The following is a 57,671-nucleotide window of genomic DNA, read 5'->3' as shown; positions in this document are numbered from 1 at the left end:
CAAAACGTTCTGGATTGGAAAGACAAAATCGACGTGATGATTCTCTGCGGCGGAAGCGCTACGGATTTGCCGATGCAGACTCCAGAATTTGCCAAGCATTTTAACGTGATCGATAGCTTTGACACGCACGCTAAAATTCCTTCGCATTTTGCGGCTGTCGATTCGGCGGCAAAAGCCGGGAATAAAGTCGCCATCATTTCGGTCGGCTGGGATCCGGGGCTTTTTTCTTTGAGTCGGGTTTATGCGGATTCGATTCTGCCGAACGGAGAAACTTACACGTTCTGGGGTAAGGGCGTTTCGCAGGGACATTCCGATGCCGTCCGCCGGATTCGCGGTGTGAAAAACGCCAAGCAATATACGATCCCCATTGAGAGTGCGCTGGAAGCGGTTCGTTCGGGAAAGGCTCCGAAACTTTCGACTCGGGAAAAGCACTTGCGGGAAGTGTTCGTCGTTTTGGAAGCGGGCGCAAACGCTGCCGAAGTGGAAAGAGAAATTAAGACCATGCCGAACTATTTTGCGGATTACGACACGGTTGTCCATTTTATTGACGAAGATGAATTTGTAAAAAATCATTCGGGAATGGCTCATGGTGGCTTTGTGATTCGTTCGGGGAAAACGGGTCTGCAAGACGAATTTTCCAATGTGATTGAATACAGCCTGAAGCTCGATTCAAATCCGGCGTTTACCGCTTCGGTTTTGGTCGCTTACGTCCGAGCCGCCGTAAAATTTGAACAGGCGAGTTCGTTCGGTTGCAAAACGGTTCTGGATGTGCCGCCCGCTTACCTTTCGTGCAAAAGCGATGCGGACTTGCGCAAGGAACTTCTCTAATGGAACAGGTCATTCAAATTCAGTATTTGGACGATTCGATTCCGCGTTTGGAATATATCGGCGGTAAATCGGACTGGATTGATTTGCGCGCAGCGGAAACCGTTTCTTTGAAAAAAGGGGAGTTCCGCTTGATTCATCTGGGGGTCGCAATGAAGCTGCCCGCAGGTTATGAAGCGCATATCGCACCGCGCAGTTCCACGTTCAAAAACTGGAAAATTTTGCAGGCGAATTCCGTGGGCGTCGTCGATTCCAGTTACTGCGGCAAAGAGGACTGGTGGAAGTTCCCGGCTTACGCGACGGAAGATGTCGTTATCGAAAAGGGCAGCCGTATCGCCCAATTCCGCATTATGGAAAATCAGCCCAAAATCCATTTTGAAGAGAGCACCCTGGAAGATAAAAACCGCGGCGGCTTTGGCAGTACAGGAATTAAATAGGACCTTGCTCTTTCAAAAAAGCGGTTGCATAAAAGGCGAGTGATTCGTAGTCTCTATCCACGATTCTCTCACTGGATTTATTCGTTTAAAAACGAAAGAAATTTATCGTAAGGTCCCGGCGTTTTGGCGTCGGGATCTTTTTCGTCTTCGAGGTCGCTGGAGACCAGCTCGCATAAGCGCGTATAGCGGAGTTGCATCCGGTTATTGCGAATGGCTTCTTCAAAAGCGCCGTTCCCTGAAAGAATCCAAACGTGTCCTTTGGCGCGGGTGATTCCCGTGTAAAGCAGATTTCTTTGCAGCATCCAGGGCGTGTCGGCGTTCAGTACAAGAACGATGGCGGGGTATTCGCTTCCTTGGCTTTTGTGGATGGTGCAGGCGTAGGCGAGCGAAAGCTCTTCCAGTTCGTCGGATTCGTAGCAGACAAGATGCCCGTCAAAATCCACGGTGATTTTGTCTTTGCTTTTTTCTTGAGCGATGATTTTCCCGATGTCCCCGTTGAAAATATTTTTCTCGTAATTGTTTTTCATTTGCATCACCCGGTCGTTCCTTTTCCAGAGAACGCCGTGCGAAGTGAATCCGTCCGAAGAATCGTTGAGAAGATTTTGCAGACAGCTGTTTAAAGAAATCGTGCCGAGGGGACCTTTATGCACAGGAACCAGAATCTGCAAATCTTTGCAGGCGTTTTTGAAAATCGACGGGATCTTTTCGGTGACGAGTTCTTTTAATGCGAGCAGGGCTTCTTCGGGTTCGGTAAAGGTTCGGTAGTGAAAATTGTTGCCTTCTGTCGGCGACGGCTTTTTCCCTTGGTTGATGATGGCCGCTTTTTCGGCGATGTCGTTTCCTCCGGTCTGACGAAAAATATGGTGAAGCCGGATATTGGGAATTTGCGAAATTTGCAAAAGGTCTCGCAGAACGTTTCCCGGGCCGATACTGGGCAGCTGATCCTTGTCGCCGATCAATATAAGGCGCGTCTGTTCCGGGATGGCTTTCATCAGTCCTGCGCAAAGCCAGGTATCGACCATGCTAAATTCATCGACGATGACGATTCCCGTAGCAAGCGGAAAATTCTCGTTTCGCAAAAACCGCCGAGTCTCGGGATTGATTTCGAGCAAGCGGTGCAAAGTCTTGGCTTCGTGGCCGGTCACTTCTTGCATTCTTTTGGCGGCACGGCCCGTGGGCGCGGCAAGGGTGACGTCCACTTCGTTCGCATCGGCAAGAGCCAGAATGCCTTTAAGAAGGGTGGTCTTTCCTGTTCCCGGTCCGCCCGTGATAATGAAAATGCGGCTTTGATATGCCTGGATGATTCCCGCTTTTTGTATGGGATCGTATGCAAATCCCTGTTCTTTTTCTAAAGCGGAGAGCAGTTCTTCCAGTTTTTGAAAATTGTCGGAATCGGATTCGTGCGAAGTCATGCGCTTACGAATAAATTCAGCCACGAAAAATTCGGCGCGGGCCAGATTGGGAATCGCTATCCGGTCGTTGTCCTCGTTCAGTTTGCGCTCTTTGAAAAGCTGTTCTAGCGCATAAGCCAGATTGTCGAAAGCTTCTTGCGAATCCATTTGTAGGCGCAGTTCTCTGGCGGCGTTTTTTAGCAGAACTTCGCGGGGCAAGTAAGTGTGCCCTTCTTCGGAAGAGGCTTTGAATATGGCAAAGCAGATTCCCGCTTCCAGACGTCTTTCGTCCCAATCGGGGATGCCCACTTTTTTGGCGATGGCGTCGGCTTTGGTAAATCCGATTCCCCAGACTTCTTCGCAGAGCAGGTAGGGATTTTGCGAAATGATTTGGACGGTACTTTGACCGTATTGCCTCCACAGCCTTAAAGCGACGCTTCCCGTGATACCGTGCCCGTAAAGAAACAGCATCGTTTCCCGGCTTTCCCGCATTTGCCGCCAGTCTTCCAAAAACTTGGTGACCTTTTTCCCAGAGAATCCTTTGATTTTCTTTTTGGCCAGCGCATCACCGTCGCCGTCAAGGATGTGCACTAAATCGTTTCCGAAAGTATCGACAAGGCGTTTGGCAGTCGCTTCCCCGATTCCTTTGAAAAGCCCTCCGGACAGGTAGGCGACAAGTCCGGCTCCGCTTTCGGGGACAAAGGCCTCGCTCTTTGTGCAAATGAACTGCCTTCCGTATTTCGGGTGCATTTTCCAGTCGCCTTCCATCCGCAGCGATTCGCCAATGGAAAGGTCGGGAAAGGAACCCGTGACGGTGACAGGGCGCGCTTCGCTTTCTACCAAGAATTTAAGGACCGAAAATCCGTTTTCCGAATTGCGAAAGGTAATGGTTTTAAGCGTGCCTTCGATTTGCATAGGGGAAAGGTAGCAAAAAGAGAAATGGGAATTATATACGAACTTCTACAAAATACTCGCGCTGAAAAATTTTTCAAAGGGGAGCTCAGTTCTTAGTTCTCAGTTCCAACTCTCAACTCTCAACACCCCCGCTCCTTGGAGAAGCGAAGCTGATTTTGCTTTTAAAACAAAAACAAAAGGAAAAACCGGAAGGCTTCCCTTTTACTATTCCGCAAGTCTTCGGAAAGAGTCAGCTGATACTAGCGAATCTTCTTCTTCTGACGATCACGACGACGACGTTTTTTACGTTTGTGGGTCGCAATCTTCTTACGCTTTCTTTTCTTTCCGCAAGGCATATCCTTATCTCCAAAAAGGGTTAAATTTCTGTTTGTCGAAAGCAAAAAGAGAAAATTTTTGTCCTTTTGTCAAGGGGGCGTGAAAATGGAGACCGAATAACGCAAAATTTGCGTAGAAATGCAAAAAATGATTTTGAGGGCGCAAAAAGCGTGAAAAATCCAAAGAAAAGCGGGAAAAAGTTAAATTTCCCTTATCCATGAAAGCCTATATTATCCGCCGATTGCTGCTTATGATTCCCACGGTTTTGGGAATTACGGTCGTCTGCTTTGCCTTGGTGCAGTTGATTCCGGGCGGTCCCGTCGAGGAAATGATTGCCAAGGTGCAGTCCGCGGCGGCAGCTCATGGGGGAGTTTCGGCGTCCAAGGCGATTTCTCCCGAACAGATAGCGCAGATTCAGAGCTATTTCGGTTTTGACAAGCCGGCGTGGGAGCGTTATCTGGACTGGCTGTGGAATGTCGTCCATCTGGATTTGGGAACTTCGTATTCCTACGGAATCCCGGTGTGGGATGTCATCGCTTCCCGCTTTCCTGTTTCGCTGGCCTTTGGAATCACTTCGTTTTTTTTGAGCTATCTCGTGTGCATTCCTCTGGGGCTTGCCAAAGCGGTCCGGAACCATTCCCTGTTTGACAAGGCGTCTTCGGCGGTGATTTTTTCGGGCTATGTGATGCCCGGTTATGCGCTTGGCATTCTCCTTATCATCTTTTTGGCGGGCGGCTCTTTTTTGGATATTTTCCCGCTGGGCGGCATCGTGTCCGAAGATTTTGAAGAGCTCTCCTTTTGGGGAAAAGCTGGAGATGTTCTGATGCACTGGACGCTCCCGATGTTTTGCTATATGATCGGCGAGTTCGCCTTTTTGACTTTTTTAATGAAGAACAGCGTACTCGAAGAATTGGGCAAGGACTATATGCGGACGGCGATGGCGAAGGGACTTTCTTTTCGCGAAGCTCTGGTTCGGCACGCCTTGCGGAACGCGCTGATTCCGATTGTCACGCGCCTTTCCGAAATATTCACCCTTCTTTTTGCGGGAGCCCTTTTAATTGAAAAAGTTTTCGACATCGACGGCATGGGACTTCTTTATTACAATTCCATGGTGAATCGGGATTACAATGTTGTGATGGGCGTGATTTTGCTTTCGAGCGTCCTCACGATGTTCGGTCGTCTTTTCAGCGATATCCTTTACACTTTTGTGGACCCGAGAATCCGATTCGGCTGAGGCGCAGATGTTCAAAATTTCGTCCGAAACCCAAAAGAAAATTCTGCTGCTGAAAAAAAACAGGTTGGCTTTTGTTTCGTTTTGGGCACTGGTTGCTCTGTATGCGTTTTCGCTGCTCTCGCCGTGGTTGGTGAACGATGAACCGCTGCTCATGCGCTATGAAGGGAAAACTTATTTCCCAGCCTTTGTCTCTTACGCCGAAACGGAATTCGGGGGAATATACCAGACCGAACCGGATTACCCCAAGTTGATTTCCGAAGCAAAGGAAAACGGAAAAAACGTATGGGCGCTCATGCCCTTGATTGCGCAGGATCCTTTGAAAGCGGATCTTTCAGAAGAAGGGACGCCGCCATTCGCGCCTAGCCACCGGCACTTGCTGGGAACGGATGCGCATGGTCGAGACGTTCTTGCTCGCCTGATTCACGGTTTTCGAATTTGCATGAGTTTCAGTTTGCTCTTGACGTTGCTCGGCACGTTTTTGGGAATCGTCATCGGCGGGATTCAGGGTTATTTGGGCGGCAAGTGGGACATCTTTATGCAGCGGGGGATTGAAATTTGGTCGTCGCTGCCGTTTTTGTATGTGGTCATTTTAATCGGTTCTATTTACGGGCGCAGTTTTGTATTGCTGATTGCGATTATGGCGGCTTTTAACTGGATTTCGCTCAGTTATTATATGCGCGCGGAATATCTGAAGTTGCGTTCACAACAGTATGTGCGTGCAGCGAAAATGCTGGGAATGGGAAGGTTGCATATTTTTTTCAAAGAGATTTTGCCGAATGCGATGACTCCTGTGATTTCGCTATTTCCTTTTACGTTGATCGGCGGAATTGGCAGCTTGACGTCGCTGGATTTTTTGGGTTTTGGACTGGAACCGCCGACGCCGAGTTGGGGCGAACTGATGAGCGAAGGCTTGAACAATTTGTATGCGCCGTGGATTTCGGTCAGCACGGTGGCGGCTCTTTTTGTGACTCTGCTCTTGACGACTTTTGTCGGCGAAGGAATCCGGGATGTTATGGATCCGAAACGCGGAGACCGTTATGAATGATTTGGCAGAAAACGTGTCGCCGGTGATTTCGGTGCAAAATGTTTCGGTGGCTTTTGGCGGGGAACAGCGGAAACAGGTGACTTTTGACGTTTCGTTTGAAATTCGCCCTGGAGAATTTTTTGCGCTGGTCGGCGAATCGGGCAGCGGAAAGAGCGTGACGGCGATGAGCCTTTTGGGACTTTTGCCTCGTCCTTCGGCACAAGTGATTTCGGGATCGGCGATTTTTCACGGCGAAGATTTGCTCCAGATGAAACCGGTGGAATTGCGGAGGATTCGCGGGAAAAAAATCTCGGTGATTTTTCAGGAACCGATGCAGGCACTGGATCCTGTTCGCAAAATCAAAAGCCAACTTTTGGAAGCGATTCCTGAAACGCCCAAAAAGGAAGCGTTGGAAAAAATTCGGGAACTCTTGCAATCGGCGGGTTTTTCGGATTTGGAACGCGTGCTGAACGGCTACCCCTGCGAAATGAGCGGAGGAATGTTGCAACGGATTTGCATCGTGATGGCTCTGGTCTCGGAACCGGATTTGATTATTGCGGACGAACCGACGACGGCTTTGGACGTGACCGTGCAAGCGGCGGTGCTGAATTTGTTGAAACAAATGGCGAATCAATCGCAAACAGCGGTGCTTTTGATTACGCACAATATGGGACTGGTCGCGCAATACACGGATCGCGTAGCGGTGATGTTCAATGGTCGCATTGTGGAAACGGGAACGAGCCGAAATGTGATTTTGCACCCCCAGGCGGACTATACGAAAAAATTAATCGCGGCGATTCCGCAATAAGCGTGGACGGTAAAAATGGTTCGCATTCTTTTTGTTTGTCATGGAAATATCTGCCGAAGCCCTATGGCGGAATTTGTCATGAAAAAACTAGTGTCAAAAATCCCCGTTGGGAAAAAATATGCGCCTGCTGATTTTGTAATCGCTTCGGCGGCGACAAGCACCGAAGAAATCGGAAATCCCGTATATCCTCCCGCTCGCAGAATTTTGCTCAAAAATGGAATCGATTGCCACGGAAAATTTGCCGTACAAATGACAGCCGAAGATTACTCCTACTATGATTACATCGTTTTGATGGATTTGAATAATCTGCGAAATCTTCGCTGGATTTTGCCCGCTGATATTTATGCGCGAGAAACGGACCCTCAAGTCAAAGGGAAAATTTCTTTGCTGATGGATTGGTGCGGAGAAAATCGGGATGTCGCTGACCCTTGGTACACCGGCGATTTTGAAGAGACGTGGAAAGATGTGAACAAAGGCTGCCACGCGATGCTGGAAAAAATTCTGCAAAATCTGGAATAGGGCGCATCCGAATAAACATTTTTGCCATTTTAAAAGGGAACAAATCCGATGATGAATTTTAACTCCAATAAATACAAGCAGTTTCAGGAAATGTTCGCGGGAATGTCTCCCGAAATGAAAGAGCAGATGATGAAAATGGCAAAGGCGCAGATGAAGTCGCGCCTTGTCGGATTTTGCAAAAAGTGGCTTTCTTTGCCGGCACTCTCGCTTGTTGCGCTTTTGCTGGGAACTTTTATCGGTGCTTTGATGGCGTTTTTCGGTCGAGTCCTTTTGCTTGTTGGAAATTTGCGGGACGCTCATCCGTTGTATTTTATTCCTTTGCTGGCTCTTGTCGGTGTGGGAATCGTGTTTGCTTATAAAAAATGGGGAAAAGGTTCGGAACGCGGCTTGAACCTGGTTTTTGCCGTGGGGCAAGGAAAGGAATTCGGCATTCCGTGGCGAATGATTCCATTTGTCGCCGTTGGCACGTGGATGACGCATTTGTTTGGTGGAAGCGCTGGGCGCGAGGGCGTTGCCATGCAGATGGGTGCGGCTTTGGGCCATGGCGTGGGCAAAAAACTCCCCTTTGAAAATGCGGGACATATTTTGCTTGTCGCGGGAATGGCCGCTGGATTTTCGGGACTTTTCCAGATTCCTTTGGCGGCGACAATTTTTGCGCTGGAAGTTCTGATTGTCGGCTATCTCGATTTGAAATCCCTATTCCCGACGGCGATCGCATCCTTTGCCGCTTGCAAGGTTTCAAATATGCTGGGGCTTCCCAAATTTTCTGTGGATTTGAACGGTTTGTTAGAAAAGAACGGCGGCTTGGATGTGTTTTCTCTTTTTGTTCATGAGGGTTCGCTGGATGTGAATTTCATTTTGAAACTGGCATTGCTCGGAGTACTTTTTGGCATTGTGGGCGGCGGCTTTGCGAAGGTGCTAAAGCTTTCCCGTGCGTTCTTTGCCAAAAAATTTCCGAATGAAATCCGGCGGGTTGCTGTGATGGGCGTCGCATTGAGTATCCTTTTCCTGTTGCTCTGGCAAGGGCGCTATTCTGGGTTAGGAACAAATCTAATTGACTGGAGCTTTATCGGTGCAAATGGATATGCCGAGGGCATTTATAATTACGATTGGATTTTGAAATTCGTTTTGACGATTTTAACCCTTTCGGCGGGATTTGTCGGCGGAGAAGTGACACCTTTATTTAGCATCGGTGCGAGTTTTGGCGCGGTCGCTTCTGTCGCATTAGGACTTCCTTTTCCGCTTGCTGCGGCTCTCGGGTATGCTGCGGTTTTTGGAAGCGCTACAAAAACATGGCTCGCTCCGATGTTCATCGGCTGTGAAATTTTTGGTTTTGGCACTCTTCCCGCTTTTTTTGTCGTGTGCATTGTCGCTTACGCCTGCAATGGCGGGCAATCGATTTACAGTCAAAAAAGAATTGAATTGAATTATCGGTAAGAGGATCCACCAGATGCTCGCCTGCCGAAGGGCAGGGACAACTGATAACTCCGAAGTGCCCCGCTAACTTGTTGATGCGCTTTGAAGCATTCCCTATGTCTTTTTGACTCCGTTACATTCGGCGTTTCAGACGTGCGTCGGGCTTTGTAATGGTTACATTCGGCGTTTCAGACGTGCGTCGGGCTTTGTAATGGTTACATTCGGCGTTTCAGACGTGCGTCGGGCTTTGTAATGATTACATTCGCTGTCCCAAGCGAAAAACGGATTGCGGTGTGGCAATCCTTTGCGTGATTGAAGATTGCTTCGCCGATTTTTTCCTTGCCATGACTTTCGCACCGGTTGGTGTGCTTCGACAACCGGTTGCTGCCCTTCGACAGGCTCAGGGACCGGTTCTCGAAGCACAGCAGTCGCTTGTCGAACTAGTCGAAGCACATCAATCGCTGACCAAGAAAATCGGCAGGTGTTTTATATATCCCGCCCTAAAAAGAATATATTTTCTTTCTAAACAAAAGGATTTATCATGCGATTTCTAAAAATATTCACTTCGGTTGTTTTCGGATTCGGAGTTTCCGCGTTTGCTGCGGAATCTTATGATTGGGGCAATGTCCGCTTTGACGGTGGCGGATTTGTGAGCGCGGTGATTTTTCACCCGACCGAGAAAAATGTGCTTTACGCCCGAACCGATGTCGGCGGCATCTACCGTTATAATTTTGATGCCAGCCGCTGGATTCCTTTGATGGATTGGATTTCGGAAAACGACAAGGGATTATACGGAACGGAAGCGTTTGCGCTGGATCCCAAGGATCCGAAACGAATTTACGTTCTTGCGGGAACGGGATATTTTAGCGATGGCAGAACGGCGGTTCTTCGCAGTGAAGACTACGGAACGACTTGGGACACGAGCTATGTGGAAATGCTGGCGCACGGAAACGGCATGGGTCGGCAAACCGGCGAAAAACTTGCCGTCGATCCGAATATGTCGAACATTATTTTGTGCGGTAGCCGAACCAAAGGGCTTTATAAAAGCGAAGATTACGGCAAAACATGGAATCGCATTTATGAAGTCGCCCTTTCCAGTGCCACAGGAAATTCTCTCACCAATGTCAATGGCATTAGCTTTGTCCTTTTTGATGATTCACAAAGCACCCTTGCCGATGGTTCCTCCTCGACGATTTACATCGGCATATCCCAAACCTCGGACAATTTGCAGGTCAGTCGGGACGGCGGAAAAACTTGGACGGTCGTTTCGGGTGGCCCCGCGAATCTAATGCCGCACCGCGCCAAGCTGGTTGAAGGAAATCTCTATATCACTTATGCCGATGGCCCGGGACCGCATAGCGTCAATAGCGGAGCCGTTTACAAATACAATGTTGCAACAGGAACGTGGACGGATATTACGCCTTCCAATGGCGGAGAAAAAGACGCCAGCTCTTACGGCGGCATTGCGATTGATCCGAACGATTCCAAACACATTGTCGTTTCTACGGTCGGCAAGTACACCGGCAGGCATCTTTACGAAAATGGAAAGGATAATTACGGCGACCGCATTTACGTTTCTACGGACGGCGGCACAACGTGGATTCATGGGCAAGATTTCAATGCGGGCGTGAATGTCGATGCAAATGGAACCGCCTGGATTCCGGGCAATGCGATTCATTGGGCGGGTTCCCTCGAATTCAACCCTTTTGATTCCAAACAGGTTTGGGTGACCAGTGGAAACGGCATTTTCCAGACGGACGATATTACAGCGGCTGTCCCGCTTTGGAAATTCCAGTCCAAGGGAATTGAAGAAACGGTCCCTCTCGATATCGTGAGCATTCCGAACGGACCGCTGGTTACGGCGATTGGGGATTATGACGGCGCTGTTTATGAAGATGTCGAAAAAAGTTATCCGCGCCACACGCCTACAATCGGAACGACAGAAAGCATGGCGTATGCAGCGGAATCTGGAACGCTTTTGCGCACCGGAGTGATTACGGTTTACGGGCAATATGAATCCATCAATTACAATGTCATGTATCGCTCTGACGATTTGGGAAAAACTTGGGATTCTGTGGAAACGAATCTCAAAGGTTCCAAAGGCCTGGTTGTTCTTTCTGCGGACGGCAAAGTGATGCTGCATCGCCCCGACCAGAGCGCAACGGTTTACCGCTCCGAAGACAATGGCGTTACGTGGGAATCCGTCAATACGGGCGAGCAGACGCAGTATGCGCGAATTGTTGCAGACCCCGTGGACGCCAATACATTTTATGTTGTCAATTCGATGGGTTCGCTTTACAAATCGACGGACAAAGCCAAAACATTTTTGAAGCAGGATGCCCGTTTGCAAAACGAATCCACGGGCGAATATTATAATGGCGGCGGTCTGATTCGCACGGTCCCCGGAAAGGAAGGACATTTGTGGGTGCCTCTCGACCAGTCTCAAGTTTGGCTTGCCAAAGGGTATTCCGAAAATGGTCTGGCCTATACGGAAGATGGCGGAGCTTCTTGGAATCGCGTTTCTGGAGTGAATACGGCGATTGCCGTGGGAATCGGCAAAGCGAAAGAAGGCGCGGATTACGAGACGATTTTCATTTGGGGCATTGCCGGCGGAGCGGAGAATCCTCTGGGCATTTACCGTTCCACGGATAAAGGGAAAACTTGGGAACGCATCAATGACGATAAACATCAGTTCGGCGGTCCGGGCAACGGCAATTTTGTACAGGGCGACATGAACCATTTTGGTGTGGTCTATATGAGCACTGTTGGACGAGGGCTCGTTGTCGGAGCTCCGAAGGGGACAATCCTCCCGATTCCGACAAAGGTAAATCTGAAAACGCTGGCCGCTTCGGTGGAACTTCGCGCGCGGAATTTGTTTGTACAGGCTCCGGCGCAAAGCACTTTATCTCTGCTCGGTGTCAATGGAAAACTGTGCTTGCAGCAACCGGTTTCGGGGAATGCTAATGTGTCGCTTTCCAAAATTCCTGCGGGCAAGTGGATTGTCAAAGTCGTTTCGGAAAACGGTAAAACGCTTTTGACAAAAACGCTGGTGCTTCGGTAGCCCTTAAAATTCTATCCGGGCGTTTTCTCCAGACGATGCCCAGAATTTTTTGCCGGAAGAGTTCATATAGCGAACATTCCGGCTTTTTTATTTGGCCTAAAAGCTGTTCTTGCACAAAGCATTTTTCAAAAGAGAAGATTTATTTTTAAAGTTGTAATATGTATAAATGGCTTTTTGTTTTTGCGATTTTTTGGGCGATTCCGCTCTGGGCGATGGATTCGGAAGAACGATTGACTTTGCAGGAAGAGGAACTGCGGCTGCTTCAAGAGGCTTACGACGGCCAGATCAATCGTGTCATGGGCGATATGAACGAAAAGGATTCTTCGGCGTTTTTTGAAGCGCGGCGAGCGGGCAAGTTTGTCACTTGGAAGGACTTTGAAATCGAAATGCCCGCATTGCAGGCGTTCACGGTTCAAGAGGTCCCTTACGGTTTTTCGGTAAAGAGCAAATGGAATTCCCGTGAAACCGCGACGATTCTTGTTTATACTCGGGACGACGAACTCTATTACAAGGTGACAGTGGGCAAGTCGGCTTCGAATGATTTTGTCCGTATGGTTCATGCGGTTTTTGAATCGGACGGCGAAACGACTTTCCGGGAGGGAACTCCTTGCAATAGTCAGGCCGTTTCTTGCTTGAATGGATACGAAAAAGGCACTTCCGGAAAAAACAAAAAGTAACTGGAGAATAGGATGGCAGAACTAGGAACAATTGGAACTCCTCTCAGCGACAAGGCGACCCGTGTTCTTTTTTGTGGCGCGGGGGAACTCGGTAAGGAGGTAATCATTGAAATGATGCGTTTGGGCGTCGAGACGATTGCTATTGATCGTTATGCTAATGCGCCCGGAATGCAGGTGGCGCATCGCAGCCATGTCGTTAATATGCTGGACGGCTCCGAATTGCGTCGGGTGATAGAACTCGAAAAACCGGACTACATTGTGCCAGAGGTCGAAGCGATTGCTACGCCGACCCTTTTGGAATTGGAAAAGGAAGGTTACAATGTGATTCCGACGGCGATGGCGACTCGCTTGACGATGAATCGCGAAGGCATTCGACGGCTGGCCGCGGAAGAATTGGGCCTTAAGACTTCGCCATATCGTTTTGCGGACAACGAAGCCGATTTCAAAAAAGCGGTGGAATCGGTTGGCATCCCCTGTGTTGTCAAGCCCGTTATGAGTTCTTCGGGGCATGGGCAAAGCACCATAAAAACCGAAGCGGATGTCGAAAAGGCTTGGGAAATTTCGCAGAGCCAGGGACGTACGGGACAGCCATCCCGGGTGATTGTCGAAGGCTTTGTTCCTTTCGATTATGAAATCACCTTGCTCACGGTGCGTCATGTGGGAGGCACTTCTTTTTTGGAACCCATCGGGCATCATCAGGTCAATGGGGATTATCAGGAATCTTGGCAGCCGCAGCCGATGGCAAAATCCGTTCTGGCTAAAGCGCAGGACATCGCGAAAAAAATTACGGACGCTTTGGGCGGTCGTGGCATTTTCGGCGTGGAAATGTTTGTTTGCGGAGAAGATGTCCTTTTCAGCGAAGTGAGTCCGCGCCCGCATGATACCGGAATGGTCACTTTGATTTCGCAGGATCTTTCGGAATTTGCGCTTCACGCTCGAGCTGTTTTAGGCTTGCCAATCCCGAATATCGCTTTCCGCGGTCCTTCCGCTTCCAAGGCGATCGTTGTGGACGGCGAATCTGATCGGGTTGAATTTGGCAATCTCGCGAAAGTGCTGGAAAATCCAGATACGGGACTACGCCTGTTTGGAAAACCGCAAGTCGGAGGGCACCGTCGTATGGGCGTTTTATTGGCCCGGGCGAACTCGGTAGAAAAGGCGGTAGAAACGGTAAAAGAAATGCGAGAAAAAATCTCTATCCGTTTATAGAGCATTTTTGACTTTTGCAAAAAGAAAAGCGAATGGACCTCCGTTCGCTTTTTTATTTTTGTATTATGGTGATTTTTTATTTGATTGCGATGTGTGTAATTTCCGCCGTGAACTTGCTTATTTTGTATAGCTTGTTCCCGAAAAAGAGAGAAAACTTTTTTTATTCGTCTGTTTTTCATTTTTTGGCAATCGCGCAATTAGGGCATTTGTTTTTGGCGCTGTCCACCAATGTGGAAGAAGCGATTTTGGCAAATAAAATTGCTTATATCGGAGCGGCATTTTTCCCGATGTTCATTTTCTTGGGAGTCCTTGATGTCTGCCAGATTCGATTGAAACGGAAAACCTATTTGTTGCTGCTGTTGCCCAGCATTTTTGTTTTTACAATGGCTTGCACGACGGGATACAAACCGTGGTTCTATGAAAAGGTCGAATATATCACGACGATGGGCGTTGGCAATTTTGCTGTGGAATACGGGCCGTTTCATGTTTGCTTTAATGTCATGTTTCTCTCTTATATGGCGGCGTGCATGGGCGTTTGGCTTTACGCTTGCATCCGAAAGAAAAACATTCCTATTTATAATTTGGCCTATACATCGCTCATCGGTGTTGTTTGCGGCGAAGCATTTATCGTTTCTCGTGCGTTGGGAACCGATACGCTGGTAATGCCCGCTTGCTATGTGATTATCGAAGTAATTCTTTTATTTGCCGCGAGCCGTTTCCAACGGTATGATTTGAATTCCTTGATCATTGAAGAAGTTCAAAAAAATAATTTTTGCGCCTATATTTCCATTACTCCTGATTATCATTATGTGGGAGCGAATGAGTTGGCGTTTCGCTATTTTCCGGAACTTTTGCACCGTCGAATCGATTCCGTCCTTAAAGATTCCAACGAGAGCTTTAAGGCGTTTTTGAATGTGATTCATCGGGCGGTTTCCATGAACCAGAACCTCTCCTATTTTCAAATTGGGGATGATTTTTTCAAATGCCTGGTGCGCTCCGTAAGCTACGGATATGGCAGCAAGGGATTTTTGCTGCGGATAGAAAAGGACGTGCAGATGCAGCAATACAGTTCGCTTTTGGGGCGTTACAATTCGTCTTTGACCGATTTAAAGGAAAAGAATCTCCAAATTCATTCGATACAAAAGCAGATGTCGCTCGGCCTGGTTTATATGGTGGAATTCCGGGACGGCAGCACGGGTGGACATTTAAAACGCGTCGCCCATGCTGTTCAAATTTTAGTCGGCGTAATCCGGCAAAACGCAAATGGGCAAGTCTCGGAAGATTTCTGCAATAATGTCATCCGTTCCGCTCCCATGCACGATGTGGGAAAAATTGCGATTAAAGATTCCATATTGACAAAAATGGGAAAGTTCTTGCCCGAAGAATATGAAGTGATGAAAACCCACGCGGAAATCGGGGCGGCAATTATCAAAAACGTGCTGTCGAATGTGGAATCGGAAGAGATGCAGCGAATCGCCCAGAACATGGCCTTCTTCCATCATGAACGCTGGGATGGCTCGGGTTACCCGAAAGGATTGAAAGGCGAACAGATTCCGCTGGAAGCCCGCATTATGGCGATTGCCGACGTGTATGACGCCTTGGTCAGCGAGCGCAGCTACAAGAAAAAGTTTTCTTTTGCCGAAGCGGATAAAATCATTTTGGAATCCATGGGCACCCAATTCGATCCGAATTTGCAAAAGTGCTATGAAGAATGTCGCCCCAAGCTGGAAGCTTATTATTCCAGCTATAACGAGGAGTAGAAAATGGAAAATCGTCCGAGAAAACTTCTTCTTTTGGATTCGTATGCTCTGGCGTTTCGGATGTTTTATGCCTATGCCAAAAATCCTTTGATCAACAAGAATGGATTGGATGTTTCTTTGGTTCACGGTTACTGGGGGACGGTTTTGCGATTGCTCGCCAAGCACAAGCCGACGCATTTTGCCATTGTCCGCGACGTGAACGCTCCGACTTTTCGCCATGAACTCTATCCAGAATACAAGGCGAATCGAGGTCCCATGCCCGAAGAAATGGCAAGGCAGCTGCCGCTTTTGGAAGAAGCGATTCAGGCCAGCGGTATTCCTGTTCTTTCTGAAAAAGGATTTGAAGCGGACGATGTGATGGCTGCTGCTGCGGAAGTGGCGTATAAAGAGGGCATCGAGCAGATTTTTCTAGTGACAAAGGACAAGGACCTTTCGCAGGTGGTGAACGATAGAATTCATCTTTTCCATTTGGAGAAGGGAGCCGACGGCATTGATTTTGGCCCGGAACAGGTTCAAGAAAAATTCGGAGTCCCCCCGGAACAGATCCGCGACTATTTGGCTTTGATGGGCGACAGTTCCGACAATGTTCCCGGTGTCGCAAAAGTCGGCCCGAAAACGGCTGTACAGCTTCTTTTGGAATTTGGAAACATCGATAATCTCTATGAAAATTTGGATAAAGTTTCCAAAAAGGGTTTGCACGACAATCTGGAAAAAGGCAAGGAAAACGCTTTTCTTTCTCGGGAACTTGTCACGATTCAATCGTCCCGAGGGTTTAAAGGAACCTTGGAAGAGTTGGAATTTCACGGCATCGAAAGCGATGCGCTTGCCGCCGTTTTCAAGGAAAACGAAATTTTCAGTCTGCTGCGACTTTTAGAAGACGTTCCTTCCAAGGCGGGATTTTCGAGCGAATTGCCCAAGCGAAGTGCCAAGCCTTTTGAAACGGTGATGGTGCGCACGACCAAGGCTTTTCAAGAAATGCAGGCGGCGGTGGAATCCTGTGAGTCGCCTTCGATAGCGGTCATGTTTGACGGCGAAAATCAAATGGAGACGGCCATTGTCGGCGTAGCGTTTGCCGTAGAACCGAATCGCGGCTTCTATGTTCCGCTGGGACATACGGACGATATGGGAATCCCGCTGAACAATATCGATACGGAATACTTTGCAGATTGGTTTGTACCTGTATTCACGATTGCGTCCAAAAAATGGCGGATGTTTTCGGCCAAGACGACGTTGCACGTGCTTTCTCGGGCGATGGATGAACGCGTGGAACCCGCAGAAATTTTAGATGCGCAAATCGGGGCTTGGATGCTTTCTCCCGGGGAATCCAAATACGAATTGGAAGAACTCTCCATGCGATTTGTCGGCAGGGAACTGGATTCCAAAGAATCTTTAGTCGGGCATGGAAAAAATGAAATCCCGTTTTCTCGCGTATCTGTAGATGAGGGCGGCGAATTTGCGGCAAAGAACGCCGCTGCGATTTATGAACTGTGGAATTACGTACAAAGTAAACTGACGCAGGCCAATTTGGAAAAGCATTTTAACGAAACGGAAATGCCGATTTTAAAAGTGCTTTTCAATATGGAAGAAAACGGAGCCGCCGTCCATTTAAAGTCGTTGGAAGAACTCTCTAAAGATTTTTCTGCCCGCATTGAAAAAACGGAAAATTTTGTTTATCAGCTTGCGGGAAAGCCTTTTAATATCGGGTCACCCAAACAACTTTCCGAAGTTCTGTATGACGATTTGAAATTGAAGGTCTTGAAAAAAACGGCGACGGGCCGCAGCACGGATAGCGCCGTTCTCGACCGTCTTTTGAATGAATTCGATTTGAGCGAACAAGAAACCGTTTTGTTGCAGTCGATTTTGCATTTTCGTGAATTGAAAAAATTGCAGAACACTTATGTGGAAGTTCTGCCGACTTTGGTCAATAAGGAAACGCATCGCATTCACACGAATTTTGTCCAATGGGGAACAGCGACCGGTCGCTTGTCCAGCCGGGATCCGAATTTGCAGAACATTCCGATTCGCTCGGAGGAAGGCAAAAAAATCCGCGCAGCTTTTGTCCCGGCGGATCCTGAAAACCAAGTGATTCTTTCTGCGGACTATTCGCAGATTGAACTCCGGATGCTTGCGCATTTGAGCGAAGACGAAAAATTGATTGAAGCGTATAACAGCGGAACGGATATTCATGCGCTGACGGCGGCTGCCGTGTTTGGCAAATCGCCCGAAGAAGTTTCGGCGGACGAACGCCGCCGTGCGAAGGTGGTGAATTTTGGTGTGCTTTATGGAATGACTCCGTTTCGGTTGTCCCGCGATTTGCATATTTCCATGGGCGAAGCAAAATCCTTTATCGACGGCTATTTTCATTTGTACCAAGGCGTCGAAGCTTATATCGAAAAAATCAAGAATTTTGCGCACGAGCATGGCTATGTGGAAACGCTTTCTGGACGCAGACGCGCTATTCTGGGCATCGACTCTTCGGACAGAACGGAATGCCAGATGGCGGAACGCATGGCGGTCAATACGCCTGTTCAAGGAAGTGCCGCCGATCTCATTAAAACGGCGATGATTCGCATCGCATCGCGTATTGAACGGGACGCATTGCCGCTCACGCTGATGCTTCAAGTTCACGATGAATTGGTTTTTGAATGCCCCAAAAATCAGGCGGACGAATTGGGAAAAATCGTGCAGAGCGAAATGCAGCAGGCGATGACCCTCAAAGTGCCTCTCGTCGCCTCGGTCGGCTTTGGCGCCAACTGGCTCGAAGCGCATTAAAAATCGGGCAGTTTTCCGTTGGGCAACGCGACGAAATTTCGCTTTGCTTCTGGAGCGCATTTTTTGATGAAGGCTTCCAAGCGTAAGGCGTCGTGTTTGGATTCCAGTTCAAAAATTTTCAGAATTTTTTGCGGCGGAAATGCCCGCGTAAATTTGGCGCCTTTGCCGGCGCAATGCGCTTCAAAACGTTTTTGCACATCGGTTGCGTAACCGGTATAAATGCGACCTCCTTGACAAAGGAGCATATAAACGTAATGCATTCGGTAAAAATAGCAACTTAGCAACTGGATTTGGGATTTGTTTCGCGACGATAATCCGCAAATAAAAAAATGTTTTGACATTTTTCATCATTCTATTATGATTATATTTCCTGCATAGAATAGGAGCTTTTTATGCCTACATCTCGCGAGTTTGAAGAAATCATCAAAGATTGCGACAAAATCCGTATTGTCAACTTCTTAAAAACGCTTTTCCCCGGCGAGACGCGCAAGGGCAAGATAATAGCGAAGTTTGGCGGTTCCGAACAAAAGACTCGTATGGATGGGTTGAATATTTTGGGCTCTGTAATTTTGGAAACCTCGGATGGACGCTCCAAACCGGTTATTTGTTGTGCCAAGCAAATGGGCGGAATCCTTTCGGAACGCAGCTCTCGCCGCAAGCAATTCGACGAGTCCGTAGCGGTTTTGAAAGATGTCTTTGCCAAGCCTTATGTCGGTAGTGGCCCTGTAGAAGGAGCATTTACGCAAGGGCTGTTCTTTTTCTTTGACGAACTTGGAAACTTTAGACTTTCGTTGGTGAGTGCGGAAATTTCTGCGGGCAAAATGGAACTGAACAATTATCGCCGGCAGAGTTTCTATGTGGAAGCGGGAGCCCGCAACAACACGTTCCGCACCCGGATTTGCAAAAAAATTTCCGCCTATGAAGATTTAAAAAACGCCTTTGACGTGGAAAAACTCAGCGACGACTTTTTCCGGGAATACAAGGTATTCTATAAAGATATTGTGCAATATGTGACCGGCGCCCGCTATATCGAAGTCAAGAAGAACAAGTACGAGCGCACCGAAATGAGCGCCCCTCATGCCGCCATATTCGATCAATTTGTCGAAGCCTATGGAAATGCGGATGCGGAAAAGGCCGTCCGGAACTATGTGAAAAAGTTGATGGGACGCCTCGTGTTTATCCAGTTCCTGCAAAAGAAGGGCTGGCTCGGCATTCCTGTGGGAACAGGTGGCTGGAATGGCGGCGACAAGGATTTTTTGCAACACCTGTTCGACAATGTTTCGCCCGAAGAGCAGAACGATTTCGTGGATAAGGTTTTGGAAGAGGTTCTTTTCTACTCGTTCAACCGGAAGGAAAACGAGCGAAAATTAAAAAACTCCTCTCTCAAAAAATGGAAGTTCCCCTTCTTGAATTGCGGCTTGTTCGACAAAGACAAGGACGACAATTTTAATTTTCCCCTGCCGGCTTCCGTTTTTCACAACAAGAAATTTGGCAATACGGAACGCAAGGCTCCCGATATCAAAAATTGGAAGAAACGGCGCAAACCCTATTTCAACGACGAGGTTTGCGGCCTCTTCGATTTCTTTGACCGATTCAACTTTACCATCGATGAAAACGACCCCACCGATGCCGAAGTCAGCGTTGACCCGGAAATGCTGGGAAAAATTTTTGAAAACCTTCTGGAAGACAACAAGGACAAGGGAGCCTTCTATACGCCCAAGGAAATCGTGGGGTATATGTGCAACGAGTCCCTCATTGCCTACCTGGAAAACGAATGCCCCCAGTTGCGTCATGCCGAGAAAAGCGGAGAATCTGCTATCCGTTCCCTGGTGGCGGACTTGAATGCGGCATCTTTCTCGGAAGAGGAAAAGAAAGCCCTTGACCAGAAACTTTCCGAAGTGAAAATTTGCGACCCCGCCATCGGTAGCGGCGCGTTCCCCATGGGCCTTTTGAATTTGCTGTACAAAATTCGCTTGAAACTTGGCGTTGTACAAAAGAAAAGCAAGAACCCCGAAGCGACTTTGAAGCGGGAAATCATCCAGCAGAATATTTATGGCGTGGATATCGAAAAAGGGGCAGTCGATATTGCCCAGCTCCGTTTCTGGTTGTCGCTCGTGGTGGACGAAACGGAACCCGACGCTTTGCCCAATTTGGAATACAAGATTATGCAGGGCAACAGCCTGCTCGAAAGTTACGAAGGCATTGACCTGAGCGCTCTTGCCGGCGAAAGCAAGAACCGTAGCCGAAGCAAAGCGAGCGAGCAAATGTCCTTGGTGTTTGACGAAAAAGAGGCCATGGAGCAAATCCAGAAGGATTTGAATAGTTTCTACAAGACCGACGACTACAACGTCAAGGAACACCTGAAGAAAGACATCAACCAGAATGTCAAGAATTACATCAAGCACATTGCCCCGGAAAAAAGCAAGGCGATAGACGCGCTGCCGTTGCCCAACGACAAGTTCTTCCTGTGGCACACCTATTTTAGGGATGTATTTGATCGAAAGGGGAAGAGCGGGTTTGATATTGTTATCGGGAATCCGCCGTATGTTAATGCGAATGAATTAAAGAAACAAATGGGCACGGACAAGTATAATTTGTTAAAGTCTTTCTTTAAGACATCCAAAGGTGCTGTTGATTTTTATGTCTATTTTTTTGAAAGTGGATTGAATTTATTAAGAGATGATGGTGTTTTGTCTTTTATAACGCCAAATAAGTTTTTGTGTGCAAATTATGGTGTTGCTTTAAGACAATTCTTTATTGATAATTCAAAGTTTATTTCTTTTTGGGATGTTTCTAGAACACAGTGCTTTAATGCTTCAGTATATCCAATTGTGACTACGGTTTACAAGAAGAATGTTAAAAAGAAATATTTATTTAATGTTTTAAACGAATGTGGGATTGTTTCTCAATTTTCGTCTGATACACTAACTTCTTTGCCTGAAAATATATGGGGATTTTTGTTGTCGGATAAGTATAAATTGGTGAAAAAAATCATAGATAGCAGTTCTCCGTTAACAAGCGTTTGTAAGATAAATGCTACATCAACTGCGGGTGAGGCTGATTATTTTCATAATTATATATCTGAAAATAAAACATCATTGAGGTTGGTGAATACTGGGACCATTGATCCTTATGTGTCTTTGTGGGGAATTCGATATCTCGTTGATAAGGGAGAAAAGTATTTAACTCCTTATTTGACCGATGATGCGAAGATTTTAAAAAATCGTACTTTAACGTATAAATCAACAAAGATCATTGTTGCTAAAATGGCTTCTCGTCTTGAGGGTGTTTATGATGAATTTGGTATATACGCCTCTGTAAATACAAATTGTTTGCATACGATAACATGTTCTCCATATTTTTTGTTGGCGTGGGTGCATTCAAAAGTCTTTGATATGGTTTATAATTGTTTCTTTGAAGGCTTGAAGATGGCTGGTGGCTATTTGCCTTTTTCTGCCCCGTATCTGTCTTGTATGGTTATTCCTAAATCATTTGGCTCTATTGAAAAGGCTGTTTCTTTGAAAGTCGATTCTATCCTCGCCGCCAAAAAGAAAAATCCCTCCGCCGACACCTCCAAACAAGAAGCCGAAATCGACAAACTGGTTTACGAACTCTACGGGCTCACTCCGGAAGAAATCGCCATCGTGGAGGGTGATTGCCGCGCCTCTAACGAGGCTCGCAATGACGTAAATAAAGCAGGAGCCCTTCGACAAGCTCAGGGCTCTGCGACCACGGATGATGACTTCCTTCAGGGGGAAAACTTGTAGGGTTTGCGTGCCCATAGTGAATAAAGTATATTCACGGCATGGAGATATTGCAAATGACCGCCAAAGAAATCAAGAAGGGAGAATCCGAGGTTCTGGAATTCAAGGGTAGCGAACTCTCGGAAGACCCCAAGAAATGGCTCAAGACCGCCATCGCCTTTGCCAACGGTAGGGGCGGTTCCATCTTTTTTGGCGTCGAGGATTCATCACTTGAAATTACGGGAATCCAGTCCGAAAACGTGTTCAAGTTCATGGACGGTATCACGAACGAGATAAGCGACAGCTGCTCCCCGCAAATTTTCCCGCACCTGCATATCGAAACCATCGACAACAAGACCGTAGTCGTTCTGGAAATTCGCCCTGGCGACAATGCCCCCTACTTTTACAAGCCCGAAGGGGAGCGTGGCGGAGTCTATATCCGCGTCGGAGCGACCACTCGCAAGGCGGAACCCGAAAAAATCCGCGAAATGATGCTCTATACCGCCCACAAGTCTTACGACGAAATCGTGGAGCGCGGTGTCCGTCCGGCAACCAGAAAGCAGATTAACGATTTGAGGCGAGTCATCGCCGAACGTTCGACCAGCCAAAAGAAAGTTTCCGTAGAAAACCTCGTCAGCTGGGGATTGCTCAAGGAACGCGACGGCAAAATGCTCCCCAGTGTCGCTTTCAGGCTCCTCGCGGCAAACGACTTCTATTTTGCCAAAATCCAGTGCGCGAGATTCAAAGGCGTAACCCGCGCCGTGTTCCTGGACCGCAAGGAATTTGATGGCCCCATTTACCAGCAAATCGAAGATGCTTTCGAGTTCATTTACAGGCACACCAATGTCGGTGCAAAAATCAAGGGGCTTTATCGCAAGGATGTTTACGACTACCCGCCCGAAGCCGTGCGTGAACTTTTGGCAAATGCCGTGATGCACCGCAACTATCTGGACAAGTCGTGTATCCAAATTTCGGTGTTTGATGATCGAATCGAGTTCCTGAATCCGGGCGGAATTTTCGGCGACTTGACCCTAGAAAAAGTGCTCAGCGGGTATTCCAGCGTACGCAACACGCAAATCGCCGACATTTTCCAGAAAATGAACATCGTGGAAAAATGGGGCACGGGTCTCATGCGAATTGCCGATATTTGTAAGGAATTCGGGACTAAGCCGGTCAAGTATCAGGCGGAATCCGGCTACTTCATGGCTACTTTGCTGCGGAAGGTCAAGGGAAAAGCCGAAAATGATACTGTAAACACTAATATTGACCCCATAAATGGCCCTATAAACGTACAAAATGACCCTATAAATGACCCCATAAATGGCCCTATAAATGACCCTATAAATTCACTGTCGGAAAAAGAATATTTAATCCTGAATTCAATAACAGAACAGAATGACATTACTGCAAAGGAGCTTGTAAACAAACTCGGGTTTAGCGAAAAAACAGTTAAACGCGCCATAAGTACGCTCAAGGAGAAAGGCTTTATAGTCCGTATTGGCAGCAACAAGACTGGTTTTTGGAGCGTTAAGGAAACAACTTAGAGGAATCTATGTCTCAATTTTTACTCACTACGAACGAAACGGATAAAAGCAAAATCACTTTCAAGGAACGCCTCCAGTCCTTAATTTCCAAGTCCAAGGAATTGCGGGCGTTGGTCGGCTACTTCTATTTCTCGGCTCTTTGCACAATGTATTTGCCAGCAAGGGCGTCGATGGCGAGGATTTGTAAGATTTGTTAGCCAACACAGGACTGTCTTGATTGTGACAAATAGAATGTGGACTTATATATAAAGCTCCACCCGATTTGTCTATGTCTATAAGTACTAGAGTTTTTGCATTCTCCGAGTTTCTTAAACATTAGTGGAGAGAAATAAAGAACCCCTACATAAAAAACATGATTTTTTATTTCCACAAGGAACATGACACCGAACGGAAAGAGTTGCAAGTCCAGGCACTTTGCTTGCCTCAAAGAGCGCGGGCTCTGCATCCCTGAAACTTGGAATCTCCGATTCCGTAGTTGAAGTATCCCTGGAAGGGACGATTCGCCTAAAGGAAGCAGAGCTTCCAAGGCTCATGGGGCTTTGCGCTCGAAAGAACGCGTGGCGGGGGATAGGGTGAAGGGAAAAGGGGCTGCCCATGAGTCTTAAGAGTTTTACTCTTTTAGACGAATTGTCCCTGGAAGGGAGCCTTCGCAAAAGCGTGCAAGGCGAACGTTGCGCCGCAAGCTTGCTTGAAGGCATTACTGAGCCGCAGCCGCGGACGCAACGCGTCAACTCCGAAGCCCCCTTATCCCTTCCGCCCGCCGCGGCTTTGCATCCCTGAAACTTGGAATCTCCGATTCCATAGTTGAAGTATCCCTGAAAGGGACAATTCGCCTAAAGGAAGCAGAGCTTCCAAGGCTCATGCGTAGGCGAGCCTCTCGCAGTCTGCGAAAAAAAAAGAAAATCTGGAGGCGAGAGAAAGAACAAAAAAGCCCGACTCCACAAAAAGAAAATTTTTAATCGAGTATCTGGTGGCGGATTATATATAATTCCCATAGAATGGGTATATTTTGTACGGATGAAAGAAACTGAAAACGTAAAAGCCTATTACTATTTTGACGAAGCCGGCGACCCGAATATATTGGGCCGTCATGGTGTGAACCTCATTGAAAGTGGGGTGGCAAGCAAGGTGTTTATGGTCGGCTATCTGGAAACCAAGAATCCTAAAGAATTGACCAAAGCCTTGAACGCTCTGCATAAAGAAATCTGCGAAGATGAACTTTTGCAGGGAATTCCTTCCATGGAAAAAACAAAGGTTGCCTTTCACGCGGCAAAAGATTGCGCTGAAGTTCGCGATAGGGTGTTCCGGTTGCTAAAGGATCTAGATTTCACCTACTATTGTGAAGTCCTTCGCAAAAAAGAAACGTTCTTCAGGAAGCATTTTAATTTCAAGAATACGGAAATCTACAAGTATGTCGTCAAGAATCTTCTTGAAAATCGCTTGCATCTTTATTCAGAAATCGATTGCTATTTTTCGGCTTTGGGTAACGTGGTCCGCAAGGACACCATGCAGAGCGCGATTGATTCTGCAATTGAAGCTTTTAGCAGCAAGTGGCATCACGAAAATAAAAACGTGATCCGTATCTTGATCCAGCAGGCTGCAGAAATTCCTCTGCTGCAGGCTTCGGACTATGTCCTTTGGAGCATTCAGCGTGTTTACGAAAAAGGAGAATACAGGTTCTATAATTACTTGAAGGACAAAATCAAGGTAGTCCACGACATTCTTGACTTCAAGTATTATACATCAAAGAATCCGATGGTAAAATAAAAAATGGACCCTTGTATAAGGCTAGGTTTCTTTCGAAACGCATGGCGTGAAGCCCGCTTTCACCTTATTAGGACCCAATAACTATAATTTAACAAAAAATCAAAAGAAAGTCAACTACAACTCAATCAATCGTTATTTGCAATTAGTTTTATGCCACAATTTTTACTCACTACGAACGAAACGGATAAAAGCAAAATCACTTTCAAGGAACGCCTCCAGTCGCTGATTTCCAAGTCCAGGGAATTGCGGGCGTTGGTCGGCTACTTCTATTTCTCGGGTGTTGGCCCGCTTCATGATGCCATAAGGGATAATCCCGATATTCGGCTCAAGGTGCTCGTAGGCATGGAAGCCGAAGAACACATGGGAAAAATCATCGAGGTTGCGGCAACCCATGGCGGCATGGTCTCGCAGGAATACAAGGAGGCTTTCCTCGGCTCTTTGCACAATGTGTTTGCCAGCAAGGGCGTCGATGACGAAACCTTTTTTGAACGCAACAAGCTGTTTGTTGATTTGCTCCGCGAAGGCCGACTGGAAATCCGCAAGACGCGTGAACCCAACCATGCCAAGATGTACCTGTTTACCATGAAGAACGACGAGGTGGACTGGCTTACCGGTTCGGCAAACCTTACGTGGAGCGCCCTTGAAAAGCAGAACGAGGTGAACGTCGATCTCAACAGCTTTGATTATGACCGGGCAAGCATGCTGTTCGGCAAGTGGTGGGATGACGCCGTTCCCCTGACGGACGATGAAGAAGTGAAAACGCGCATCATCAGGATTCTGGAAAATGAATCGGTTCTCGCTCCGGTGACTCCTTTTGAAGCATACGCCAAAGTTTTAAAAACCATCGCCGAAAAGGAAGAAATCCAGGAAAAGACTCTTGATAGTCGAATCGCAAAGGTTCTTGAAAAGGCCGGTTACAATAATTTCAAGTACCAGACCGATGCGGTCCTTTCCGCCCTGCATATTGTCGAAAAATATAATGGCGTGATTATCGCCGACGTGGTCGGTCTCGGCAAGTCTATTGTCGCAAGCCTCTTGGGAAATCTCTTGACCGGTTCTGGCCTCGTTCTTTGCCCGCCAAGTCTTGTGGGGGATGATAACGGCAAGAGCGGCTGGAAGATGTATCTTCAAAAATTCGGTCTTGCCAGTCGTGGTTGGGACGCTCGCTCTGCCGGGATTCTTGAATCCGATAAATTTGACGAGTTTATGGAATTCGTTGACGAAAGAAACTTCGATACGATCATTGTCGACGAAGCGCACCGTTTCCGTAATCAGGATACGGACAGCTATTCAAAATTGTGGCGAATCTGTAATGGCCGCAAGGTAATTTTGCTGACCGCAACTCCCTTCAATAACAGCCCTGCCGATTTCGGTTCCTTGCTGCAATTGTTTATGGATATGGGAAGTGCGAATCTTTGCGCCGGCGGCGACTTGCAAGAAAAGTTCCAGAACCTGACTATGGAATTTAATGCCGCGAACTATCTGCTGGCTCATTTGCCCTTGATGGATAAAACGCAGGCTAACGAATGCAAAAAACGCTGGAAGTCTCTTTTTGGTGAAGAATACGAAAAGGGAGATGATTTTTCGGATCCGTCTAAATGTTTCCGCCTGCGTCGGAAAATCGTTGCCGAAATGAAGCGGATTTCTAAGGAAGTCCGTGAAATAATCGCTCCGGTAACCATCCGCAGAAACCGCATCGATATTCAAAAGGACCCCGAATACGCCAAGGATGTCAAGGAAATGTCCAAAGTGGTTCCTCCGAAGGAGCAATTCTATAAGTTGTCCAAGGAACAGAACGAGTTCTATGATCGCGTAATCAATGAATATCTAAGCGATGTCAATTTCATGGGTGCAGCCTATAGGCCTTATGCTTACACCCATTTAGGTTCTTCCGATGAGGATTTTAGCGATAATGTCCAGCAGGAAGGTATGTACAAGTTCATGCGGCGATTGCTCGTCCGCCGATTTGAAAGTTCTTTCGGAGCATTTGAAAAGACGGTCCAAAACGCTATTGGATACTACCGCCTGGTAAAGCGAATTGCCGTCGTTAAGGGAATCGTTTTCCAAAGCCGCAAGTATTTGGAAAAATTCAGCGACCTGTGCGAGAATGATGCTTCCGCTGAAGAATTTAAAGACTTTTTCAGTTGGTTGAACAGCATTGAATCCGCCAAGACCATTCGCAACAAAGACGAATTTTACGACGCGACGGATAAAAATTTTGACAAGACCAAGTTCCTTGCGGATTTGGACAAAGACATCGAAATTTTTGAACGTATTTTGAAGGAAATCGATTCCCTGAATTTGCTGAAGAACGATCCGAAGGCGCTGCAACTCGTTGATATCATCCAAAAAGTCCTTGACGGCTCTCATGGCGAACTGGATTCCGCTCCGAATCGCAAAGTAATCGTATTTACGGAATATCAAGATACCATTGACCACCTTAAAAACTATTTCGAAAAATCAAGCTTGAAGAAAGTCGTGTTGATTCCGGATTCTATTGGCGATGTCGTGTTGCAAAATTTTGACTTCTCTTCCCAAAAGCAAGAAGACAAATATAAAGTGCTAGTCGTCTCGGACCGATTCAGTGAAGGTTTGAACCTTAGCCGTGCCGGACTTGTCATTAACTATGATATTCCTTGGAATCCCACCAGGGTTATTCAGCGAGTTGGACGGATAAACCGTATCGGCTGCAAAATTTTCAATAAACTGTATATTTTCAACTATTTCCCCACGGAACAAGGTTGCGACATCATCCATTCCAAAGAAATCGCTGCGAACAAGATGTCCATGATTTACAAAATTCTGGGAGAAGACGCTCAAGTCTTGACGGAAGAGGATGACAATCCGCAGCCGTCGAAACTGTTTGAAAAGGTAAATGCCGATCCTGACGATTTCGAGGAGATGTCTCCGCTTACGGCCATCCGCATGGAATGGAAAAAAATTCAGACGATGTATCCTGAAATTGCCGAAAAAGTGAATAATCTCCCGAACAGGATCAAGAGCGTTTCCGTTGCAAAAACGGAAGAAAATGTCGGCTTTTATGTCCTCAAGAAAAAAGGTCCTCTCCTTTGGTGCGTATTTCAGAATAGCAATGGTGAGCGGAAATTGATTCACGCCGTAGATTTTGCGCTACGTTTGAAATGCAAGCGTGAAGAGGCCGGATTGCCAATGGATGGCGATTTTTGGAAACTTTACAAGGAAATTGCCGAACTGGATCCGATGTGCATTGAACGCGATTCGGCTCATGGAATGCCCAAGAACGACGTTTATACCAAAGCCAATAAGGTTATTGCAGAAGCTTTGAACGTCGCCATCCCGGACAGCGACATCTATGCATTTCTGCGCATCATCCAAGATGATTTGCAGAATTGGCGGACCATCCCGAAATACGACCTTAAAATTCTCGGCAAAATCCCGGGCAATGACCCCGATGCCATTTACAATAAGATGCTCTACCTAAAGGAATTTCTTCGGGCATTGGGGGATAAGCGTAAAGACCAACGCAAGGCTTCTCAGGAAAATGATGAAGTCGTGATTGGTGTTGAAAAAAAGTAAAGGCGAAAATTGTACACGAACTAAAATCAGACGATGCGTCTCTATTTCTTGATGCAGCGAACGGATGCGGAAATGTTTTTGTTGAAATGCTCGTAAGAAACCTTGTCGGTTACGCGCACAAGCGTTGCGCGGGAATCGTCGTAGGAATCGCTGGTCCAAAAACTGCCGCTTTCGTTTAAGTCCACGAATTTGCCGTCGTAATAGCGGAATCCCGTTTTGCTGTTTTGCAAAGCCTGGGCGTCTAATGTTTCAAAGTCGGATTGAGACGGCAACTTCCATCCTTCGGGGCAAATTTTTTGTGCGGTTTCAAAGGGATACAGGCTGCCGTATAGCTGGCAATTTTTTGCGGAGTCGTTGTAGCAGTGGCTGGAACCTGTCAGCGACAAGCGGGCGAGATTTTCCATCAGCCAGATATGGTTTCCCACTTTTGCGGTCTTGTAAATTTTTTCCACGCAGATGAGTTCGCCCCCTTCTTCATTGTAAGTGCAGGAGTTCGATTTTTCGCAAGCGCAAAAAAGGAGGGCGGTGATGGCGGCAAAGCCGAGAGTCAGAATTTTATAGGATTTCATATTTTCTCCGATGCGTTTTGATGTTGCCAAAATTAAATCCTCGGGGAAAATTTGACTAATACTATTCAAGTATTGAACTTATTGTTTAAAATGATGAATTGAAATGGGGCAAGTCTAAGTTGTGATTAGCGCCCTTCGATTAGTTTGACAAACGGCTGCTGCCCTTCGATAAACTCAGGGACCGTTTGTCGAAGCAATCGTCAAAGCCATTTTCAGAGATGCCTTTGCAAGGATTAAAAATTGTCGTCCCGATCAAACATGTGAGTCACGAATTGCACGACGAGTTCTTTGTAAGTCTCCTCGCCAAAGAGGGGCTTTTGCATCAAGTCGATGGCCTCTTGAGAAAGCGTTCCTGTTTTGGCAAGTTCCGCTCCGCCCTGCGCATAATTTTTGCGCAGAATGTCAAGCCTGCGTTTTCCGCCGCGGTGATGCAATGCCCGCATTTGCGGACAAGCGATTAGGGTGTAGCCGCCCTTTCCCAAAATGATATCAAATTGGCGAACAATCGGTTCGTAAACGACATCCAAGTCGCACCAGGCGCAGCTGGACAGCAGGATGATTTTTTGCCCCGGTTTTTGATTTTGAAGCCCGTGCATCGGCTTGTTCATGCTGTCCGGCTCGTTGAGCTTTTGCCCCATATAGGGGTGAACCATTCCCACGATGCGGTCCATCAGCACTTTCATCTGTCCGGGAATGCTGAAAAGGAACAAGGGAAAACTCCAGATGACAACGTCGGCGGTTTCCAACTTTTTGCGTGTTGCGGGCACGTCGTCGTCTTTGATAAAGCAGCTTCCGTCCGGGCGACCCCAACAGGTAAGGCATCCTCGGCAGGGCTTAATGTTCAGACGGTCGATAAAAACATATTCCGCTTCGTAATCGCCATTGGCGAGCATTCCATCGACGAATGCTTTTGTCGGCACAAGGGTTCCGCTCTTTTCGTTTTTCGGGCTGGCGACCATTATCAGAATTTTCTTTGTCATGGGAGACCTTTAGTTTTGGGCGTTTGTCCGGTTTCTGTTTTGTTCTGCGCGCAGACGTTTGCGCGCTCGGCTACCCAAGCGTTTGCCGTTGGAAGTTTTGGGCAATTTCTGCTGATTTTCTGGGCGTTTCGGCGTTGGATTTCTTTCGGCGCCTTCTTTTGATTTCGGGCGTTTTTCACGTCGGTTTGAAAATTTTCCAGTTCTCCAACGGGAATTTCGGGCTTCGCTTTCAGGGGTTTCCTTTTGTGGCGGGGGCAGCTTTTCTAAAATGCTCGGATCGCCTTCTGGAATTTGAATGCGAGTCAAGCGTTCAATCGCCCGCAAATCCTGTTCTTCGTCCGGGGCGCAGAACGAAATGGCTACGCCGTCTTTGCCGGCTCGAGCTGTTCTACCGATGCGATGCACAAAGGTTTCTGGAACGTCGGGCAGGTCGTAGTTGAATACATGGGAAACATTGTCCACGTCGATTCCCCGCGCGGCGATATCGGTTGCGACCAGTACGCGGATTTGCTCGGTTTTGAAATTGCCAAGAGCTTCTTGACGCCGGTTCTGGCTTTTGTTGCCGTGAATGGCGGCGCAAGTGATTTCCGCTTTTTCCAAAACGCGAACGATTTTGTCGGCTCCGTGCTTTGTTCTGGAAAAGACCAGAACTTTTTTCATCTCGGGATGGGCGAGCAGCAATTCTTTGAGAAGAGCGCCTTTGCGCCGTTTGTCGATGCGGTAGAGTTCTTGCTGGATGCGCTCTATCGGCGTGCTTTGCGGAGCGACTTCAATTCGTACGGGGTTTGAACGCAAAATGGAAGCGGCGAGCTTTGTGATTTCGGGCGGCATCGTCGCGCTGAAAAAAAGATTCTGGCGCTGCGCCGGAAGAAGGCCGACGATTTTGCGAATATCGTGGATGAATCCCATGTCGAGCATTCTGTCCGCTTCGTCCAGAACAAAAAATTCGAGTTTTTTCAGGCTGACGATTCGCTGGTTGATTAAATCCAGCAAGCGTCCCGGCGTGGCAATCAGAATATCGACGCCTCGGGAAAGCGCGCGCTTTTGCGGCGTATCGCTGACTCCGCCAAAAATACAGGCACTGGTCAGTTTCGTGTATTTTTCATAGGTTTCAAAGCAGTCCGAAACTTGAATGGCGAGTTCGCGCGTCGGGAGCAGAATCAGGGTGCGAATGGATTTGGATGTGTTTCTTGCCCCATCCTGTAAAAGATTTTGTAAAATGGGCAGGGCGAATGCGGCGGTTTTTCCCGTTCCTGTCTGGGCGATTCCCATTAAATCGTTGCGCGTTAAAATAGGTGGAATGGCTTTTTCTTGAATCGGTGTGGGATGGGTATAATTGGCTTCGGCGATGGCTCGTTGCAGTCTTTCGTCTAAAGGTAAATCGGAAAATTTCATATGGAAACAAAGCTAGAAAATTTTGCTATATACGTTCCGATGAACTCACATTTTACCTTCCAGACGATAGCGCGCATCCGTTCCGATTTCCCGGAAAAATTTGGGATTCCTAGGCAAAGCGGAATACTTAAGGAACTCCAATCGCAGATTGTCTTTGAACCGGAATTTCGCGATGCGGCGGCAATTCGCGGTTTGGAAGGATTTTCCCATTTGTGGTTAATCTGGATTTTTTCCGAAAATATTCGGACAAAGTCTGCCTTGACCGTTCGCCCTCCGCGATTGGGAGGGAATGTGCGGATGGGGGTTTTTGCCACGAGGTCTTCCTTTCGGCCAAATCCCATCGCCTTGTCCGCAGTAAAAATCGAGAATGTGGAAAATACGGCGGAAGGCCCGGTAATCACCGTTTCGGGGGCGGATTTGCTGAACGGAACGCCGATAGTCGACATCAAGCCGTACCTGCCTTTTGCCGATGCGGTTCCCGAAGCGACCGGAGGCTTTACGGATGGTTTAAGCTCCGAACCGTTGTCGCTTGAATTTCCGCAAGCCGAGCTGGAAAAAGTCGCCTTCGAAAAACGGGAATCCCTGCTGAAAATCCTTGCCGACGATCCGCGCCCAGCTTACCAGGAAAATCCGGCTCGCGTTTATGGCTTTCGATTTGCTTCGTATGAAATCAAGTTCAAAGTGGAAAACGGAAGATTGTTTGTTTTGAGCGTCGAAGAGAGGAACGATTAGAGGCCAGGAATTTCGTCACCCCGAACCCCAAAGGGGTTATACGACACTTGTCAATTTATTGACTTAGTGGAGTTATACTCGAAGTGTAGAAGCAATCTTCTCCCGCAGACAAGATTGCCGCGTCGGGGACTATGCCCCCTCCTCGCAATGACGCCGCCCGCTTGCCAAACTAGTCGAACCATCCTCGCAATAACGAAACCCGTTTCACTCGCTTTCATTGCCACTGCACGGGCAATCGAATGTTTTCTTTGGGCAATTTGAACAGGTAAAGAGCGTTTCGTTTTATTTCGTACATAAAAACAGAAGTAATGCTTTCGGATTTTTCTTTGATCTCTATTCCATCTACCCGATTGAACGCGTTTACTTCCAGTAGATTGTTGGAATCCAACCAGAGTTCCATTTTTCCAAGGACTATTCCCAAATCATAGACCAAGTGCATCGAAATCATTTGCAACTCGCCGTTTTCGGGATAAATTGTTTTCGGTCTGTAATCCTTCCGTTTTACGGAATCCCCTTTCTTGTGAAAAAAAACGGACAACACTTTTTCTATCGTCGTTTTTCCCTTGTCGTCTATGGCCAAGGCAAACCTTTCGTAATTTGTCGGGGCGCGCAAGTGGATGTAAATCCCGCCGCCATTCTCCTTAGGCTTTGTCCCTATTTCAAAGCCGTGAAGCATGAATTGCCGGAAGAACTGGACGGTGCTGTCATTGCTTGAAAATGGATGTTCTTTCCTGCCAGTCGAACAAAATCCAGATTTCCTTGCCTTGTCCGGATTTCCAATTGCAAGGTGTCGACTTTTTCCCGAACGAATTGGACGGAAGCATATTCTAGAGGAACGCCCTTGTCCCTGAAGGCAAGAGCGTTCGTTGCCAAGCAACACAGAAAAAATATCAAGGCAAATAATCTTCCGGCCATAAAACATCATCCAGTTTAGGATCGTATTTGATCTTCGTTGATTGTATCGGTGGGGTTCCCGGATCCTGACTTGTGGATTCATATAATCTAACAAGAACATGATTTACCGTCAAGTGATGAGGGCCGAAAGTTTTTATTGTTTCGGGCGGAGGCCACATTTCCCCATTGCATCCCGTGTTAATCGTTTACAAAAATCTGTCGGACCAATCTAAATCCCCTAAACGGATTTTTTTTATAGCGTAAATCACATTCTTTGACAACCGTTTTTTCTTTATCCGCTTTGTATTTGATATGGGTGTAACAAAATTCCTCGGCTTCGTGCTGCATCAGATTATTTTTCATCCAACACTCGTTAGAGCTTTCATCAGAGCTTAAGCATTCGCGCCCCTGATGCAAAATGGATTCTGTAGCATTTCCCATAACGTCGTATAACCCATAAGGATTTGGCTTTAGCAAGCCCACTTCATGAACTCTTTCTTTTCTCGGTTTATACCATTCATATTGAGATATGGTTAAAGAATCCGTTTCGTTTCCCCAATAATAATCTTTTTTTGAACCGCCTCTTTGTAGGGCAACCCATTCGTCATGAGTCGGTAATCTATAGCCGTTTTTTGTCGTGTCGGCTCCGTTTGCACGGGACGCAATTTCAAAGCCCTCAAACTTGCTTCTATTGTTCGCATAATCGGAGTCGATGGCATAACTCGGATCCTGCGGTAAATTGGGATGGTTCAAGGGATTGCTGTCTGGATACCATAAATTAGATGGTTTATAAAATGTTCCAAAATAGTCGCATAGAAATTTTACTTCCCCGACAGTTGCTTCCGTTCGGTCAACAACGAGGATTTTGTTTAGACGTGTTTCTTTATAAGAGCCGTAAACTCGTCTTTTGTACTCTGGCCCTATAATAGAATCTATGCTCCATATCAAATGCGTCTCTTTCGACAAATCAATCAGTTTTTGATTGTTCAGAATCCAGACGCTGTCCGATGGGGTTGAAGCGTTGAAGAAAACAAATAATAAACTTCCCGTTCGATTAGGGGTTGTCAATAAAAGACAGTTGTCTTTAGTGAGCTGAAATGGAACCAGACCTTCCCAAAAGCCTCTTTCACCATTTTCTAAACAGATTTTGTATTTTTGATTCCTTGCAGTTTCTATATATCGGGCTTTTCCATATTCGAAAACGGCATTTGGAGCTGATGGAAAATTTTTTTTGTTTGTTATAGAGTTTCGATAGTAATATCTGTTTAACGGATCGTTTTTTCTCAAACTTCGAATGATTTCTTCTGCATGGTCAACGTTTTCCGTATTCATGATTTTTTTCCCAGTCGCATCGACAATTTCCATGCCATAGTTAAAAATAGCCATCAAACACATTGCAATAAAAACGATTTTTTTGTTGTTCATTTGCTATTCTCCATAATTGAACTGTAAAATACTCGGGTCGCCGCAACTTTTTGTCGGATTGATTCTATGTAGGCAATCCCATTGACGTTCAGTCGCTGTATCCATGTGTCTAGCATTCATAGGTCGATTTCTCAATATAACTCCATTTCGATCGTCGTTCCAATGCATTAAGTTTCCTTGATTTGATTTGGAATCGTGAGTTAATGTATCATCCACGTCTATTAATCCAAATGCATGACCCATTTCGTGTAGAAGCGTTCTTCCCGTTCGCTCGTTTCTCCAAGGTAAAAGAATGTATGCAAAATCGTAATCATATAGAGATGATAAGTCATTTTTCCTTACAAATCTCGTAACTGCTTTTGCTGTTGATGACGATAAATGGTAACCTAGATAAGGATTGTCTATAGGTTGTGAATGGCCACTTTCAATAAATACCATTTGTTCTATATTCAAATTTTCCCTGGTCAAAGTGTCTTCTATATTTTGGTTATTTTCCCCCTTTTTCAGCGCAACCCAATAATTTCCTTTTTTATGGACAAAATATGGAGTGTATTCGATTCCATTTATTGCTGCAATTAGTTGAATTTCAGATGCATTCTCTGGAGAATCAGAAGGTGTGCCACAAAGCTGTACAAATCCATTGTCATCGTATTTAAGTGTCCAAATTTTCCTTGTAGGCCATGTCAAAGAAAGAATTGTGCGAGAAATATTTTTATCTTGCGAAAAATTCCGAATTTCCTCAACGGCATTGTCTATATCATCCTTTATTGATTCATAACAAGACGAATCTGTATTTAAAACATGAATTTTTAAATAATTGGTTGATTTTGCAGTGGAGTCTATCACATCACCGACTTCGTCTTTGTATAAGGTAACATTTTGAGGAATGCTTTGATAAATATAAGCGAGATGGGGATAATGGATATTTTTGTTGTAAACTTTAGGAACCGCATCCTCCCAAAATTGGACGCTTTGAACAAAATCACTTACATTCTTTCCGTTTCCAAGAATAAATAAGGCTATTTCTTTTTGGGAGGGAAGGTACGAATGAATTTTTAGTTTTTCATAAATGATATACCTGTCTTCACTGCTACTTTCCAATTTTCTGCATAATCCGATAGAATCGTCTTTTCCGGCATCACTCCCATAAAAAATATATTCGTCATTTCCTTTGCTATCTGGCTGTAATTCACGAATCAATTTCCCAGATTCTAAATCACATAATCCATATACGTAACCAGTAGAACTTTCATAAACAAGCGGTTCAACAAATGCATTTACGATGCCTTCAGCATTGGCGAGAACGGCAATATGCACTATCGAATCCTCAGGTACATACTGATTGGGTTTCGGATGTTTGTCAAATCCATACAGATGTTCTTCATGAGGCAGGAAGCCTGCTGTCGTCCACGAAAATCCTTCTATTTCCGTGTTAGGAATTATTGGCCATGAAAGATTCGCGTCTATAAACTCAAAACCTGGAGGGTCTATTTCAGGAGAAGGTTTCCCTGAGCATCCAACAAGCAGACAAAGCGTAAGGGGAATAAGGAAAATTATTACCATTTTACAACCTCATACTTTAGGCGGTCGCTATTTTTCTTTACATGGATGATAACAAATTCATCATAAAAGCCTTGGTCCTCAGTTTTTCGGGAAAACAGTACATAGTGGCCATGTTTTTCAACATCGAAACCTTCTTCTGTAGAACTTTTTGTAAGGGACATAAATACGTATTTCCCGTTTTCCGATCCACTGCGGTAAAATGGAATATCTATGGATTCTGCATCGGGGTACTTTGTTCCAGTGGAGTCCATTAAGGTCACTCGAACTATAGCTTTGGAAATTTTCGTTTTTTCATGTTTTTTTACCAAGGCTTTCATCACCCGGCCGTATGCGCTATGTCCCGCAAATTCAATGTGTGCCATTGATGGAAAATTTTCAAACACTGGCCTAGTGTTTCCTACATCATGAAATTCTCCGTCATACCATAATCCGTATTGGACGGGAACATTCGTAACGTAAATTCCATAAGCTCCAAATGGAAAGGAATCGCCTCGTTCGATTCCCAAAATATCCGTTGATAAAGAATGTTCTTTATTTCCCTTGTCCGCAACAGGAGACGACACGTCTATAGCAAGCCCGGCATCGACTCCGATGTAATGATTTGACCCCTCGGGAATAAGTTCATTTTTAAATATCGGATTTGTTGTATAATTTGAAGAGCCGCTATAAGATTTAGACGACAATGAGTGATTGACAGAAATATTAGAGGATAAACTGTCTTGTATGGAACCATTTTGGTTTTTCCATATTATGCTATTCCATATATTTCCTTGTCCGACGATTTCGGGTCCATTTTGTGCGCCGGAATTTTTAAATAATGTCGCATTCCAAATATCAATGCTGCCGGTTGAATCTAGAGCAATGCTAGAATGCCTATTTGTTGTATTTTGAGAAAGTACGCTGTTTTGAATGGAACAATTGTTGCTTGTATATAAGGCCGACCCGACTTCTTTAGATGAGTTCTGTATGAAGAATATGTTTTGGAGAGATGATTTCCCCTGAACGAATAGTCCTCCTCCAAATCTGTCGGCATGATTCTTTGACAGATACACTTGAGACGCAATTAACGAATCTCCCGAAAAAGAAATTGCACCACCATTTGCTTTTGAAATATTATTCTGAAGCATGATTTGCGAAATTTGCAATTTCGAAGAATGATAAGAATTAATCGCACCGCCATTTCCAGCATTAAAGCCATTTGCAATGCGAAATCCCGTAAATGACCGGGGTGAACGACCTTCCACTTCTATGTGGAAAGCATTGCCAAGGTTTATTAGAGGAAGAAGGTTTTCAGAAGTCAAATCCTGGAGATTTTGAGTATTTCCAACTAGTTCGAATCCAACTTTCCAGGGAACAACGCCGTCTGTGAAGTTTTCCGTCACGTTCCAAATGCCGCCTGCCATGTTGATTTCTTGGCCCGTTGTCTTGGCCATTTCTAGAGCGGAAGCAAAGTCGCCAACTGCCGTTGCGGCGGTCTTCCCATTGCACCCTTGCTTACACTGGGTTTGTGGATTCCAGTAGATACGGTAATTTGCGCTCTTGGTGAAGCTGAATATATAATTGCTGCTAAAAGCTTCTGAAGGAAAGCCCGAAATCTGCTTTTGCTTAAGTGATATGTTGACAGTTTCGCTGGAAGAGGAAAGATCAACGACTTTTGACGCCCCGCCATTTATCTTGACTTGGGCACTATCCGCATAAATAAACATTTCAATAGCGGATGTAGAAAGCGGTAATTGCGAGGCATAACGGAAAATTCCTGGTTCAAAGAACGGGCCGAAATGTTCTTCACTATGAGAAATTTCGTTAGCTCGTGGTTCCCGGGAAATAGTTGATTGCGGCTCTATTTGAAATTTGCGGGCATATACTGCACCGACAAGATGGGAACGCGATGGAATGCGTACAAAAGCGACCGGGGCGACAAATTTTCCGAAATACAGGCCGTCAGTTCCTATGTCGATATTCTCACCGGCGATATTCCATAGAATTTCGCTTGGATTACCATTTGCGATGGAAAACGTGTTGCGATCGCCAAAGCGAACGTTGCCCAATACGCCTATTGAAATCGGGCCGGATGTCAAGTCAAAAGAAAATTCCACATCTGGTTCTGTAAAGATGTTTTGGAAAGTATAAGTACCAGCGGAAAAATGAACTTTGGCTCTCGCGTTGACATAAAAAGTTCCATAATTGCCGGGCGGAAGGACCTTCGTTTCGTCAAGCCCAACAGAAAGAGGCGAAACGCCTACAGTGATATTTGAAATTTCGACAACCGGCTTTGACAACGTTGCTGTACTCTTTGTCTTGGCGAAAACGTTGTTCTGTTCATTGCAGGGAGACGAATAATGCAAGTTTCCACTGATGTTTGCGCGCTCTCGCAAGAAACAGGAATTTGACACATCGACATCGCCGTAGATTTTCGTATCGGCCCCCAGTTCGACGTTTTGTCCGAATACACCGCCCAAGGCCATCGAATTATCTCTAAAGTCGATTGTATCTGCAACGACGACATACCCCCAATCGCTAGCGAATGTTGCCGAAGAATTGTCTTCACCGGGATTTTGACCTGAACTGCAGTCGAGGCAATTCAGGCTAATGTCGGATAGATAGACTGTTCCAGAATGTTTCCCGAGATTGAATTCAAATCGAGCATTGTTGACATTGCCCGATTGCATTGTAAAAATTTTTGTAATTATTCGACCATTTACTGTTGCGGCGACTTCACCAAATTCGGCGAAAGCATCGTAGGGAAAGCCGTCACGCCCGATACGGACTTCCACATAACGGCGATTAGTTACCCCTTGCAGAAAAAACTTAACTTCGTATGTATGATTCTCCCGTAGTTCAATATTACTGCGGGTCAGTTGAACGTGCCAATAGTCCGAGCCGCTATTGGTTACCGTGACAAATCCGTTATGGAATGTGGCGGCGGCACCATTATAATTTGCGAAATTCCATTCCGAATAGGGAAAATCAAGGGCAAAAGCGCTATTCAACAAAAATAGACGTGATAACGCCAAGAAGTAAAATAGATATTTCAATGCATCCTCTTGTTTTTTTAGTTGTAATAATTTAGCAATATTTTAATATTGTGTAAATGGCTAATTGTCAAGCATTTTCTTCAAAAAAGCGTGTTTTCGTTCATTTTTTTACGATGCCCCTTTCCCCAAAAAAGAAAACGACTTAGTGGTTACAATGTACAGACTTTACAATTTTAAAGTTTGATTTTGTATTTGTAAAAAAAAGTCTGAAGGCAGTATCCCATGATCCCACGTGAAATACAAGAAAAAAATCCTTGAATCAGGGCAGGGAGCCTCGGCTTTCTTTTTGGCGAGACAATGTTGGTCACGAGGTGGATCTGATTCAAGATAGAAATGGAATGCCCTTCGCATACGAAATCAAGTCAGGCGAAACTTTCAACCGTGAATTTCTGGACAACTTGAATTTCTGGGGAAAAATTTCTGGTTTTTCACCCGAACAGAGGACCGTCGTATATGCCGGAGCAAAGGAAATGCCCTTAACGGAAGCTCAAGTTGTTCCTTGGGTAAAACTCGCGGATAGTTCCGTTGTTTCATGAGCAAACCCAATTTCTTGCAAAGATGAATCGCAATTTTTGCAAGTGAAAATAGCGCATATTCCCCAAAAGAGTGCCTCTAAAAATGGCTTTAGCGATATGATTCTTGTTCATTTTAAATCCGGTTTCGTTTTTCCATTTTATACAGCGTGCGCATCCATAAAGAATCTTGTTCCCCGTCGTATAAGCGGAAAATATCGATTGTTCCTTTCAGCCGGGGATCGCCAATGATGAAATTTGTCAAATTGCCGAATCCATTTTCGCGTTTAAAATCCGTGTCCCGAATGACTTCTCCGTCCAGCATCACAGCGATATGCTTTCCGTTCAAGAGAACGGCAATCTGGTGCCACGCATCATCTAGAATTTTCATGGAACCGTAAATGGTCGTGTCGGAAATCACCAGCGAATCCGCTTTCACAAAAAGCTCCACTCCAATGGCTTTCTTTTGATTGCTGGAATTTTGCCGAACGACAAATCCCAAGGAATCTTGCATCGCGGTAAAGAGGGCGACGTTGGAGTCTGCACCAAAGGCGTCTTCTGGCAATTTTACCCAAAAAGAAATGGCGACTTTTTCATTTTGGAAAACTTCGAAATCGCGGGTGGTATCGGGGAGATTGGTGGGACTGTCCTTGGCAAAACGGAGATGGTCCAAAATGGAAAATGCAGAATCGTCCTCGGCGGAATTTGCCGCATAGACGTTTCCGCTATCGATATTCCAGAGAACGGGAATGCTGAACGCTTCGCCTTTAAAAACAAGAAGTTGCGAATAATCGGCGGCGGGAATTTTAGAAACGACGGCAATGTCGTTTTGAACGTCTTCTGCGGAAATCGTTTGGCAGACAAATGTTTCCGGAATGCAAACGGTATCGTTTTCGGAAAGCCCGAATCCCGAAAGAGAAATCGCGATTTGCGAATAGGGAAGAAGGACCTGATGAAATGGAAGCGTGTCGGAATTTTGCAGGGATATGCTGGCTTTGGCTCCCGAATCTTCTTCTTCATTTTCAAAAAGGATAGTGTATGTCCCTGTGGGAATTCTTTCGGAATGGAGTACAAACGAACCGTCTTCAGCGGATTCAGTTTTTAAAAGGATGGAATCTTGGACGGCGTTGAATCCGCTTTTCACCATATAGACGGCGACTTTGGAAAGCGGCGATCCAGAAGGATTGGTGATGATGCCCGCCAGTGTTTGGCCCGATTCGGTTTCGGTAAGCACTCCGGCGTGATCCTGGCTGCTGCAAGCGGCGAAGTAAATGGCGAAAAGATTTGCGATTAAAAGGGAATGCCGAAAGTTCATTTTCCCTCCTCGTCCAGATTGGAAAACAGGTGAATGTTCATGTGGTAGACGCCGTCGGCCTTTTCGTTGTCCTTGGCGATGATCTGCCGGGTTCTGGTCTTGAACGCCTGCAATTCGGCTTCGATTTCCCGATACGCGTTGCGGGAAATGCTGAAAACCAGAGTGCTCATCACTTGCGGATTTTTCCCCGGCGAAAGCAGTGCGCTTTTGGAAAGTTCAAAACATTGCAGCTGGTATTCGCGGATAAGTTCCTGATTGTTGTATGGCCCACTGGAAATGGCGTCTTGGGTCGGTTTCCAAAAGCCGTCTTCATTTTGGCGAACAAGTCCGAGTCTTTTCAAAAGCGCAAGGGATTCGTTCAATTTGCCCGGAGTGACTTTGGGAAAAATACGTTTGGCTACGGGAGAAAGATCGTCTTTAACATCGATGACGTCGAGAATGGCGAAAAGCGCGCTGTGATACCATTCCGCATAATACTCGTAAGCGTCGGAATGCAAAAGCATCTGCGGATTCGGATTGATTTTGAGCAGCTCTTCCATGGCTTCTTTGCGGAGGGCGTCCGATTTGGCCTGATCCAGCTGAACCATCGCTTCAAAATAGCGGGCTTCTTTTTTGTCCAGTTCCAAAATTTCAATGAATTTGCGCACCATGCGGGGGGAAACTTTTTTCCCGCGGAGAACATCGGCGAAATAGCTTCTGGTTTTGGGAAGTCCCAGCTGGACGCAAATGGAAGTGCGATTGAATCCCGGCTCGACTTGAGAACGGGCATTCTGGTATTCTGCAAGGAATTTGCGGAAATGCGTGTATTGAAAGATGTCGGCAAATTTTTTCACATTCTCAATATAACTATTTTTTGAGAACGTTCTTAACATTGTGCTTGAAAATTCATTTTCAAAAATCGGCGGCTTGGGAGTGGCTTGTTGTCAGTTCGGCTATTCGACTAGTTCGACAAACGGCTGCAGTGCTTGTCGAAGGGCAGGGACCGCTAGCTGAACACTTCATCTTTAGGCTGCATGAAATGGAAACGGCGTTTTGTGTGATGCAGAACAAATTGGGGGGTATCCAGTTGTCAATTTTGACGGGAAAACGGATTTAGATTTAGGGCATGAGTACTGGATACAGAATTTTGCATACTTCGGATTGGCATTTGGGCAATTCGTTGCACGAACGTTCTCGCATAGATGAATACAAAAAATTTTTGGATTGGTTGAAAGGAACAATTATCGATCAAAAAGTCGATGCGCTTTTGGTTTCTGGCGATGTCTTTGATACGGGTTCGCCCAGCAATGCGGTTCAGGAGCTGTATTTTTCTTTTTTGACGGAATTGAATGGGACCTGCTGCAAAAATGTGGTGATTACGGCGGGAAACCACGATTCGCCTTCGACATTGAATGCGGCCAGTTCTGTTTTGGAATTGCTGAACGTGCGCGTTGTGGCGACTCCGAACAAGGAAACGCATTTTGAAAATGAAGTTTTTGCGTTGCCGTCGGCGGAAAATCCTCAAATCATCGTCTGCGCGGCTCCTTATTTGCGAGACGCGGCTCTTCAGGCTAGCTTGGAAAGCGAAAAACCGACAACGAACGAAGAATTTGTACGGGAGGGAACTCGCGCGCATTTTGAAAAATTGAAAAAAATCGCTTTGCAAAAACGGGAAACTTTGGGAAAAAATTGCCCGATTGTCGCTATGGCGCATTTGTATGCGGCGGGAGCGTCCCTTTCGGAAAATGCTGCCGATACGGAATACTCGGTGGTGGGAAATCTGCAAAATGTGAATACGGATATTTTTCCGCCGGATTTTGACTATGTTGCTTTGGGGCATATCCATCGGGCGCAGAAAGTTGCGGGTGAAAATCGAATCCGCTATTCCGGTTCTCCTCTGCCGATGGGATTTGACGAAGCGAATCGGGGAAATGCGGTCCTGCTGGTGGATTTTGAAGAAGGAAAGGAGCCGCTTGTCCGTGAAATTCAGGTTCCGACATTCCGCAAATTGCTGACGATTCGCGGAGATGATTTGCAGGACATTCGCCGGAAAATGGAACTTGCCGCCCAGGAATCGCCCAAAGCTTGGGTTCGTGTGCAATTTGCAGGGGCGGGCGCTGTCGGGGATTTGCGGAACGTCCTTTTGGCGGATTTTGAAAAAACGGATCTTGAATTGCTCAAAGCGGAGTACGTCGCTCGGATTGATGGCAATTCTGAATTTCAGGAAGAGGAAAGGGATCTTTCGGATTTTTCTCCGTCCGAGGTTTTTGCTTTGCGCTTGCAAGATAGCGATGGCGCAAATTTGCCCCCGGAATTGAAAAAACAGGTTGAAGAAGCTTTTCAAGAAATTTTGAAGCAACTCCAAGAAGGAAAAGAAGAATGAAAATTTTAAGTCTGCATTTTAAAAATGTGAATTCCTTGGCGGGAGAATGGAACATTCGTTTTGACGATCCGTCTTTTGTACGCAATCACCTGTTTGCGATTTCGGGACCGACGGGCTCGGGAAAAACGTCGATTCTGGATGCGATTTCGTTGGCTCTTTATGGAAAAACGCCAAGGCAAAAGAATGTTGCGGACAAGCAGAAAGTCGATGGCATTTCGGAAATGATAATGACTTCGGGAACGGGCGAAACTTTTTCCGAAGTGGAATTTGAATCGCTGGGACGTCGTTATCAAGTAAAATGGAGCGTTCACCGTAGCCGGAACAGTCCCACGGGGGCTATTCAAAATGCCGAATGGAAATTGCTGTTTTTTGAAAAGGGACAGTTTGTTGCTCATGACGATGTTTACAAAAAAAATGAAGTCGGGAAAAAAATTGAAGAAGTCGTCGGTCTGAATTTTGACCAATTTATGCGAGCGGTGATGCTTCCGCAGGGCGGATTTGACAGCTTTTTGAAAAGCAGCCGGGATGAAAAAGCCCTTATTTTGGAAAAACTTTCCGGGCAAGAAATTTATCGGAAAATTTCCCAGGAAGTTTTTGAACGAAACAAAAAAGAAAAGGAAAAAAGAGATTCTATCGCGAAGCAATTATCCGATATCCAGTTGCTTTCAGAAAGTGAATTGCGGGATATGACAGCCTGGATGGAATCGGCGAAGAATACGAAAAAAACAAAAACCGAAGAGCAAAAAAAATACGAAAATCTACAGAGCAGCTTGCTGGCATTGAAAAAAGCGGAAAAGGAATGTCAGGAACTGCGATCGGCTTTTGCAGAACTCCAGAGTGAAAAGGAAAAATTGAAAGAAGTTCGACAAAGGCTTGATCGCGGCAACAAGGCACAGGAAGTGAAACCTGTTTGGGATACGCTGGAGCGCACTCAAATGGATTATGCACAGAAGTGCAGTCAAAAGGAAAAATTGCAGAAAGATATTCCGTTGAAGGAAGAGGACGGGCGACGACTTCAATCCGATTTGGAAAAGTGGAGTCAAGAAGAAGAAGCTTTGCAACGGGAAAATAAAAATCGCGATGCTCTTCGGGATAAAGTTTCCCAATGGGATGCCGAGATATTGAATTTGAAAAAATCCTGCCAGGAAAAAGAATCTGAAATTGCCGACAAAAAGAATCGCATCAAGCAGATTTCGTTGAAGCTGGAAAGCTGCAAAACGCGGCGGGCGGCTGTTGAAAAGGAATTGGATGCGAATCTCCGTTATAAAAAGGATCATGCTTCGCATCAGGCGCTCGAAAGTGAAATCGCGGTGATTGCCGACCGGTTGCAACAATGGAAAACGGCGCAGGACAATTTTGAAAAAGCGAATGGTTCTTTGGAAACGGCGAAGGTGCAATTGGATAAGTTGGAAAAAGACTATCGGATAAAAGTTGCAGAATACAAGAATGCCGCCGCGGAAAGGGATAAAAGTTTTTCAAATGACATCCATAAAATTGCGCTATTTGTGCAGACCTCTCTTCGTGATGGCGATACCTGTCCTGTCTGTGGAAATCCATTTCATTTGCCGCACACCGAACCCGTTTTTGCTGGGGAAATTTCGGCGACAGCCGCCCGTTTGAATCATTTGCAAAGCACTTATGAAAAAGCCAAATCCGCGGAAGAGCTGAGTCTTAACGAATGGAATCATGGAAAGGAAAATGTCCTGGCTTGTGAAAAGAATGTTCAAGAAAAGAAACTGGCTGTAGAAAATATTCTGGCATCCGTCACGGAAAAATTAAAACCTTATGGATTTGCCGAAAAGGATTTGCTTCAGCAGCAGACGGTGCTATGCAAACTTCGTCAATGGATTACGGAATGGAATAATTGCATTCTGAAAATCGATAATGCGAAAAATCAGCTGAACATTTTGGATGCCGACGAAAAATCTTTGGCGGCCAGCATGGAAACGGAAAATGCGGATCTTCAAAATTTGGAGCAGAATCTATTGCAACAGCAAAAGGATCTGCAAGAACGTTCCTTGAATCGGGAAAAACTTTTTGGAAATAAAGATGTCGCCGCCGATCGGCAGGAATATGCTGCGAAAATTGAAAATCTCGTCTGTCGGAAAAAAGAATTGGAAAAGGACTACAATCAAAATTTGCAACTTTTGACCTCTTTAAAATCTCAGTTGCAAATGATTTTAGAAGACTTGTCCAAGGTCGAACAGGAAAAAAATCGTTTGGAAGAAGCGTTTATGGCAAAATTGCGGGAATGCAGTTTTGCGACCAAAGACGATGTGACAAAAGCGATTGTTTCCGAAAAGGATCGTCAGGAGCTTTTGCAAAAAGTGGAGCAGGTAACTGCGGAATATGCCGCCAAAAGCGGACAGCTGCAACAAGCGGAAAAGCAACTGAATGAATTGCGCTCTGCGGAAACGGAACAAGCGACTCTGCAAACCGTAGCTTCCAAGTTGGAAATACTGGAAAAGGAATTGAAAGATTTGGACTCCCGGATCATGGAAACTTCGAATAAATTATCCGTGAATCGAGATGCGCAAAAACGGGCGGAGGAATTCCTGCGTCAAAAAGAAGCGCAGGAAAAAACGTTCCATATTTGGGATACGCTGTGCAAGCTTATCGGCAGTTCCGACGGAAAACTTTTTGTGAATTATGTTCAGCAGCTGACTTTGAAAAAACTGATTGTCGCTGCAAACAAGCATTTATGCGCTTTGGCTCCGCGTTACAAGTTGAAATATGACAACAGCATGAATATGGGGCTTTATGATGCGGAATGTGGAATGGCTAGACCCGTGGCGAATCTGTCGGGCGGGGAATCTTTTCTGGTCAGCCTTTCGCTGGCACTGGGACTCTCTTCGTTGGCAAGCCAACGCGTTCGAATTGACACGCTATTTTTGGACGAGGGCTTTGGTTCTTTGGACGAAAAGAAATTGCAAAAAGCCATTGATGTTTTGCGCAATTTAGGAGAAAGCGGCGACAAGCAGATTGGCGTTATTTCTCATGTGGATTTGGTGAAAGACGGGATTCCCAACCATATTGAAGTTATTCCGGTCGGCAATGGACGCAGCCGGATTGTAGGAGCTGGCGTTGAAGAATTCAAAAGGCAAAATCTCTCGGCGTGAAACGATTAACCGATTAAAGTTTTGAAATTTTTCTTATCGCATCCTTGCCGGGTGCGATTTTTCGTTTAAATTCAGATGTTTTCGGTGATGTTTTGAAAGCAAAGAGGGCGCGACGATGCGAAAATTTGGATTCTATTTTGCCGTTTTCATCAAAGCGGCTTTGGCGACGGAAATTTTTGGCGGAATAGGCCTTGCTGTTTATCCTTTTGAAGCGGGTTTTGAAGTTGTTGGTGTCGTGCGGGATGCGCCTGCGGAAAAAGCGGGAATTGCCGTCGGAGACAAGCTGCTTGCTGTGGATGGAATTTCACTTGCCGGAAAATCGCTGGAATCGGGTTTGTCTTTTTTTCGGGGAAGGCCTGGAGAAATTTTAAACGTCTGTATTTTGCGTCAAAACGATACACTTTGGAGAAAAATCCGCCGCGAAAAATTGATTGTAGAATCGGCGGAAACGAAAGGAGAGGACAGCGCTAAAAATCGTTTTCTGCTGGGCCGGATGGAATTTCTGAATTTGGATGCTGCCGTCTATATGGAAAAAGAACCGTTTTTTTCTGAAGTTGGCCGTCCTTTGGATAACGCTTTGCCCATTTTTTCACGCGAAGGCATTTTGTTTTATTTGAAAGAAGATGGCTTGGTAAATATTTCCATTTTTCATGCGGACGGAAAATTTTTAAAGACGTTTAACAAAGAAGGGATCGCCGGGGAAAATTTTGAAGCTTGGATCGGGGAAAATCTGCCTACGGGAAATTACTTTGTTCGCGTTTTTCAAAAAGGAAAGACGGCGTTTTACAAAGGCACTCTTCATTGAAATCCGTGGAATGCGAATGCTGCGGCAGCTTTGACCACCGGAATTTGAAATGGCGAAATAAAATATTGAGAAGGCCTCCTTGTCTTGGAAAAGGCAATTCGGCTTAAGGGAAACAGAGTTGCCCTCTAATCCCTAGCTACTTCATTTTGTACACTTTCGGGGACCTTCCGCTTTATAACGGGCAATGGTCGTCTCGTAAAAATTGAAAGTCTGCTTGGCGATGCTTTTCCAGCTGAATACATCTACCGCTCTTTGGCGGCTCGCTTCGCCGAATTTTTTTGCCATATCGGGATTGTCCAACAGGGCGTTCAGTTTGTCGGCAAGGGCGTGCTGGAAAACTTCGGGATCTTTGGGTTCAAAATTGGTCGCAGACGTCGCTTCAAATGGAACGAGGAATCCTGTTTTGCCATCGACAATAATTTCGGGAATGCCGCCGACGGCGCTGCCAACTACCGGAGTTCCACAGCTCATCGCTTCAAGATTGATAATGCCAAAGGGTTCGTAAAGCGATGGGGTCACAAAGGCGGATGCGTATGAATAGAGAACGCGCAATTCCTTGTGCTGCATCATTTCCTGTATCCAGAAAATTCCTTTTCGGGTCGCCTGTAGCGCGCGGATTTTGGTTTCGCATTCCGCGGCGAGTTCCGGCGTGTCGGGCGCACCGGCGCAAAGCACAACCTGCACGCCTTCTTTCAAGTGGGGAATGGCGCTGATCAGTTGCGAAATGCCCTTTTGACGGGTGATTCTGCCGACAAAAAGGATGAACGGTTTGCTCTTGTCGATGCCGTATTTATCCAAAACTTCCGGTTCAAAAGTCGGCTTGTAAAAATCGGGATCGATGCCGTTATAAATGACTTGGACTCGATCGGCGGGAACGCCATAGAGTTCCATCACGTCCCGCTTCATTTCGTTAGAAACCGCAATCACGCCGTCGGCGGCTTCGTAAGCGGTGCGTTCTATCCAGGAACTCATCTGGTAACCGCCGTTTCCCAACTGTTCCGCTTTCCACGGGCGGTGCGGTTCCAGGGAATGGGTCGTCAAAATCAGCGGGCATTCCAGCAGTCGACTGGCGAGAACGCCGCCAAAATGGCTGTACCAGGTGTGGCAATGCACCACGTCAATTTCTTGGAGGCTGCTCATCCATTGCAGATTGATGTCCAACGGATTCAGAATTTTGGACAATTTCGGATTGGCGGGCTGGGAATTCAACTTGGGCGAAAAACCGATGGCGTTTAAATTCTTTTCGGAATCGTTCTGGCTTCCGAATGCGCGCGCTTCGATTTCACAATGGTTGCGGAGTTCGCGGGATAAAAATTGAACGTGGATGCCGGCACCGCCGTAGATGTCGGGGGGAAATTCATTCGTAAGAAGAGCAATTTTCATAGGTTTAAATCTATTTCAATTTGAAGATTTGGGAAAGGAAAAAATTACTTCAGCGCTTTCTCGATGGCATCCGTGGTCAGGATTTCTGGCAGGACATTCCACGAAGCGGTCTGCGGTTTGTAAACAGCATAGGCGGGAACGCCGCTGCGACCCAGTTTCCGAAGCAGCTCGGTGACTTCCGGCGATTCGAGCGTATAGTCCGCCCGCATTAAAATCGCGTCGGCTTGGGCGAAAAGTCCTTGGACCGTTTCGCTCGAAAGAACGACCGCTTCGTTGGTCTTGCAAGTCAGGCACCAGTCCGCCGTCACGTCTACAAAGATTACCCGGTTCTCGTTGGCAAACGCATCAAAAGTCTTTTGGGAATAGCGATACCAGCCGTCATCACTCAGAGTTTCTTCTGCTGCAATGCGAGCTTTTTCTTTGATAGCGGTTTCGATGGCGACTTTTCCGAACAAGAACCACCCGGCTAGAAGAATCAGACAGAATGCGATTAACAAAACGGGTTCTCGAACAAAGGGCTTGTCGGGTCTAGCGATTTTGCCGAAAGCCAGGGAGAAAAGGATGGCGATCACGCCAAAGCCGAGAATGATGGCGGCTCCGGACGAACCGATCATTTGGAATGCGACCCAGACGAGCCAGATAGCCGTTCCCAGCAGAAAGACTCCCAAAATTTTTTGGAAAATCGTCATCCAGTTTCCGGGTTTCGGGAGAATTTTGCGAATCTGGGGAAAGATGGCGACCAGAATGTAGGGGAAAGCGAGTCCGATGGCGGCGACGGTGAAGAACAGGAATAGAATGGACGTGCTCTGCGTAAAGGCGAAGCCCATTGCCGTTCCCAAAAAGGGCGCGGAACAGGGCGTGCTCAAAAGGACCATGAGAATGCCGCTGAAGAAGGCTCCGGCTAAACCTTCCTTGCGGGTAGCCGCATCCATGCGGGTCAGCGTTTTTCCGGGAAGGAAAATTTCAAAGGCGCCGAACAGGTTCATGGCGAATGCGGAGAGTAAAACAACCATAAAGGCGATGAATCCCGGGTTCTGGAATTGAAAACCCCAGCCCGCGTTTCCGCTGCCCGCTTTGATGAGGGCGACGATTCCGGCGAGAATCCAAAAGGAAATCAGTACGCCCAGAACGAGCGCGCCTGTAAGAAGCCAAAGCCGTGAGCGGGTTTCGTGGGCGTTGCGGATCAGGCTGAAGAGCTTTAAAAAGAGGACGGGCAGAACGCAGGGCATCAAATTCAGAATCAGCCCGCCGACAAAGGCGAGCAGCAACAGCAGCGTTAGGGATTCAGAATCGTTTTTTTTTGAAGGGGAGTCGAGCGCGGGGGAAGAAAGAGAACTCTGTCCCAAGGATTTCAGCTCCAGAGAGGCGTGGACGGTTTGCGGAGCTAGGCAAATGTTGCTGCAAGCCTGGTATCCGAAATCCAGATTGGTCGTGCTCGTGTCGTAATCGGCTTCAAGTTTTTGGATGGGGATTTGAACGGTCAGCGTTCCTTTGAAAACCAGATTTTCCAAATCCAGCGCTTCGCTGTATTCTTTGATGGGTTCCGGCCAAATGGGATCGCCAAATTGGATGCCGCGCGCTTGAATATTCAGGGTGGACGGCTTTAAAAAATCGTCCGCGACAATGTTTGCATTGACGTGCCAACCGTCGGGAATGGTGATTCGGACGGAAACGAGAGAGCCTTCCCGGGTCGTTTCTTCGGGATAACGGATTTCCACTTTGGGCGGCTGCATCCCGTTGAGATCAATGGATTCAAAGCTTTGCGCAGAGGCGAATGCGGCGCAGAGAAGAACGCCGAACATCAAATGCGACCAAATGGTTGCCAAAGTTTTTTTTTCGTTCGTTTTCAATCTAAAGCTCCTGTTGAAAATATATCTTTTGCACTGTCGCTTTTCGTATGTCTGGGAATGGACGGAAATATATGGCCAGCATTCAAGGGCCTGTTCGCAATCAAGATATATTGAATTTCTGGAATCGACATCGGTTTCAAATTTACAAATTGTGCAAGAATAAATTGCATCCCGGGATTGCCCTTCAGGATTTGATGCAAAATGTTTACTTGCGACTGCACACGCACTTTGAAGAGGTTAGGGAGCTGCAAAATCCGTCCGGGTGGCTGTTGCGGGTCGCCGAAAATCTTTGCAATGACGAACTTCGCCGACTAGTCAGAACGCAGCGAGTTTGCGAAAGCTATTTCCATTACGAAGTCGAGCTGTCCGCCAAGAACGATAAGCAACTATTTGATGAACAGCAGGTGAATTCTATGCTGAACGGCATTTCGCCGAATTTGGGAACATTGGTCGATTTGCATTATTTAAAAGGATTTTCCATCAATGAATTGTCTGGGATTTCGGGAATCAGCCGCTCGACGATTGCCAAGCGATTGACGACTTCTGTAGGAAAAATGCGGGAAAATGTGGGGAAAAAGATGAAAATGTCTTGATTATTTTGGTAATATTGGAGTGTGAACATCATTTTCCGCTCTATATTCTTTTTTTGGGTGGCTCACGCGCTGGCCGTGGAAAGCTGGAATACTTTTGCCCGAACGACGGCGTTTTATGAAGCGGCGCTGGCCAATCGGACTCTCATTTTGGCGACAGACGGCGGCGTGCGATTCATTTATTCGAATGGTGCTTCCGAGGTGTATTCTTCGGAAAATGGCTTGGAATCGTCCGAGATTTACGGCGTTGTCCACACGGCCTCCGGGGAAATTTTTGCCGTTTCTTCCTTGGGAGTTGTTTCGCATTTTTTGGGGAACGGCAAGTTTTTGGTGCATAATCGCTCGTTCGCCTCTCTGGGGACGACTCTTGTGCCGGGCTTGCTGGAATCGAGCCATTCGATTTTGGTGATGGGATTTCGGGACCGCATTGCTTTTTACGACTATTCGCAGGGAAAATTTGTGATGAGCGTTGCGCGCATCGCCGATGTTTCGCTAAAATCCAGATCGCCTTCGGCTTTTTTGGTTCGCGGGGATTCCCTTTTTGTCGCTTTGGGAAATTCGGTCTATGTCCGCGAAATGCAGTGGGACGCCATGCGGCAGGATGTTCTGTTGTCCGATCCGTCTTCGTGGGATTTGGCGGCGACATTTGCGAGCGGGGATTCTTCGCTCACGGAAATTCAACGGATGGAATTTGACGGGAAAAAATGGACCGCCGATTTTAAAAAGACGCTCTCGCCGATTGTCGCTCTGGGAGACACCCTTTCGTCTAAAAAATTTCCATCCCTCTGGAAAAAGGACAGCTCCAAGGTTCGCCAAGTGGTGGAAGATGGAGAAATCGCGTATCTGGTTGGAGCGGACTCCGCTTGGGTCTATGACGGGGGAGAAGTTTCCAATGTGTCCGAGTGGTCGGAATGCCCGCTGGAAAGGCCTTATGTCATAACGCCTTTTGTGGGCGGCGAAGGCGGCATTACGGCGTATTCCGAGGTGGGCGATTTCGGCTGGAGCGATGGCGAAGGCTGGAATGCAAATCCGTCGCTCTCGGATCTTCCCTATTATGGAGGGACGGAACCCACCAGTCGATTGCTGAAAAATCTTTCTTCCTTGGCGGATCAAAAAACGCTGGTCGGCATTTGGGGCTTTGGCTGGCGCCTTTATTCGGGGAACGGTTTGGGTCTGGAAGAAAATATCTCCATGCAAAATGCCGGTTGCGTAGAAACCTATCTGCCGAATTACATTGTGCCGGGTGGAGTGACGGCGGCTCCTGATAGCATCGGTTGGCTGGTCAGTTATTGGGGAAAATCCAGCTATGGCATTGCGTATATCGACGAATCCGGCAATGTGAGCTGCGTGAATCAGGCCGGAACAGGGAAATTTGCGGGACCTTTGATCGCCGCTTTTTCGGAAGATAGTTCGGAGTGGGTTCTTTATTCGGGCGCAGGACTTACGGAAGGAGTGGAAGGTTACGGATCGTTGGATATTTTCCGCTTAAAACCGGTTTCGCAAAACGGCGGAGAACTCTCTGTGATTTCCAAAGAGAACGTTCCGACTCCCGGGCATTACGCGCTTATCGATATGGATTTGGAAAAGTCCGGAAGGCTTTGGGGAATCACGTATGCGGACTTTGCCTACTGGGAACCGGGAATGGACTCCGTCCAGGCTCCGCACAAAACGCAGTCTTACGAGCAGGCCAGCCTTTCGTCGATAGCCATCGATCCGAATGGGCGTCTTTGGCTGGGGACGATCGGGAGCGGCGCCTACATGATTCAAAAAAAGGGAAGCAGCCCCGATACCATGAAAACGACAAAGTTCGTCAGTCGGGACGGTTTGCTGAGCGACATTGTTTTTGATGTGACTGTAGATGGCAAATTGGGCGAAGTGTGGTTTGTGCACAAGAATGGACTTTCCCGCTATGCAAGGACGGATTTGCGGGAAACGGGGGATTACATGACGTCGGAAGGTCCCCAGATCAAAGTCTATCCGAATCCGGTTCGTTTTGATTTGAACCAGTCCCTCGTGTTTGAAAATGTGGCGGAGTCCGCGGTCATTTCGGTTTACAATTCGGGAAAACATCTGGTCCGCTCTTTTTCGGGCGGCGAGCTGGATGGCGGCAAAGTCGAATGGAATGGGGAAGACAAACGCGGAGTTCGCATTGCGCCGGGAGTTTACCATTACATCATCAAGAACGGCGGGAAAACCAAAAAAGGAAAAATTCTGGTTGTTCACTAGGAACCGTTCAATTTCTATAATATCACCGATGAAATACGTTGCTTTTCTATTTGTTCTTTTCGTATTGCTCGGCTGTGCGTCGCAGCGGCAAAAACCCGTCTGCGCCGAAATCGAATACCGTTTGAACCATACGGCCATGTCGCCGGATCAGCGGGAATGGACTGCCGAAGAACTGCGCCAGTGCCAGGCCGAACAAGAAGAATACGCCAAGTCGGATTCGCTGACGAACAAAATCAAAAAGAGCATTTACGAAATGTATGCGGATTCCCAAAAGGATTCGTCGGCACAAGACAGTTTGAAAAGGGTGAACACGAACTCTCTAAAGACGGATTCCTCGGCGACCCGTTCGGAAAATCCGGATTCCGATGAATAGCGAACGGATTCAACACGACATTCCCGAACGCCTGATGCGCATTGCGGAGCGGATCCGTTCGGCGGGAGGCCGGTGCTATCTTGTCGGCGGTTTTGTTCGGGATGCGCTGCTAGGCAAGTCTTCTCGGGATTTTGACGTGGAAGTGTACGATTTGGAACAGCAAGCACTTCTCGCCATTTTAAAGGATTTTGGGCGTCCCAACTTGGTGGGCAAAGCTTTTGGCGTTATTCATCTGGTCAGCCGGGGATTGGACTTGGATTTTTCGTTTCCGCGGACGGAGAGTAAAATCGGGGAAGGGCACCGCGGATTTTTGGTGCAGACGCATTTGCATTTGTCTTTTCAAGAAGCAGCGCGTCGCCGCGATTTTACGGTCAATGCCATGGGGCTTTCGCTGCCGGATTTGCTTTTGTCCGATCCTTACGGCGGGAAGAGCGATTTGGAAAAGGGAATTTTGCGCCATGTTTCGTCGGCGTTTGCCGAAGATTCCCTTCGCGTTTTGCGGGGCGTTCAATTTGCGTCCCGGTTTTCGCTGCGGCTTGCGCCGGAAACGGCGGCACTTTGCCGAACGCTCTCGCTTTCGGATCTTTCGCCCGAACGGATTTTTGAAGAGTTCAAAAAATGGTTGCTGAAACCGGGAACTCCTAGTTTAGGGCTTCAGGCGTTTCGAGAGATGCGTTTGGAACGTTTTTTCCCGGAAATTCGCGGGCTGGGTCCTGACTGTTCCGACGAAAAATTGGGAGCTTTGCTGGACGGCGTTTCCCAAAAGTTGCCGCAGCTTCCGGATTTGGATTCGCAAGAAATTTTGGCGTTTACGGCGTTGCTTTCCGGGGCGGAAAATGTGCAGGCGGTAAATCGCTTTTTGTCGCGGATGACCAACGAAGTCTCGCTGTTAAAAAAATGTCCGCTTTTGTTTTCGTTCTTGCCCGACTTGCTTTCTCGCGCCAGCAGTCCGCAAACCGGTTTTGACGATGAATTCCTTCGCCGGGCAGCAGTAAAGCTTGGCGGTCTGAAATTGGCCGCGCTCTATTTGCCATCGACGCCGCTTTTAACGGATGCTACTAGGGAGCAAGCCGCAGAGATTTTTGTATCGCGGGCAAGTGCGCTCGGCGTTTTGGACGCTTCGCCGGAGCCGTTTTTGAAAGGGGCGGACTTGATTCAAATGGGGCTTCGCCCGGGGCGTTTTTTTGGCGAACTGATCAAAGAAGAATTTGAATGGCAACTGCAAGGGAAGATTTCTTCCCATGAAGAAGCTCTGGCTTTTGCCAGAAATCGTTTGGAATGTGGAAGAGGGGCTAGTGATTAGGGGTGGGGGTGCTCCGACTAGTTCGACTGGTTCAGCAGGCTCACCAACCGGCGGTCCCTGAACCTGTCGAAGGGCAGTAACCGGTTGTCAAAGCACACTAATCGTGGTTCGGCAGGCGGTTACCGAGCTTGCCGAGGTGCATCAACCATGGTTCGGCAAGCTCGCCAACCATGTACTTTGTCATTGCGAGCTGCGTTAGCAGCGCGGCAATCTTAGGCACATTGAAACACGAAAAAGCCTCCGGGGAAAATCCCGGAGGCTTGAAATGATGTTTTCGACTGTTACTTCACGCGGATTTTCTGGACTTGAGAACCCACGCGGACGATGTAGGCACCGGCGTTCTGCAATTCCATGGAAAATTCCGACGAGTTCACCACACCGCGACGCAGCACGCGGCCTTGCAAATCGAGTACTGCAAAGGCGGAGCCGATGCGGGCGTTCTGGATTTGGAGAGTGCGGTTTTGAACGTGGAGATTGAAGCGGGGATGCGCGCTAAAGTGGAGAGCATCCGGATCTTCGGAACTGGAAGAACTCGACACTCCGCTCGAAGAACTAGGAGCTTCCGAGGAGCTGGATGCAATCACGCTCGAAGAACTCTGCACCGCCGAAGAGCTGGATTGCACAACCGCCGAGCTGGACGACATAATGCCGAACGAACTCGATGATACGGAAGAACTGGAGGCGATCATGCTCGAAGAACTCTGCATCGCCGAGGAGCTGGAAGCGATTGCACTCGAAGAACTTTGTGCTACGGAAGAACTGGACCCCTGCGAAATAGCCGTGCTGTCGAATACCGCCGTATAGATCGCATTACCGGTAACCGGCACAATACTCGGACTCCAGCCTTTAAATGTGTAGTCGTATTGAGTGGAAGAGGGCTTGGTTGGAGTGTTGCCGTTGTATGCCGGAGTTGCTCCGTAGCCAACCTTGGTACTTTGTAATGTCGTGAAACCATTCCTGAAAGTGACCATGAAGGTCTTCAGGGAACTGTCGAATACCGCTGTGTAGGTCGCTGGCTCCGTAGCTGTCGCAAGGTTCGGGTTCCAGCCATAGAATGTGTAGTCGTATTCTGTGGTGGAGGCCTTGGTCGGCGTCTTGCCCATATATTTAGGAATACTGCCGTATTTAGCGACTGAATTTTGCAAAGTGTCGCCGTCAGCATTCAAAAAGACGATAGTAAGCTCGCTATACTTGGCTGACAGCGTGGTATTTCCCGTAAAGACGGTAGTCGGTTCTACCCGTGAGTCAAGCGAATCAAACCAGCCAATGAAATAGAATCCCGAATCGGGAGCGGGAGGTTCCGGGACAGAGTCCAACCCACCAGCCGCATTTGTCGGACGGCTTGCCCAAAGGTTGCCTTCGGTGTCCATAAAATCAACAATATATAGAGAATCGGACTCTAATGCATAATAAGCCGACACCTTTTTGTCGCAGGAAAGCGTGGACTTTTCAGAGAAAACATTGCCACTCGAATCGAGCCAGGCGACAAAGACATAGCCCGAGGCGGGTTCGGGAGCTTCGGGGAATTTTATAACCCCCTTGTTATTGGAATAGCGGTTGGTGGTTGCGCCTTCGTCATCAAAAACGACCTTATAGATTGCCTTGTTCTGAGCATCGGCAAAAATGGGATAGCCGCCGTTCCGGCTCCAGATTTTGCTGTTTTCTTCCGTGCCCCCTGTGGAATTGAGCTGCCAGGCAAACAGGTCACGCTGCATATTGGCGGTGGAAAAGCCGCCCACATTGATTTTGCTGGCCGAACTATCGCTGCCAATGGCTGCCAGAGAAAGGGAGTCCGAATCAAAATAGACATTTTGCAAGGAACCCTTGCTTAACCCCACCAAGGCACCGGCGTAACCAACAGTATAAGAGTTGCTCGTTATAAAGGAATAAGAAACGGAATCCGTCGCACTGTAGGCGTTTTTGATGGTCATACCGGAATCCAAATACCCCGCAAGTCCGCCTGCATAAAGAAGGTGTCTATAACTGCTGTTAGGAGACACTGCGCTGGTATCCTTGGCACGAACACTTCCCGTATTGTATGAATCCAGAATCTGCCCTTTGTAGCTCCATCCTATGAATCCACCCACATAGGAATATAAATTGGTCTTGGAAGAAGAGGTCGAGACGGTCCCTGTAATGTTTCCGCTGTTTTGGGAGCTGCTGATGGTCACCGTGCTGTTGGAAGAGGCGTAGCCCACGAAACCACCGGAGTAGGAGTCGGAGTAGGAGTAGGAGGTGGAGGTGCTCACCGCCCCCGTGTTCGTGGAGCTG

43 protein-coding genes (1 of these 43 only partly in view) are annotated in these 57,671 nt (G+C 46.9%); 28 read left to right on the top strand and 15 right to left on the bottom strand.

Annotation, left to right across the window (positions count from 1 at the left end):
• Window positions 1-828, top strand: partial view of a diaminopimelate dehydrogenase gene (locus B5D40_RS05500; RefSeq protein WP_073305223.1) — the 3' portion only. The gene continues 156 nt to the left of window position 1, outside the view; only the last 828 of its 984 coding nucleotides appear in the window; its start codon lies off the left edge, out of view; its stop codon occupies window positions 826-828.
• Entirely contained in the window at window positions 828-1,262 is a 435-nt protein-coding gene (locus B5D40_RS05495; RefSeq protein ID WP_073305221.1) for a dUTP diphosphatase, read from the top strand. The genes B5D40_RS05500 and B5D40_RS05495 overlap by 1 nt, the downstream gene beginning before the upstream one ends.
• 77 nt (window positions 1,263-1,339) lie before the next feature.
• Here B5D40_RS05495 and recD2 read toward each other — a convergent pair whose 3' ends face one another.
• Entirely contained in the window at window positions 1,340-3,568 is a 2,229-nt protein-coding gene (recD2, locus tag B5D40_RS05490) for an SF1B family DNA helicase RecD2 (protein WP_078776102.1), read from the bottom strand.
• A 532-nt stretch (window positions 3,569-4,100) separates the two neighbouring features.
• Between recD2 and B5D40_RS05480 the strand changes: the two genes are divergently transcribed.
• The 11 genes from B5D40_RS05480 (at window position 4,101) to polA (ending at window position 18,360) form a co-directional block, all read left to right on the top strand.
• Window positions 4,101-5,117: an ABC transporter permease subunit gene (locus tag B5D40_RS05480; protein ID WP_073305215.1), complete on the top strand. Its 1,017-nt coding sequence runs from the start codon at window positions 4,101-4,103 to the stop codon at window positions 5,115-5,117.
• 7 nt (window positions 5,118-5,124) lie between these two features.
• On the top strand, window positions 5,125-6,162 hold the full coding sequence (locus tag B5D40_RS05475) for an ABC transporter permease subunit (protein ID WP_078776101.1): 1,038 nt from the start codon (window positions 5,125-5,127) through the stop codon (window positions 6,160-6,162).
• Complete coding sequence (locus tag B5D40_RS05470) at window positions 6,155-6,949, top strand: ABC transporter ATP-binding protein (RefSeq protein WP_158222188.1); 795 nt, start codon at window positions 6,155-6,157, stop codon at window positions 6,947-6,949. The genes B5D40_RS05475 and B5D40_RS05470 overlap by 8 nt, the downstream gene beginning before the upstream one ends.
• Before the next feature lie 15 nt (window positions 6,950-6,964).
• The gene (locus tag B5D40_RS05465) at window positions 6,965-7,468 is read left to right on the top strand and encodes a low molecular weight protein-tyrosine-phosphatase (protein WP_078776099.1); all 504 of its coding nucleotides are present in this window, start codon (window positions 6,965-6,967) and stop codon (window positions 7,466-7,468) included.
• Window positions 7,469-7,582: 114 nt separating this feature from the next.
• Window positions 7,583-8,905, top strand: a complete 1,323-nt coding sequence (locus B5D40_RS05460) for a chloride channel protein (protein ID WP_369832921.1) — start codon at window positions 7,583-7,585, stop codon at window positions 8,903-8,905.
• Between the two features lie 272 nt (window positions 8,906-9,177).
• Entirely contained in the window at window positions 9,178-9,438 is a 261-nt protein-coding gene (locus tag B5D40_RS05455) for a hypothetical protein (protein ID WP_143394513.1), read from the top strand.
• Window positions 9,426-11,945: a WD40/YVTN/BNR-like repeat-containing protein gene (locus B5D40_RS05450; RefSeq protein ID WP_078776097.1), complete on the top strand. Its 2,520-nt coding sequence runs from the start codon at window positions 9,426-9,428 to the stop codon at window positions 11,943-11,945. Before B5D40_RS05455 ends, B5D40_RS05450 begins: the two co-directional genes overlap by 13 nt.
• A 158-nt stretch (window positions 11,946-12,103) precedes the next feature.
• The gene (locus B5D40_RS05445) at window positions 12,104-12,622 is read left to right on the top strand and encodes a hypothetical protein (protein ID WP_078776096.1); all 519 of its coding nucleotides are present in this window, start codon (window positions 12,104-12,106) and stop codon (window positions 12,620-12,622) included.
• A gap of 12 nt (window positions 12,623-12,634) precedes the next feature.
• Window positions 12,635-13,828 (top strand): formate-dependent phosphoribosylglycinamide formyltransferase, encoded by a 1,194-nt coding sequence (gene purT, locus B5D40_RS05440; protein WP_078776095.1) that lies wholly within the window; start codon window positions 12,635-12,637, stop codon window positions 13,826-13,828.
• 32 nt (window positions 13,829-13,860) lie between these two features.
• Window positions 13,861-15,588: an HD domain-containing phosphohydrolase gene (locus B5D40_RS05435; protein ID WP_327077732.1), complete on the top strand. Its 1,728-nt coding sequence runs from the start codon at window positions 13,861-13,863 to the stop codon at window positions 15,586-15,588.
• Between the two features lie 3 nt (window positions 15,589-15,591).
• Entirely contained in the window at window positions 15,592-18,360 is a 2,769-nt protein-coding gene (gene polA / locus B5D40_RS05430) for a DNA polymerase I (protein ID WP_078776093.1), read from the top strand.
• Here polA and B5D40_RS05425 read toward each other — a convergent pair.
• The gene (locus tag B5D40_RS05425; RefSeq protein ID WP_233134330.1) at window positions 18,357-18,620 is read right to left on the bottom strand and encodes a GIY-YIG nuclease family protein; all 264 of its coding nucleotides are present in this window, start codon (window positions 18,618-18,620) and stop codon (window positions 18,357-18,359) included. The two genes, polA and B5D40_RS05425, sit on opposite strands and share 4 nt — an antisense overlap.
• 132 nt (window positions 18,621-18,752) lie before the next feature.
• Here B5D40_RS05425 and B5D40_RS05420 point away from each other — a divergent pair, with 132 nt between their 5' ends.
• From B5D40_RS05420 to B5D40_RS05400, 6 genes are all read left to right on the top strand, one after another.
• Window positions 18,753-22,127: an Eco57I restriction-modification methylase domain-containing protein gene (locus B5D40_RS05420; protein WP_078776091.1), complete on the top strand. Its 3,375-nt coding sequence runs from the start codon at window positions 18,753-18,755 to the stop codon at window positions 22,125-22,127.
• Between the two features lie 38 nt (window positions 22,128-22,165).
• On the top strand, window positions 22,166-23,647 hold the full coding sequence (locus B5D40_RS05415; protein ID WP_078776090.1) for an AlbA family DNA-binding domain-containing protein: 1,482 nt from the start codon (window positions 22,166-22,168) through the stop codon (window positions 23,645-23,647).
• Between the two features lie 8 nt (window positions 23,648-23,655).
• Complete coding sequence (locus B5D40_RS05410) at window positions 23,656-23,844, top strand: phospholipase D-like domain-containing protein (RefSeq protein ID WP_078776089.1); 189 nt, start codon at window positions 23,656-23,658, stop codon at window positions 23,842-23,844.
• 397 nt (window positions 23,845-24,241) lie between these two features.
• Window positions 24,242-24,427 (top strand): hypothetical protein, encoded by a 186-nt coding sequence (locus B5D40_RS15245; protein WP_143394514.1) that lies wholly within the window; start codon window positions 24,242-24,244, stop codon window positions 24,425-24,427.
• Window positions 24,428-24,664: 237 nt separating this feature from the next.
• Window positions 24,665-25,414, top strand: coding sequence for a DUF3800 domain-containing protein (locus tag B5D40_RS05405; protein WP_078776088.1), 750 nt, complete (start codon window positions 24,665-24,667; stop codon window positions 25,412-25,414).
• Window positions 25,415-25,564: 150 nt separating this feature from the next.
• A complete protein-coding gene (locus B5D40_RS05400) occupies window positions 25,565-28,969 on the top strand; it encodes a helicase-related protein (protein WP_078776087.1) in 3,405 nt (1,134 codons plus the stop codon).
• 41 nt (window positions 28,970-29,010) lie between these two features.
• Here the strand turns inward: B5D40_RS05400 and B5D40_RS05395 are convergent, their stop codons facing one another.
• From B5D40_RS05395 to B5D40_RS05385, 3 genes are all read right to left on the bottom strand, one after another.
• The gene (locus B5D40_RS05395) at window positions 29,011-29,538 is read right to left on the bottom strand and encodes an FISUMP domain-containing protein (RefSeq protein WP_078776086.1); all 528 of its coding nucleotides are present in this window, start codon (window positions 29,536-29,538) and stop codon (window positions 29,011-29,013) included.
• Between the two features lie 233 nt (window positions 29,539-29,771).
• On the bottom strand, window positions 29,772-30,518 hold the full coding sequence (locus tag B5D40_RS05390; protein WP_078776085.1) for a flavodoxin family protein: 747 nt from the start codon (window positions 30,516-30,518) through the stop codon (window positions 29,772-29,774).
• A gap of 9 nt (window positions 30,519-30,527) precedes the next feature.
• The gene (locus B5D40_RS05385) at window positions 30,528-31,913 is read right to left on the bottom strand and encodes a DEAD/DEAH box helicase (RefSeq protein WP_078776084.1); all 1,386 of its coding nucleotides are present in this window, start codon (window positions 31,911-31,913) and stop codon (window positions 30,528-30,530) included.
• A gap of 39 nt (window positions 31,914-31,952) precedes the next feature.
• Between B5D40_RS05385 and tsaA the strand changes: the two genes are divergently transcribed.
• Window positions 31,953-32,645: a tRNA (N6-threonylcarbamoyladenosine(37)-N6)-methyltransferase TrmO gene (tsaA, locus tag B5D40_RS05380; RefSeq protein WP_078776107.1), complete on the top strand. Its 693-nt coding sequence runs from the start codon at window positions 31,953-31,955 to the stop codon at window positions 32,643-32,645.
• 214 nt (window positions 32,646-32,859) lie between these two features.
• Here the strand turns inward: tsaA and B5D40_RS05375 are convergent, their stop codons facing one another.
• The 5 genes from B5D40_RS05375 to B5D40_RS05355 form a co-directional block, all read right to left on the bottom strand.
• Window positions 32,860-33,321 carry a hypothetical protein gene (locus tag B5D40_RS05375; RefSeq protein ID WP_078776083.1) on the bottom strand — a complete coding sequence of 154 codons (462 nt, stop codon included), beginning with the start codon at window positions 33,319-33,321 and terminating at the stop codon, window positions 32,860-32,862.
• On the bottom strand, window positions 33,300-33,518 hold the full coding sequence (locus tag B5D40_RS05370; protein ID WP_078776082.1) for a hypothetical protein: 219 nt from the start codon (window positions 33,516-33,518) through the stop codon (window positions 33,300-33,302). Before B5D40_RS05370 ends, B5D40_RS05375 begins: the two co-directional genes overlap by 22 nt.
• Window positions 33,519-33,737: 219 nt before the next feature.
• The gene (locus B5D40_RS05365) at window positions 33,738-34,964 is read right to left on the bottom strand and encodes an SUMF1/EgtB/PvdO family nonheme iron enzyme (protein ID WP_078776081.1); all 1,227 of its coding nucleotides are present in this window, start codon (window positions 34,962-34,964) and stop codon (window positions 33,738-33,740) included.
• A gap of 3 nt (window positions 34,965-34,967) precedes the next feature.
• Window positions 34,968-36,527 carry a hypothetical protein gene (locus B5D40_RS05360; RefSeq protein ID WP_078776080.1) on the bottom strand — a complete coding sequence of 520 codons (1,560 nt, stop codon included), beginning with the start codon at window positions 36,525-36,527 and terminating at the stop codon, window positions 34,968-34,970.
• The gene (locus tag B5D40_RS05355) at window positions 36,521-39,562 is read right to left on the bottom strand and encodes a carbohydrate binding domain-containing protein (protein WP_078776079.1); all 3,042 of its coding nucleotides are present in this window, start codon (window positions 39,560-39,562) and stop codon (window positions 36,521-36,523) included. The genes B5D40_RS05360 and B5D40_RS05355 overlap by 7 nt, the downstream gene beginning before the upstream one ends.
• Before the next feature lie 254 nt (window positions 39,563-39,816).
• Here B5D40_RS05355 and B5D40_RS05350 point away from each other — a divergent pair, with 254 nt between their 5' ends.
• Window positions 39,817-40,098 (top strand): hypothetical protein, encoded by a 282-nt coding sequence (locus B5D40_RS05350; protein ID WP_143394515.1) that lies wholly within the window; start codon window positions 39,817-39,819, stop codon window positions 40,096-40,098.
• Window positions 40,099-40,210: 112 nt separating this feature from the next.
• Here the strand turns inward: B5D40_RS05350 and B5D40_RS05345 are convergent, their stop codons facing one another.
• Together B5D40_RS05345 and B5D40_RS05340 are read right to left on the bottom strand one after the other, a co-directional pair.
• Complete coding sequence (locus tag B5D40_RS05345) at window positions 40,211-41,389, bottom strand: LamG-like jellyroll fold domain-containing protein (RefSeq protein ID WP_078776077.1); 1,179 nt, start codon at window positions 41,387-41,389, stop codon at window positions 40,211-40,213.
• Window positions 41,386-42,222, bottom strand: coding sequence for a TIGR02147 family protein (locus B5D40_RS05340; RefSeq protein WP_078776106.1), 837 nt, complete (start codon window positions 42,220-42,222; stop codon window positions 41,386-41,388). Before B5D40_RS05340 ends, B5D40_RS05345 begins: the two co-directional genes overlap by 4 nt.
• Before the next feature lie 272 nt (window positions 42,223-42,494).
• Here B5D40_RS05340 and B5D40_RS05330 point away from each other — a divergent pair, with 272 nt between their 5' ends.
• The 3 genes from B5D40_RS05330 to B5D40_RS05320 all read left to right on the top strand — a co-directional run bounded on the left by B5D40_RS05330 (window position 42,495) and on the right by B5D40_RS05320 (window position 47,675).
• The gene (locus tag B5D40_RS05330; protein WP_078776075.1) at window positions 42,495-43,751 is read left to right on the top strand and encodes an exonuclease SbcCD subunit D C-terminal domain-containing protein; all 1,257 of its coding nucleotides are present in this window, start codon (window positions 42,495-42,497) and stop codon (window positions 43,749-43,751) included.
• Complete coding sequence (locus tag B5D40_RS05325) at window positions 43,748-46,870, top strand: AAA family ATPase (protein ID WP_078776074.1); 3,123 nt, start codon at window positions 43,748-43,750, stop codon at window positions 46,868-46,870. The genes B5D40_RS05330 and B5D40_RS05325 overlap by 4 nt, the downstream gene beginning before the upstream one ends.
• Window positions 46,871-46,985: 115 nt before the next feature.
• Complete coding sequence (locus B5D40_RS05320; RefSeq protein ID WP_078776073.1) at window positions 46,986-47,675, top strand: PDZ domain-containing protein; 690 nt, start codon at window positions 46,986-46,988, stop codon at window positions 47,673-47,675.
• A gap of 141 nt (window positions 47,676-47,816) precedes the next feature.
• On the opposite strand, the gene glgA is transcribed toward B5D40_RS05320, so the two are convergent.
• Window positions 47,817-49,058 carry a glycogen synthase gene (gene glgA, locus B5D40_RS05315; RefSeq protein WP_078776072.1) on the bottom strand — a complete coding sequence of 414 codons (1,242 nt, stop codon included), beginning with the start codon at window positions 49,056-49,058 and terminating at the stop codon, window positions 47,817-47,819.
• 44 nt (window positions 49,059-49,102) lie between these two features.
• Window positions 49,103-50,908: a protein-disulfide reductase DsbD family protein gene (locus tag B5D40_RS05310; RefSeq protein WP_233134331.1), complete on the bottom strand. Its 1,806-nt coding sequence runs from the start codon at window positions 50,906-50,908 to the stop codon at window positions 49,103-49,105.
• Window positions 50,909-50,979: 71 nt separating this feature from the next.
• Between B5D40_RS05310 and B5D40_RS05305 the strand changes: the two genes are divergently transcribed.
• The 4 genes from B5D40_RS05305 to B5D40_RS05290 are packed head-to-tail and all read left to right on the top strand — an operon-like array spanning window position 50,980 to window position 55,400.
• Window positions 50,980-51,501, top strand: a complete 522-nt coding sequence (locus tag B5D40_RS05305; protein ID WP_158222190.1) for an RNA polymerase sigma factor — start codon at window positions 50,980-50,982, stop codon at window positions 51,499-51,501.
• Window positions 51,502-51,558: 57 nt separating this feature from the next.
• On the top strand, window positions 51,559-53,724 hold the full coding sequence (locus B5D40_RS05300; protein ID WP_143394516.1) for a T9SS type B sorting domain-containing protein: 2,166 nt from the start codon (window positions 51,559-51,561) through the stop codon (window positions 53,722-53,724).
• Window positions 53,725-53,752: 28 nt separating this feature from the next.
• Window positions 53,753-54,097: a hypothetical protein gene (locus B5D40_RS05295; RefSeq protein ID WP_078776069.1), complete on the top strand. Its 345-nt coding sequence runs from the start codon at window positions 53,753-53,755 to the stop codon at window positions 54,095-54,097.
• Window positions 54,090-55,400 carry a CCA tRNA nucleotidyltransferase gene (locus B5D40_RS05290; RefSeq protein WP_233134332.1) on the top strand — a complete coding sequence of 437 codons (1,311 nt, stop codon included), beginning with the start codon at window positions 54,090-54,092 and terminating at the stop codon, window positions 55,398-55,400. The genes B5D40_RS05295 and B5D40_RS05290 overlap by 8 nt, the downstream gene beginning before the upstream one ends.
• A gap of 281 nt (window positions 55,401-55,681) precedes the next feature.
• Here the strand turns inward: B5D40_RS05290 and B5D40_RS05285 are convergent.
• The coding region (locus B5D40_RS05285) for an InlB B-repeat-containing protein (RefSeq protein ID WP_234978156.1) at window positions 55,682-57,671 on the bottom strand (1,990 nt) is incomplete at its 5' end.

The organism is Fibrobacter intestinalis, from assembly GCF_900167415.1.
Classification (GTDB): Bacteria; Fibrobacterota; Fibrobacteria; order Fibrobacterales; family Fibrobacteraceae; genus Hallerella; species Hallerella intestinalis.
Note: the sequence above shows the minus strand (reverse complement) of the source record. Positions and strands in the feature narration are given on the sequence as shown.

Coding starts and splice junctions, on each gene's coding strand:
- B5D40_RS05495 (WP_073305221.1), top strand. CDS start 828: ATGGAACAGGTCATTCAAATTCAGTATTTGGACGATTCGATTCCGCGT.
- recD2 (WP_078776102.1), bottom strand. CDS start 3,568: ATGCAAATCGAAGGCACGCTTAAAACCATTACCTTTCGCAATTCGGAA.
- B5D40_RS05480 (WP_073305215.1), top strand. CDS start 4,101: ATGAAAGCCTATATTATCCGCCGATTGCTGCTTATGATTCCCACGGTT.
- B5D40_RS05475 (WP_078776101.1), top strand. CDS start 5,125: ATGTTCAAAATTTCGTCCGAAACCCAAAAGAAAATTCTGCTGCTGAAA.
- B5D40_RS05470 (WP_158222188.1), top strand. CDS start 6,155: ATGAATGATTTGGCAGAAAACGTGTCGCCGGTGATTTCGGTGCAAAAT.
- B5D40_RS05465 (WP_078776099.1), top strand. CDS start 6,965: ATGGTTCGCATTCTTTTTGTTTGTCATGGAAATATCTGCCGAAGCCCT.
- B5D40_RS05460 (WP_369832921.1), top strand. CDS start 7,583: ATGAAAGAGCAGATGATGAAAATGGCAAAGGCGCAGATGAAGTCGCGC.
- B5D40_RS05450 (WP_078776097.1), top strand. CDS start 9,426: ATGCGATTTCTAAAAATATTCACTTCGGTTGTTTTCGGATTCGGAGTT.
- B5D40_RS05445 (WP_078776096.1), top strand. CDS start 12,104: ATGTATAAATGGCTTTTTGTTTTTGCGATTTTTTGGGCGATTCCGCTC.
- purT (WP_078776095.1), top strand. CDS start 12,635: ATGGCAGAACTAGGAACAATTGGAACTCCTCTCAGCGACAAGGCGACC.
- B5D40_RS05435 (WP_327077732.1), top strand. CDS start 13,861: ATGGACCTCCGTTCGCTTTTTTATTTTTGTATTATGGTGATTTTTTAT.
- polA (WP_078776093.1), top strand. CDS start 15,592: ATGGAAAATCGTCCGAGAAAACTTCTTCTTTTGGATTCGTATGCTCTG.
- B5D40_RS05425 (WP_233134330.1), bottom strand. CDS start 18,620: ATGCATTACGTTTATATGCTCCTTTGTCAAGGAGGTCGCATTTATACC.
- B5D40_RS05420 (WP_078776091.1), top strand. CDS start 18,753: ATGCCTACATCTCGCGAGTTTGAAGAAATCATCAAAGATTGCGACAAA.
- B5D40_RS05415 (WP_078776090.1), top strand. CDS start 22,166: ATGGAGATATTGCAAATGACCGCCAAAGAAATCAAGAAGGGAGAATCC.
- B5D40_RS05410 (WP_078776089.1), top strand. CDS start 23,656: ATGTCTCAATTTTTACTCACTACGAACGAAACGGATAAAAGCAAAATC.
- B5D40_RS15245 (WP_143394514.1), top strand. CDS start 24,242: ATGAGTCTTAAGAGTTTTACTCTTTTAGACGAATTGTCCCTGGAAGGG.
- B5D40_RS05405 (WP_078776088.1), top strand. CDS start 24,665: ATGAAAGAAACTGAAAACGTAAAAGCCTATTACTATTTTGACGAAGCC.
- B5D40_RS05400 (WP_078776087.1), top strand. CDS start 25,565: ATGCCACAATTTTTACTCACTACGAACGAAACGGATAAAAGCAAAATC.
- B5D40_RS05395 (WP_078776086.1), bottom strand. CDS start 29,538: ATGAAATCCTATAAAATTCTGACTCTCGGCTTTGCCGCCATCACCGCC.
- B5D40_RS05390 (WP_078776085.1), bottom strand. CDS start 30,518: ATGACAAAGAAAATTCTGATAATGGTCGCCAGCCCGAAAAACGAAAAG.
- B5D40_RS05385 (WP_078776084.1), bottom strand. CDS start 31,913: ATGAAATTTTCCGATTTACCTTTAGACGAAAGACTGCAACGAGCCATC.
- tsaA (WP_078776107.1), top strand. CDS start 31,953: ATGAACTCACATTTTACCTTCCAGACGATAGCGCGCATCCGTTCCGAT.
- B5D40_RS05375 (WP_078776083.1), bottom strand. CDS start 33,321: ATGCTTCACGGCTTTGAAATAGGGACAAAGCCTAAGGAGAATGGCGGC.
- B5D40_RS05365 (WP_078776081.1), bottom strand. CDS start 34,964: ATGAACAACAAAAAAATCGTTTTTATTGCAATGTGTTTGATGGCTATT.
- B5D40_RS05360 (WP_078776080.1), bottom strand. CDS start 36,527: ATGGTAATAATTTTCCTTATTCCCCTTACGCTTTGTCTGCTTGTTGGA.
- B5D40_RS05345 (WP_078776077.1), bottom strand. CDS start 41,389: ATGAACTTTCGGCATTCCCTTTTAATCGCAAATCTTTTCGCCATTTAC.
- B5D40_RS05330 (WP_078776075.1), top strand. CDS start 42,495: ATGAGTACTGGATACAGAATTTTGCATACTTCGGATTGGCATTTGGGC.
- B5D40_RS05325 (WP_078776074.1), top strand. CDS start 43,748: ATGAAAATTTTAAGTCTGCATTTTAAAAATGTGAATTCCTTGGCGGGA.
- B5D40_RS05320 (WP_078776073.1), top strand. CDS start 46,986: ATGCGAAAATTTGGATTCTATTTTGCCGTTTTCATCAAAGCGGCTTTG.
- glgA (WP_078776072.1), bottom strand. CDS start 49,058: ATGAAAATTGCTCTTCTTACGAATGAATTTCCCCCCGACATCTACGGC.
- B5D40_RS05305 (WP_158222190.1), top strand. CDS start 50,980: ATGGCCAGCATTCAAGGGCCTGTTCGCAATCAAGATATATTGAATTTC.
- B5D40_RS05295 (WP_078776069.1), top strand. CDS start 53,753: ATGAAATACGTTGCTTTTCTATTTGTTCTTTTCGTATTGCTCGGCTGT.
- B5D40_RS05290 (WP_233134332.1), top strand. CDS start 54,090: ATGAATAGCGAACGGATTCAACACGACATTCCCGAACGCCTGATGCGC.